68 protein-coding genes and 1 riboswitch (2 of these 69 only partly in view) are annotated in these 57671 nt (G+C 34.5%); of the genes, 18 read left to right on the top strand and 50 right to left on the bottom strand.

Translation table 11 applies throughout. From position 1 onward, the window contains the following. The 20 genes from DT250_RS20195 to DT250_RS20100 form a co-directional block, all read right to left on the bottom strand. Positions 1-365 carry the 5' portion of a LysR family transcriptional regulator gene (locus tag DT250_RS20195; protein ID WP_149213619.1) on the bottom strand. It extends 121 nt beyond the left edge of the window, so only the first 365 of its 486 coding nucleotides appear in the window; its start codon is at positions 363-365; the stop codon falls past the left edge of the window. 224 nt (positions 366-589) lie between these two features. Next, a complete protein-coding gene (locus tag DT250_RS20190) occupies positions 590-925 on the bottom strand; it encodes a DUF3964 family protein (protein ID WP_149213618.1) in 336 nt (111 codons plus the stop codon). 49 nt (positions 926-974) lie between these two features. Beyond that, positions 975-2312 (bottom strand): flagellar hook protein FlgE, encoded by a 1338-nt coding sequence (gene flgE, locus DT250_RS20185; RefSeq protein ID WP_070168637.1) that lies wholly within the window; start codon positions 2310-2312, stop codon positions 975-977. A gap of 16 nt (positions 2313-2328) precedes the next feature. Beyond that, on the bottom strand, positions 2329-2916 hold the full coding sequence (locus DT250_RS20180) for a flagellar hook assembly protein FlgD (RefSeq protein ID WP_001143476.1): 588 nt from the start codon (positions 2914-2916) through the stop codon (positions 2329-2331). Between the two features lie 3 nt (positions 2917-2919). Further along, a complete protein-coding gene (locus tag DT250_RS20175) occupies positions 2920-4110 on the bottom strand; it encodes a flagellar hook-length control protein FliK (protein WP_149213617.1) in 1191 nt (396 codons plus the stop codon). 10 nt (positions 4111-4120) lie between these two features. Continuing rightward, positions 4121-4531, bottom strand: a complete 411-nt coding sequence (locus DT250_RS20170; RefSeq protein ID WP_097860173.1) for a cytoplasmic protein — start codon at positions 4529-4531, stop codon at positions 4121-4123. Positions 4532-4647: 116 nt separating this feature from the next. Continuing rightward, positions 4648-5952: a flagellar protein export ATPase FliI gene (gene fliI, locus DT250_RS20165; RefSeq protein ID WP_098639742.1), complete on the bottom strand. Its 1305-nt coding sequence runs from the start codon at positions 5950-5952 to the stop codon at positions 4648-4650. Next, on the bottom strand, positions 5949-6638 hold the full coding sequence (locus tag DT250_RS20160; RefSeq protein WP_149213616.1) for a FliH/SctL family protein: 690 nt from the start codon (positions 6636-6638) through the stop codon (positions 5949-5951). The genes fliI and DT250_RS20160 overlap by 4 nt, the downstream gene beginning before the upstream one ends. Next, positions 6625-7629, bottom strand: a complete 1005-nt coding sequence (locus tag DT250_RS20155) for a flagellar motor switch protein FliG (RefSeq protein WP_000883361.1) — start codon at positions 7627-7629, stop codon at positions 6625-6627. The genes DT250_RS20160 and DT250_RS20155 overlap by 14 nt, the downstream gene beginning before the upstream one ends. 13 nt (positions 7630-7642) lie before the next feature. Beyond that, entirely contained in the window at positions 7643-9217 is a 1575-nt protein-coding gene (locus DT250_RS20150) for a flagellar M-ring protein FliF C-terminal domain-containing protein (protein WP_149213615.1), read from the bottom strand. 22 nt (positions 9218-9239) lie between these two features. Next, entirely contained in the window at positions 9240-9539 is a 300-nt protein-coding gene (gene fliE / locus DT250_RS20145; RefSeq protein ID WP_000701682.1) for a flagellar hook-basal body complex protein FliE, read from the bottom strand. A gap of 16 nt (positions 9540-9555) precedes the next feature. Then, positions 9556-9969: a flagellar basal body rod protein FlgC gene (flgC, locus tag DT250_RS20140; RefSeq protein WP_000484678.1), complete on the bottom strand. Its 414-nt coding sequence runs from the start codon at positions 9967-9969 to the stop codon at positions 9556-9558. A gap of 20 nt (positions 9970-9989) precedes the next feature. Continuing rightward, the gene (flgB, locus tag DT250_RS20135; RefSeq protein WP_001113102.1) at positions 9990-10397 is read right to left on the bottom strand and encodes a flagellar basal body rod protein FlgB; all 408 of its coding nucleotides are present in this window, start codon (positions 10395-10397) and stop codon (positions 9990-9992) included. Between the two features lie 367 nt (positions 10398-10764). Next, positions 10765-11037 (bottom strand): hypothetical protein, encoded by a 273-nt coding sequence (locus DT250_RS20130; RefSeq protein WP_001058064.1) that lies wholly within the window; start codon positions 11035-11037, stop codon positions 10765-10767. Next, complete coding sequence (locus tag DT250_RS20125) at positions 11027-11395, bottom strand: flagellar export chaperone FliS (RefSeq protein ID WP_149213614.1); 369 nt, start codon at positions 11393-11395, stop codon at positions 11027-11029. The genes DT250_RS20130 and DT250_RS20125 overlap by 11 nt, the downstream gene beginning before the upstream one ends. Positions 11396-11417: 22 nt before the next feature. Continuing rightward, positions 11418-12812, bottom strand: coding sequence for a flagellar hook-associated protein 2 (locus tag DT250_RS20120; RefSeq protein WP_149213613.1), 1395 nt, complete (start codon positions 12810-12812; stop codon positions 11418-11420). 19 nt (positions 12813-12831) lie between these two features. Beyond that, the gene (locus tag DT250_RS20115) at positions 12832-13695 is read right to left on the bottom strand and encodes a flagellar hook-associated protein 3 (RefSeq protein WP_149213612.1); all 864 of its coding nucleotides are present in this window, start codon (positions 13693-13695) and stop codon (positions 12832-12834) included. A gap of 41 nt (positions 13696-13736) precedes the next feature. Beyond that, positions 13737-15035, bottom strand: coding sequence for a flagellar hook-associated protein FlgK (gene flgK / locus DT250_RS20110; protein ID WP_149213611.1), 1299 nt, complete (start codon positions 15033-15035; stop codon positions 13737-13739). Between the two features lie 17 nt (positions 15036-15052). Continuing rightward, positions 15053-15505, bottom strand: coding sequence for a hypothetical protein (locus tag DT250_RS20105; protein WP_048561273.1), 453 nt, complete (start codon positions 15503-15505; stop codon positions 15053-15055). 16 nt (positions 15506-15521) lie between these two features. Continuing rightward, positions 15522-15986, bottom strand: coding sequence for a YaaR family protein (locus DT250_RS20100; RefSeq protein ID WP_000946323.1), 465 nt, complete (start codon positions 15984-15986; stop codon positions 15522-15524). A gap of 143 nt (positions 15987-16129) precedes the next feature. Between DT250_RS20100 and DT250_RS20095 the strand changes: the two genes are divergently transcribed. Then, complete coding sequence (locus DT250_RS20095) at positions 16130-16627, top strand: flagellar motor switch protein FliG (RefSeq protein WP_149213610.1); 498 nt, start codon at positions 16130-16132, stop codon at positions 16625-16627. Positions 16628-16666: 39 nt separating this feature from the next. Next, on the top strand, positions 16667-17449 hold the full coding sequence (gene cheR, locus DT250_RS20090; protein ID WP_149213609.1) for a protein-glutamate O-methyltransferase CheR: 783 nt from the start codon (positions 16667-16669) through the stop codon (positions 17447-17449). Between the two features lie 33 nt (positions 17450-17482). Here cheR and DT250_RS20085 read toward each other — a convergent pair whose 3' ends face one another. The 7 genes from DT250_RS20085 to DT250_RS20055 all read right to left on the bottom strand — a co-directional run bounded on the left by DT250_RS20085 (position 17483) and on the right by DT250_RS20055 (position 25600). Next, positions 17483-18199 carry a hypothetical protein gene (locus tag DT250_RS20085; protein ID WP_149213608.1) on the bottom strand — a complete coding sequence of 239 codons (717 nt, stop codon included), beginning with the start codon at positions 18197-18199 and terminating at the stop codon, positions 17483-17485. Positions 18200-18226: 27 nt separating this feature from the next. Then, entirely contained in the window at positions 18227-19567 is a 1341-nt protein-coding gene (locus tag DT250_RS20080) for a transglycosylase (RefSeq protein ID WP_149213607.1), read from the bottom strand. Positions 19568-19596: 29 nt separating this feature from the next. Next, positions 19597-21240 carry a flagellar motor switch protein gene (locus tag DT250_RS20075; protein ID WP_016088543.1) on the bottom strand — a complete coding sequence of 548 codons (1644 nt, stop codon included), beginning with the start codon at positions 21238-21240 and terminating at the stop codon, positions 19597-19599. A gap of 173 nt (positions 21241-21413) precedes the next feature. Continuing rightward, positions 21414-23417 carry a chemotaxis protein CheA gene (locus DT250_RS20070; RefSeq protein ID WP_098650490.1) on the bottom strand — a complete coding sequence of 668 codons (2004 nt, stop codon included), beginning with the start codon at positions 23415-23417 and terminating at the stop codon, positions 21414-21416. Between the two features lie 130 nt (positions 23418-23547). Next, complete coding sequence (locus DT250_RS20065) at positions 23548-23916, bottom strand: response regulator (RefSeq protein ID WP_000940570.1); 369 nt, start codon at positions 23914-23916, stop codon at positions 23548-23550. Between the two features lie 150 nt (positions 23917-24066). Continuing rightward, entirely contained in the window at positions 24067-24744 is a 678-nt protein-coding gene (locus tag DT250_RS20060; protein ID WP_149213606.1) for an OmpA family protein, read from the bottom strand. Positions 24745-24766: 22 nt separating this feature from the next. After that, entirely contained in the window at positions 24767-25600 is an 834-nt protein-coding gene (locus tag DT250_RS20055; RefSeq protein WP_149213605.1) for a flagellar motor protein MotP, read from the bottom strand. A 172-nt stretch (positions 25601-25772) separates the two neighbouring features. Here DT250_RS20055 and DT250_RS20050 point away from each other — a divergent pair, with 172 nt between their 5' ends. After that, entirely contained in the window at positions 25773-26375 is a 603-nt protein-coding gene (locus tag DT250_RS20050) for an HD domain-containing protein (RefSeq protein WP_064476552.1), read from the top strand. A 25-nt stretch (positions 26376-26400) separates the two neighbouring features. Here the strand turns inward: DT250_RS20050 and hfq are convergent, their stop codons facing one another. Then, the gene (gene hfq, locus DT250_RS20045) at positions 26401-26589 is read right to left on the bottom strand and encodes an RNA chaperone Hfq (RefSeq protein WP_087985600.1); all 189 of its coding nucleotides are present in this window, start codon (positions 26587-26589) and stop codon (positions 26401-26403) included. A 54-nt stretch (positions 26590-26643) separates the two neighbouring features. Further along, positions 26644-26862 (bottom strand): aspartyl-phosphate phosphatase Spo0E family protein, encoded by a 219-nt coding sequence (locus DT250_RS20040; protein WP_002096752.1) that lies wholly within the window; start codon positions 26860-26862, stop codon positions 26644-26646. Positions 26863-27100: 238 nt separating this feature from the next. Between DT250_RS20040 and DT250_RS20035 the strand changes: the two genes are divergently transcribed. From DT250_RS20035 to DT250_RS20010, 6 genes are all read left to right on the top strand, one after another. Then, the gene (locus tag DT250_RS20035) at positions 27101-27220 is read left to right on the top strand and encodes a YjcZ family sporulation protein (protein WP_000120183.1); all 120 of its coding nucleotides are present in this window, start codon (positions 27101-27103) and stop codon (positions 27218-27220) included. A gap of 165 nt (positions 27221-27385) precedes the next feature. Continuing rightward, complete coding sequence (locus DT250_RS20030; RefSeq protein WP_000589719.1) at positions 27386-27853, top strand: VOC family protein; 468 nt, start codon at positions 27386-27388, stop codon at positions 27851-27853. A 5-nt stretch (positions 27854-27858) separates the two neighbouring features. Further along, positions 27859-29073 (top strand): MFS transporter, encoded by a 1215-nt coding sequence (locus DT250_RS20025; protein WP_149213604.1) that lies wholly within the window; start codon positions 27859-27861, stop codon positions 29071-29073. 128 nt (positions 29074-29201) lie between these two features. Then, positions 29202-29651, top strand: coding sequence for an ArsR/SmtB family transcription factor (locus DT250_RS20020; RefSeq protein ID WP_000459087.1), 450 nt, complete (start codon positions 29202-29204; stop codon positions 29649-29651). Between the two features lie 19 nt (positions 29652-29670). Then, a complete protein-coding gene (locus DT250_RS20015) occupies positions 29671-30891 on the top strand; it encodes an MFS transporter (RefSeq protein WP_149213603.1) in 1221 nt (406 codons plus the stop codon). Positions 30892-31015: 124 nt separating this feature from the next. Continuing rightward, positions 31016-31741: a sulfite exporter TauE/SafE family protein gene (locus DT250_RS20010; RefSeq protein WP_149213602.1), complete on the top strand. Its 726-nt coding sequence runs from the start codon at positions 31016-31018 to the stop codon at positions 31739-31741. Between the two features lie 149 nt (positions 31742-31890). Here the strand turns inward: DT250_RS20010 and DT250_RS20005 are convergent, their stop codons facing one another. The 6 genes from DT250_RS20005 to DT250_RS19980 form a co-directional block, all read right to left on the bottom strand. Further along, the gene (locus DT250_RS20005; protein ID WP_149213601.1) at positions 31891-32502 is read right to left on the bottom strand and encodes a flagellar motor switch protein FliG; all 612 of its coding nucleotides are present in this window, start codon (positions 32500-32502) and stop codon (positions 31891-31893) included. A 1-nt stretch (position 32503) separates the two neighbouring features. Beyond that, positions 32504-33049: a sigma-70 family RNA polymerase sigma factor gene (locus DT250_RS20000; RefSeq protein ID WP_149213600.1), complete on the bottom strand. Its 546-nt coding sequence runs from the start codon at positions 33047-33049 to the stop codon at positions 32504-32506. A 186-nt stretch (positions 33050-33235) separates the two neighbouring features. After that, positions 33236-33820 carry a DJ-1/PfpI family protein gene (locus DT250_RS19995; RefSeq protein ID WP_149213599.1) on the bottom strand — a complete coding sequence of 195 codons (585 nt, stop codon included), beginning with the start codon at positions 33818-33820 and terminating at the stop codon, positions 33236-33238. Positions 33821-33907: 87 nt separating this feature from the next. Further along, positions 33908-34642, bottom strand: coding sequence for an oxygen-insensitive NADPH nitroreductase (nfsA, locus tag DT250_RS19990; protein WP_149213598.1), 735 nt, complete (start codon positions 34640-34642; stop codon positions 33908-33910). Positions 34643-34874: 232 nt separating this feature from the next. After that, the gene (locus tag DT250_RS19985) at positions 34875-35192 is read right to left on the bottom strand and encodes a magnetosome magnetite crystal formation protein family (protein ID WP_098149870.1); all 318 of its coding nucleotides are present in this window, start codon (positions 35190-35192) and stop codon (positions 34875-34877) included. 149 nt (positions 35193-35341) lie between these two features. Continuing rightward, positions 35342-35920 (bottom strand): YdcF family protein, encoded by a 579-nt coding sequence (locus DT250_RS19980; protein WP_070168617.1) that lies wholly within the window; start codon positions 35918-35920, stop codon positions 35342-35344. Between the two features lie 160 nt (positions 35921-36080). On the opposite strand from DT250_RS19980, the gene DT250_RS19975 reads away from it, so the two are divergent. Further along, positions 36081-36746, top strand: coding sequence for a DUF421 domain-containing protein (locus DT250_RS19975; RefSeq protein ID WP_000923941.1), 666 nt, complete (start codon positions 36081-36083; stop codon positions 36744-36746). A gap of 36 nt (positions 36747-36782) precedes the next feature. On the opposite strand, the gene DT250_RS19970 is transcribed toward DT250_RS19975, so the two are convergent. Both DT250_RS19970 and DT250_RS19965 read right to left on the bottom strand, forming a co-directional pair. Further along, a complete protein-coding gene (locus tag DT250_RS19970; protein ID WP_149213597.1) occupies positions 36783-38138 on the bottom strand; it encodes an MATE family efflux transporter in 1356 nt (451 codons plus the stop codon). 131 nt (positions 38139-38269) lie between these two features. Then, complete coding sequence (locus tag DT250_RS19965) at positions 38270-39115, bottom strand: MerR family transcriptional regulator (RefSeq protein WP_098857543.1); 846 nt, start codon at positions 39113-39115, stop codon at positions 38270-38272. A 267-nt stretch (positions 39116-39382) separates the two neighbouring features. Here DT250_RS19965 and DT250_RS19960 point away from each other — a divergent pair, with 267 nt between their 5' ends. After that, positions 39383-40546 (top strand): cation:proton antiporter, encoded by a 1164-nt coding sequence (locus DT250_RS19960; protein ID WP_149213596.1) that lies wholly within the window; start codon positions 39383-39385, stop codon positions 40544-40546. A 60-nt stretch (positions 40547-40606) separates the two neighbouring features. Here the strand turns inward: DT250_RS19960 and DT250_RS19955 are convergent, their stop codons facing one another. The 8 genes from DT250_RS19955 to DT250_RS19920 form a co-directional block, all read right to left on the bottom strand. Next, the gene (locus DT250_RS19955) at positions 40607-40885 is read right to left on the bottom strand and encodes a DUF3986 family protein (RefSeq protein WP_149213595.1); all 279 of its coding nucleotides are present in this window, start codon (positions 40883-40885) and stop codon (positions 40607-40609) included. 81 nt (positions 40886-40966) lie between these two features. Next, on the bottom strand, positions 40967-42316 hold the full coding sequence (locus tag DT250_RS19950; protein WP_149213594.1) for an aspartate aminotransferase family protein: 1350 nt from the start codon (positions 42314-42316) through the stop codon (positions 40967-40969). A gap of 180 nt (positions 42317-42496) precedes the next feature. Beyond that, entirely contained in the window at positions 42497-44047 is a 1551-nt protein-coding gene (locus DT250_RS19945; protein ID WP_149213593.1) for a solute symporter family protein, read from the bottom strand. 2 nt (positions 44048-44049) lie between these two features. Beyond that, positions 44050-44391, bottom strand: coding sequence for a DUF485 domain-containing protein (locus DT250_RS19940; protein ID WP_098499156.1), 342 nt, complete (start codon positions 44389-44391; stop codon positions 44050-44052). Positions 44392-44700: 309 nt separating this feature from the next. Then, positions 44701-45330, bottom strand: coding sequence for a sterol desaturase family protein (locus DT250_RS19935; protein ID WP_000832138.1), 630 nt, complete (start codon positions 45328-45330; stop codon positions 44701-44703). Positions 45331-45412: 82 nt separating this feature from the next. Continuing rightward, on the bottom strand, positions 45413-45706 hold the full coding sequence (locus tag DT250_RS19930; protein ID WP_000286360.1) for a hypothetical protein: 294 nt from the start codon (positions 45704-45706) through the stop codon (positions 45413-45415). Positions 45707-45725: 19 nt separating this feature from the next. After that, positions 45726-46358, bottom strand: coding sequence for a LysE family transporter (locus DT250_RS19925; RefSeq protein ID WP_000466560.1), 633 nt, complete (start codon positions 46356-46358; stop codon positions 45726-45728). Between the two features lie 138 nt (positions 46359-46496). Further along, positions 46497-47225, bottom strand: a complete 729-nt coding sequence (locus DT250_RS19920; protein WP_001005942.1) for a YqcI/YcgG family protein — start codon at positions 47223-47225, stop codon at positions 46497-46499. A gap of 265 nt (positions 47226-47490) precedes the next feature. Here DT250_RS19920 and cspB point away from each other — a divergent pair, with 265 nt between their 5' ends. Both cspB and DT250_RS19910 read left to right on the top strand, forming a co-directional pair. After that, complete coding sequence (gene cspB, locus DT250_RS19915) at positions 47491-47688, top strand: cold shock-like protein CspB (RefSeq protein WP_001161731.1); 198 nt, start codon at positions 47491-47493, stop codon at positions 47686-47688. Positions 47689-47807: 119 nt separating this feature from the next. Further along, positions 47808-48056: a DUF2564 family protein gene (locus DT250_RS19910; RefSeq protein WP_000534395.1), complete on the top strand. Its 249-nt coding sequence runs from the start codon at positions 47808-47810 to the stop codon at positions 48054-48056. Positions 48057-48088: 32 nt separating this feature from the next. Here DT250_RS19910 and DT250_RS19905 read toward each other — a convergent pair whose 3' ends face one another. The 3 genes from DT250_RS19905 to DT250_RS19895 form a co-directional block, all read right to left on the bottom strand. After that, positions 48089-48265, bottom strand: a complete 177-nt coding sequence (locus DT250_RS19905) for a zinc-finger domain-containing protein (protein ID WP_000358801.1) — start codon at positions 48263-48265, stop codon at positions 48089-48091. 12 nt (positions 48266-48277) lie between these two features. Next, complete coding sequence (locus DT250_RS19900) at positions 48278-48937, bottom strand: ribonuclease H family protein (protein ID WP_048543444.1); 660 nt, start codon at positions 48935-48937, stop codon at positions 48278-48280. Positions 48938-49085: 148 nt separating this feature from the next. Continuing rightward, a complete protein-coding gene (locus DT250_RS19895; RefSeq protein WP_048543446.1) occupies positions 49086-49574 on the bottom strand; it encodes a QueT transporter family protein in 489 nt (162 codons plus the stop codon). Between the two features lie 6 nt (positions 49575-49580). Next, positions 49581-49625, bottom strand: a riboswitch (PreQ1 riboswitch). Between the two features lie 132 nt (positions 49626-49757). On the opposite strand from DT250_RS19895, the gene DT250_RS19890 reads away from it, so the two are divergent. The 3 genes from DT250_RS19890 (at position 49758) to DT250_RS19880 (ending at position 52006) form a co-directional block, all read left to right on the top strand. Continuing rightward, entirely contained in the window at positions 49758-50630 is an 873-nt protein-coding gene (locus DT250_RS19890; RefSeq protein ID WP_087985585.1) for an aldose 1-epimerase family protein, read from the top strand. Between the two features lie 70 nt (positions 50631-50700). Beyond that, a complete protein-coding gene (locus DT250_RS19885) occupies positions 50701-51087 on the top strand; it encodes a reverse transcriptase-like protein (RefSeq protein ID WP_000573873.1) in 387 nt (128 codons plus the stop codon). Between the two features lie 13 nt (positions 51088-51100). Then, on the top strand, positions 51101-52006 hold the full coding sequence (locus tag DT250_RS19880; protein WP_048543452.1) for a DMT family transporter: 906 nt from the start codon (positions 51101-51103) through the stop codon (positions 52004-52006). 2 nt (positions 52007-52008) lie between these two features. Here the strand turns inward: DT250_RS19880 and DT250_RS19875 are convergent, their stop codons facing one another. Next, positions 52009-52269, bottom strand: coding sequence for a DUF6123 family protein (locus DT250_RS19875; RefSeq protein ID WP_001195212.1), 261 nt, complete (start codon positions 52267-52269; stop codon positions 52009-52011). A gap of 182 nt (positions 52270-52451) precedes the next feature. Between DT250_RS19875 and DT250_RS19870 the strand changes: the two genes are divergently transcribed. Next, positions 52452-53012, top strand: a complete 561-nt coding sequence (locus DT250_RS19870) for a cysteine hydrolase family protein (protein ID WP_149213592.1) — start codon at positions 52452-52454, stop codon at positions 53010-53012. A 34-nt stretch (positions 53013-53046) separates the two neighbouring features. Here DT250_RS19870 and DT250_RS19865 read toward each other — a convergent pair whose 3' ends face one another. Continuing rightward, the gene (locus DT250_RS19865) at positions 53047-53907 is read right to left on the bottom strand and encodes a GNAT family N-acetyltransferase (protein ID WP_149213591.1); all 861 of its coding nucleotides are present in this window, start codon (positions 53905-53907) and stop codon (positions 53047-53049) included. A 122-nt stretch (positions 53908-54029) separates the two neighbouring features. On the opposite strand from DT250_RS19865, the gene DT250_RS19860 reads away from it, so the two are divergent. Then, on the top strand, positions 54030-57671 hold the beginning of the coding sequence (locus DT250_RS19860) for a DUF7507 domain-containing protein (protein ID WP_149213590.1). Its footprint extends 11391 nt past the window's final position; only the first 3642 of its 15033 coding nucleotides appear in the window; it begins with the start codon at positions 54030-54032; the stop codon falls past the right edge of the window.

Here is a 57671-nt window from a genome sequence, read left to right as displayed (position 1 = left end):
TTCATTTCTTCTAGCACATATTCTTTCGTCGCTATATCAACATCCAGAAGCGCGAGTGCATATAATTCTGGATCATTTATTTTTTTAAATAATTGTTTCAATATAGCTGGTGCTATATGTTTCAATTTTTCAATATGAATTTCCTTATCCGAAAATAGTAACTCATATTGAATAAATGTAACATTTTCTTTAATCACTTTAAAGTAGCAATTATTTTTTTTATCATTTACAAAATAACCGTTCGGATCTGCAATAATACTCTCTACTTTACGAATTAAATCCGGCAAACTACTCGCCGCCATTACAGTCCGCTGCTCAACCTCACTCGGCGAAATGAATGTAACGCGATACTTATTCTGCGCCATCCTCCTCACCTCTCCTTTTATAAAAATCTATCGCCACAAATAAATGTATTAATCCCATATAATACTTTAAGACCACAGGTATTATTCATGCTACACTTCGTTTACATCTTCTTAAACTACTCAAGTAACTCTCCATATCTCTGTCCTTACACACTTGCCGAGACTCTATTAGGCACCGCTAACACATACCACCGGGTCCTCTCCCAAATCCTAAAAAAGGGCTTTTAAGAGTTTTTCAACAACTCCATGTTATTGAACCAAAATGCAATCTGCTGATCCGTTATCCCTGATAACGTAATAAAAAACTCACGGCACTTCATCTCGTCCTTAAACAGTTGATACTTCCATTCTCCTTCACTACCAACACTTACGAAATAAAACTCATGAATACGGCCAATGGTTGATTGCTTTTCACCAAATGAATATGGAGGCACTTGCTTAATTTCAAATTGATCCGGTAAATACACATGCTCTTCTCGTTCCATTTTTAACACTTGCTCAGCAAGTTCACGTTTATTTTCGAAAAAAGGCAATTGTAAAATTCGCTCTTGTCTTATCATACGAATAAAAAACCCTTTCTACTGCATTACAATTTTTCTTTATTATATATTATCGAATTAAGTTTACAACTTCATTTAATACTTCATCTGACACCTTAATTACTTTCGCATTTCCTTGGAATCCGCGTTGATAGAGCATTAAGTCAACAAATTCTACAGATAAATCTACGTTTGAACTTTCCTTCGCTCCACCACGTACGTTACCAGCACCATTCTCACCTGCAACTCCAATTGCTGGAATACCTGACGATGGCGTTGCAATGTAATTACCATTTCCTGATTTCATTAAACCACCTGTGTTTGGGAATGTAGCCACTGCTAATTGTCCTACAACTTTCATACTACCATCTGAATACCTCATCATAACGAAACCACCATCAGAAATAGAATAATCATTTGCAATTGCTGCTGGGCGTCCCGCTACATTTGTTGCTGTAAGTGTTTTTCCTGTTGGATAGTTTGTTAAACCACCTAAATTCAACTCTAGGTCTTTATTAGCAAATGGAATCTTTATAGTCCCACCTTGTGTAACCTCTCCTGTTTGTGGATTACGTTGCACATCTTCGTCCAGTTTTTCTAATTTACCAGTTTTATCAAATTTAATATTTTTCGTTAAAGGTGTACCGTCTTCCCCATTAACAGGCTTAAATTCTTTTTCATTTTGAGAATCATTTCTCATAGAGAATGTATATGTATATTCTCCTGGAACAGGTACATCAACTGTCTTTTCACCATCTCCATCTCCAACAGGCTCTTTTCTTGTAACCTGTTTAATATCTAAACGTAATGTGATTGAATTTCCTTCATCATCATAAATTGTAAAATCTGTTGATAGATTTGATTGATTTCTAGATAAATTTCCACCTAGTGTTGCCTTATCAGTTACACTTCCTCCTATGGCCGAACCAACAGGAAGTTTTATCGCACTTGGTTGCGATGAAAAATCTATTTCTTGTGTACCTGGTTTTACACCATACCCTAATACATATTGTCCACCTGTAGCCGTTATAAAATTGTCAGCAGATGCACCGAAAGAACCTTTTCTAGTATACTCAATATTTCCCCCGTTACGGTCCCCAACTATAAATAAACCATTTCCTTCTATTGCTGTTTCCATCTTCTCACCGGTTAAAGTAATAGAACCATCACTAAAATCTGTAGCTGTACCACTAAATTTCAAACCATTACCAATACTCTTTGGATTCGTACCGGCATAAGAGCCATCACCACGTGAACCAACAGTGTTATTATATAGTAAATCATCAAAAATAGCTTTTTGCTTCTTATATCCTGCTGTTTGCGCATTCGCAATATTATTTGAAGTAACACTTAATGCATTTTGTGTTGCACTCATCCCTGTAATACTTGTATATAACGCTTTAATCATAACTTATGTACACTCCTTATTTATTTTCTTTAACTTCCTCAGTTTCTCCAGCCGTTTCTGTATTTTCTTTTTTCTCATCTTCTGGATTTGTTTCTGTTATTGGTTTATCTGAAACTCTTTCTACAAAGCGGGTTGAGACAACTTGGTTACCAACAATAAGTTGGACATCATTATTTTCAGCAAGTCGCACTGTTTCCACTTGACCAAATACTTTTTCTCCCTTATCGTTAACACCTTTAACATACTTTCCTAAAAACTTCATCCCTCCATCAAGAGCTGTCGAATACATCGTTGCTTGAAGCTTATCAACAGCTTTCGTCATATTCTGTACTTGTTCCATAAGGGACAGTTGAGCCGTTTGATTCATCATTTGGTTTGTATCCATCGCATTAAACGGATCCTGCTGTTGAAAACTAGCTAAAAAAAGCTTTAAAAAATCATCTTTATTCATAATACCAGGTGTGTTTTGAGTACCCGTTGATACCCCGTTTGCTTTTTGAACTGGCGATTGTACACCACCGTTAACAGCTGCGTTTTTTGTTTGCGCTCCTGCTTGCAACGGAATATGATTTGTACTCGTTGTATTCAATCCAACTGTTGGCACGCTTTATCCCTCCAATAATCCCGCAAATTCTTTTGCATGTTGTTTCTCATGTTTCATACTTGCTAGTTTTTGTTTTTGCCTTTGCTCTTGTTCTCGCTGTTCTTTACGATTTTCATCTTTATCTGAATAACTAATTTGAATATTGATTTCTTTTTCTTTTAACTTTAGTCTCAATTCATCAAAAATGATTTCAACACGTTTTTTCGCATCGTGCTTTTCCATTTCTACGTGGACATCAATTTGATCTCCATGTTTTTTCATAAACACAGTTAATGTACCAAGTTTTTCTGGATTGAGCTGGAATAAAACACGTTCTTGTTTTACTACAAATTTTTGCAAAGCTTCTACTTGTGCTTCCATTTTCTTCCCTAAGTCAGGTAATGTCACTTTCTCAGTCGTTCCATTTTGTCTTACTATTGGGTCACTGCCCACTGTTTTTTGAAAAAATTCAGCTCCATGCATTTCTGAGTCATTCGCTATAACTGTTTCTTCGTTTTGAACTAATTCTTTTGCTTGAACTTTTTCAGATCCTGTAGCCGAATCCTTTGCTGAATTTTTTTCTAAATCTAGGGCTCTCTTTAATATCTCCTCATTATTTTCCTTTTTTAGAAATTCTGCGTTTTTCGGTTCTTCCTGTTTCTTTGCGATATTACAAATTTCTGTTTCTACAACTTTCAATACTTGCATCGTTTGCTCTGGCATCGTCACTTTATCTAATACCATTTGCATTGTATCTTCTAAACATATAGCATTTTTAATATTCATATTTGAAAGGAGCTCTTGTAACTGCTGTAATTCTGCTGCGGGTAATTCGTTAAGTTTTATATTTCCATATTCTTTATACAGCTCTTGTATTTTTTGTATGTATTGATATAACAATTCTGGCTGCACACGTAATTGCTCAATTGCAACCATTTGCTCAGATACAGCTAATAACAACTGTTCTGTCTCTTTTTTTTCTTCTTTCTTTACAATTGGCTCTTCTTTCGTTACTGATTGTTTAGAAAGAATATATTCTTTTTTTTCTTCTTTTGGTGCTTCTTCTCGTTTCATTTTCTCCGTTTTCGGCTGCTTTTTATTTTCCATTCTCATCGTACGATCGAATGAAGAATCTTCACTTTTTGATTGTACTTCTAGCCCTTTTTCTTTTTGCGGAGGTAAACTTTGTTGCACCGGTAATACAGACTGTATCACTATATTCACCTCATCCATTCATACACATTTTCAAATCAAGAAGCATTTTTTCTTCCTGCTTTTCTCGTACTTTAGCAAGCTTTCTACAACCTTCTTGATACATCTCATCAATGACACGTTCTTTTTCTTTTACCTGTTCTAAAAGGCTTTCATTTTTTTGAATAAATTCTTCCGTTTTTTTAATTTTCCGATTCCATTCTTCAATTCTTTCAGGTGAAAACGTATGTGACGAAAGCATGCCAGCCATTATACGCTGCCCAGTTTGTACGACTTTACTACGCGATTTCACAACATATAAATCATATTCTTTTTTTTGTTCTATTTTTCTTTTTTCAGCTGTTAATTCATACACTTCTTTCAAAATCTGTTCTTTTTCTTGATTTATTTGCAATTTTATCGTGTCGTACTGCTGCTTATCCACCTGTTTTCATAGCCCCTTCCTATTATAACGTTCTCTTTTTCTATTATATAGTTTTTTTCCAAAAAAATCTGTGAAATATTAAAAAACAAAAAAATAAGACCTCTTTGGCAGAGGTCTTATACTGTATGGTGCATCGCTTCAACAATATCATCAAATTGGAAACTATCAGATCGACCTTGTTTTAAAAACGTATTTATACCTTCTACTTTGTTTTTACATTCAAAAATATAAGCATTTTCTGCATTTTCTTGAATCGTCCCTAATTTAAAATACAATTCATTTTCTTTATAAACAGATAAGATTTTTCTCATTTCATTTGCAAGTTGCCAATGAGTTGGCGAAACGATTTCTTCCATAATCCTACTCACTGAGTCTAGCACTGAAATAGCAGGGTAATGACTAAGTGTTGCAAGCTCACGTTTTAATACAATATGTCCATCTAAAATACCACGCGCTAAATCTGGTACAGGGCCGTTTAAATCGTCTCCATCAACGAGTACGGTATAAATACCTGTTATGGATCCCTTTTGTGTTTTCCCAGAGCGCTCTAACAGCTTCTTCATATAACTTTCCATTAAGAGTGTTTTACCACCGATCGGCAACTCTTTAACGGCAATATCAACACTTCTACGCGCATCAGCAAAACGAGTAACAGAGTCCATCATAAGTAGTACGTTATTACCTTGATCACGGAAATATTCAGCAATAGACGTTGCAAGTTTCGCTGCACGAAGTTGCATTAGGTGACTTTCATCTGACGTCGCTACAACAACGACGCTTTTTCGCATTCCTTCTTCACCTAGTTCTTTTCGAATAAAGTCTTTTACTTCCCGGCCACGTTCTCCTACTAAGCTAATAACATTAATGTCAGCTTTTGCATTTTTTGCAATCATTCCGAGTAAAGTAGATTTACCAACACCAGAACCTGCAAAAATACCAATCTTTTGACCGATGCCAATTGTTAGCATAGAATCAATCGATTTGATTCCAGTTTCAAATACATCGGTAATTTCTTCACGTTCAAATGCATGAATAGGCGGGGCATCTAGTTTTATTTTTTGTAATGGAATATTCTCTGCATCCTCATTTAGTACTTCGCCATTTGCGCTTAACACTTTTCCGAGTAAATGATTCCCACGAGGTATGACAACATCCTCTGCAACTAATGTAACTGAATCTCCATAACATACTTTTTCTGTTTGCTCAAATGGAAGTAGCATATTGTTTTCTTTTTCAATCGCAATCACTTCACATAAAACATTATGTTCCCCAACGAAACAAACATCTCCAATTTTCGCCTTTGGCCCTTTCGCTACGAAAAACTGTTCTTGTACACTATGAACTTTACCGACTTTCGTATAAAACGGGGTTTCAATAAACGTATTCCATTTACTATGTTCGTTCATGAGCTTGTTATTCATACATTTTGCTCCTCAAATAACTTCCCCTCTTCCCATTTCTGGCGAAGTTTCGCAAATATAGGTGCAAATTTAAATTCAAAGAACTCTTTCTCTTCTTCCAGAACAAATTCACCGAACTGCAAGGAGAAATCGTATTTCCATTCTACTAATTGTAGTAACCAATACTCTTTCGTATTTTCCTTCTCTTCTTGAATACGTTCAAATGTTTCTGGATGTACTGTAATGACTAATTTTTCAAAAGAAGTAGGCAACGTTTGAACGATGCCAGTTAAAACGGGTAACACATCAAGCAATCGTGAATCTACTGCTTGATTCACGATTTTTTCTGCTAGATGAAAAGATTGATTCCATAATAACTCTGTCCATTCATATGCTGTTTCTTGTTGTTCTTGTTGAAACTGCATACGTGCTACTTCCATCTGTTCCATTTGTTCATGAATATACATTTGAAATTGTTCTTTATCTTGCAATAGTTGTTGACGCTCTCGTTCTAGCGTTTGCTGTTCTTGCCTTAATTGATTCATTTCCATATGTAACGATTCTTGCTGCACGCGAAGTTCTGCATGATCAACTTGTGATTCTTCCTCTTCTATATGAACTGAGGCTGGCTTTGGGTATTGTAATTCATACGTTTCTTCAGAAAAAGAAACAGAATTCTTCGGAATTCTGTTTTTAAATAAGGACATCATCTTCACCTCTTTGAACGATAATTCTTCCTTCCTTCTCTAGCTTTTTCACTGTGCCTGTAATCGTTTGCTGTGCCTTTTCAGCATCCGTCATCTTAAGCGGTCCTAAGCCATCTAATTCTTCTAGAATCATCTCTTTACGGTTTGAAGACATACATGTAAATAATTTCTCTTTAATTTCTTCTTTTGCTATTTTAAGTGCTTTCGCAATAACACCATTATCTGTAATTTCTTCTAATACACGACGAAGTGCAAGATCTTCAAGTCCGAGTAAGTCTTCAAATACAAACATGTTTTCTTTAATTTTCTCAGATAACTCATAATCCATTTCATCCAGCTTTTGAAAGACTGTTTTTTCAACACCTCGTGAAACGTTATTTAAAATGTTTACTATTGTTTTCAAGCCATCCGTTTTATTAATTGCATTAAATGCCATATTATTTAATTTTGATTTTAATAAATCACCAATTTGATTTATTAATTCACCATCAACTTGCTCTAGCTTCGCAATCCCCATTACCGTTTCTACTCGCTTATGATCTGGTAATCTCTCAATTAATTGAGAAGCAAGCTGCGGTTTAATATAAGAAGCGATAATTGCAATTGTTTGTGGTGACTCATCATTAAGTACAGTAAGAAGTGGTTCTAAATCTGTAAGTGAATTTAAGAATTCAAACGGATTATCTTTGTTATACCAAAGATCTTCCAATAATTTTTCTAGTTCGTCTTCTGGCATATTTTTAAATATGCGACGAATATATTCTTTATCCGGAGTCACTAGGTTTAATTCTTTTACATTTAATTCATATAAGAACTCCCCTAGTACATTTTCTAACGTTTCCGGTTTATATACACGAAACTTCGCGATTTCACGAAGTAATACTTCTTTTTCCTCAGCCGTCATATATTCAATGACTTTTGCTGCCACCCCTTCTTCTAATGTACGAATAAGGATGGCAGCTTTTTCTTTGGAGGAGATTTCATCTAACATCGTTGTTCCTCCCTTACTGTCCATTTAACCATTTTTTAATTACTTTTGCAGTTCCTTCTACATGCTCTTTCGTAGCATCATGCACTTGTTCATCTAACGTTGGTTCTTTCGGTTCTTCTGGTTCTGGTTTTGATTCCGGTACTATTTTTTCTTCAGGAATTTCCATAATACTTTCACTACTTGCAGCAATTTCCTCTTCTGCTAAGTATTCTTCATATTCCTCTTCTTCTTTCTTTCTCTTACGTCTTGCTAATAAGAACCATACTAGACCACCAATCGCTAATAAACCAGCTGGAATTCCACCGAATAACCACCAGTTTATACCGCTTTCTTCTGGTTCTTTCTTCTTCTCTTCTTTCGGCTGATCAAACTGAACAGTTACAACGTTAACTTGACCGTTTGTAAAGTTTCCATTCGGATCAGCTTGAAGCCCAGCAGCTGTGCCGATTGCTTCTTTGAAAGTAGTCATATCTATTTTTCGTTTTACTAACGTATCGTTGTCTACCCATACTACAACATTTGTTTTCGTTAATTCTGGGTGTTTCTTAATTGTTTCAACTGTTTTATCTATTTCATAGTTTTCAATTTTGTTACCATTTTTATTATCATAGACGATTTTACCATTTTGATTATTGTTCGTACCGTAATTTGGTACTTCACCGTTCGCTGTAATACCAGCGCCTTGTTTCGTCTCTGCTCCTTCTTGTGCAGTAGAGCTTTCTTCTTGCTCTTGTTTACTACGAAGTACACCTTTATCACCATATTTTTCTGACTGGCGTGTAACTTCATCATAGTTTACAGACACTTTCGTATTCACTTTATATTCATTCGGTTTAAACATCGTCATTAATGTTGCATCAATATCTTGCTTTAATTTACCTTCAATTTGTTGCTGCATCTCTACTTCTTTTTCATAAGAAGAGGAACTAGTGGAATGTGCTTCATCTGCTCCTTTTGAGATAATACCTTTTTTGCTATCAATCACACTTACTTCTTCTGCTTTTACACCTGGAACTGCTGCACTAATCATTTGCTGTATACCTGCAACCTGATCTGCCGTTAATAATTGGCCACGTTTCACTCCAACCGTAATCGCAGCTGTTCCTTTTGCTTTTTCTTCATCAAAAATTGTCTCTTTTTCAGGTAATGTAATTTGAACATTCGCCGTTTCAACTGTCGCAAAGTTTCTTACGATATCTTGCTCCAATTGCTTTTTCGTACCGACAATTTGCTTCATTTTTTTATCTTGCTCACTTGATCCGAGCGAGCTTTCTAATAAAATTTCCTCACCGCTTTTAGAATTAAACGGTAAGCCCATTCCATTCATTTCTTTTCGAACCCATGGAGCATCATTCTTTTGCACACGAATCGAACCATCGGCCGCTAATTGATAATCGACACCTAACTTCGATAATTCTGCTGTAATCTCTTGCTTATCTGCATCATTTAAATTTTGATATACAACAACATATTTATCTGGCAAGGTGAAGTATAAAAGTGCTCCTGTTACAATCGCTAAAAGCGCAGCACCGATTACTAACTTATGCCACGTTTTTAACGATTGGATAACATTTTTTATCTTTTCCATTTAAACACACCCGTCCACTTTCCTAAATTTGCATATTAATTAGTGACTTATAATTTTCAATAAGATTATCACGTACGAGAGCAGCCGTTTTCATTTGAGACTCAGCCTTCTTCTGCTGAATTAAAACGTCATGCGTTTCCCCTACCCCTTTAGTTAGTAAATCGTATACTGCTGTTTGCGCATTGTTTTGCGTTTGATTCATATCTTCCAATAAATCAATAAACTTTTTCCCCTCAACTACAGATGTTTGAGACGTTTTCGGTGCACCAATTGACTGAATTGCTCCAAATGGTTGCGTATTTAACATTGGTTGGATTTTCATATTACTATATTCCCCCTTATCCTCGGCCAATTTCTAAATCTTTATCAAGCATTTTCTTATTCGCATTTAATACACTTGTATTTGCTTCGTACATTTTTTGGGCAACCATTACATTCGTCATTTCAGCAGTCACATCAATATTTGGATAACGTACATATCCTTCTTCATTTGCATGCGGATGTGTTGGATCATACACTAAGTTTTCCGTTTTGTCTGCCTCAATACTTTTTATTTTTACTCCATTTGTAGGAGACCCCTCTAACATATTTGCAAAACTATTGTTTGATTCTAGCACTACACTACGACGCTCATATAAATCTGCCCCCGGAGCAGCCGTTGTATTTGCATTTACAATATTGTTAGAAGTAACTTCCATCCACTTTCTCGCTGTCGTTAGCCCTGAGCCACTTGCATTAATTGCCTGAAACATTGTTGTCTCTCCTTCTACTTTTAACGTCCGCGTGCCGCTTGGTTAATTGCATATTGTGTATTAATCGCGTTAATTGAAATACCGTATAACTGATTTGCTTTCATTAGATCTAGCATTTCTGTCGTTACATCCACACTATTTCCATCTTTATTCGTTTGCATTGATTTTGTTTGCATCTTTGCATATGTATTTTTCGTATTCACTGTCGGCAAGTGCATTTCATTCGTTTGATATAAATTTGGATTGCTCTTTAAGTCTGCAGCATTGTTCTTATATAATGCACTACTTTTATTCATTTGCTCAGCAAATGTTACATCTTGCGCTTTATAGCCGGGTGTATTTGCATTTGCAATATTACTAGAAACAGTATTTCGTTTCGTCACTAAATAATTCATATAATGCCCTACATCACTCACTAAATCTGGCATATTCCACACCCTTTCTTTTTTAACTTAATAATCCACTGATGGAAGTTTCACTTCATTATTTATTTTCTTATATGTGTTTATTAAAATATTAACAATCATGTACCCTTACATATTTTATTCCATTTTTCCATTGTTGTCTTTAGGAAAATACAAAAATATAAAAAAGAATACAAAAAACTGTATACACGCAATAATCTACGGAACATTTCAATATATGATCTACAAACTAAAGTTCATTTTTACATTATTTAGATTACTACTATTTTTCATTACAGTCATAAAATGAAACCTCAATCAGCGGAAGTCTTTATTTAAACAAAGGAATGGATCCCCTCTTAAAAGGGGAATCCGTTTCTAAACTCTATCACTAAAATTTACCGTAGAATGAATTAGCTTTCATGCGCCCATCATTTGTCATAATCATTTCTTCCAAAATCTTTTGCTTATCTCGAATATGCTGTGCCGCCTTAATAATGAATGGGCTTACTTCTGCTGCAACTTGCGCACGTGTTTCCTCATCCAATGTCATCATCCAGCGATTTAACATCTCACTCTTCTCAGCAAACTCTCCATCTGATACTAGCAATTCACCGATTTCATTAAAACAGCCGACAAACGCCCGATAAATATCATTGTTCATTTTCAAGTGCTCCGCGGTAACCGTCTATTAAATCTTGTAACACTTTCACAATCGCATCCATGTCTTTTGCTTCACGCGTTACTTTCATCGCTTGAATTTGTATGCTAATCCAATCATATAAACCAAATAAACTATCATATAAATCTTTCGTAATTTCAGGATTCAATTGAAGCTTTAATTCTTCAAAAATGCGTTCTAACTTTTCGAGAAGTGCATCTCCTTCTTGTAGTTTAAAAGTATGTAAAAGTTCTTCTAAATTACGAAACTCTACAATACATCTTTCATAAATAAAAATTGTATTTTTAATCGGATTACTCGTCATAATATCATTTTGCATATAACGTTGCCATGCTTGCATACGATCACTTCCTCAACTTTCATTAATCATCACTTTTTTGTTTTGTCATTGCTTTAATTGTTTTTAGTTGGCTATCCAGCGCCGCTAACGTACTTTCTAACTTTTGATACTTTTTCACAATTTCATCTTGTTTTTGCAAGTTTTGCGTTTCAATATCTTTAATCTTTTTATCTAAATCACTTACACGTGAATCAATGTTTTTTACACGTTCTCCAACTACACCTTTATCACCAAATAATTTATCAAGTGGCTCTTCCATCATTTTCCCTAAACCGTTAGAGCTGAAGAAAAATTGCTTCGCTGCATCTGGTTTTTCTTTTAACGCTTTCGTTAATGCTTCGTCATTAACTTCCATCGTGCCATCTTGCTTTAATTGAATACCAAATGTGAATAAATAATTGCCATCTTGTGAAAATGTTACAACATTGTTCATCGCTTGACGTACACTTTGCATAATGGCTTGACCTTGGAAAGCTCCACCTTTACCAGCAAAGATATCCACTGTAGAAACAGCTTTATTATAATCCGCAACCATCTTTTTAATAACATTTGATGCGTCTGTTACGTTTGAGTCATTTACTGTGAATTTTAGATCTATGCCTTTTGCTTTTGGTTCTGTTGTTGTTGTACCTGCATCTGGTGTTCCTTCTACTTTCGGTTCAGTTACTTTCAATAATTCAATTTTCACACCTGGAAGTGTTTCAATTGTATTGCTCGGACTTGTACCATCAATACCATTAATAGTATATTTTGCATCCAACGCTTCATTAATAGTATTTAATTTCATTTCCGTTGTAGATTCCACTTTCGAATAAAATAATTCTGTAAGTACATTAGGCGGTGTCTTTTCTAATTTAATTTCATTCGTTGCCCCTTCATTTTTCGAGGTCATGAAAATTTTATTTCCAAGTGTATAAGCTGATACACCATAATCTCCATCATTAATTTTGTTAATTAAATCTTTATATGTCATATCAGTTGTTACTTTTAGTTCTTTATCACCTAGTTTTAATGTTTCATCTTTAGGAAGCTTTGCATTTATATCTTTAATTTCATTTGAAGCTATTTGATGACGCTGTGCAAGCTGTGTAATCGTCATATTAAAAGTACCCGCAATCGCACCACCATCAGCTTTTACATCTATATAGCCTTCTTGCGTTGTCGTTACTTTTTTTTCATTACCTTTAAAAGCTGCTAAGTTTTTAAAAGTTTGTGTGAAAGAGCTAAATTCCGATTTCAAACTTGTATATAGTAGTTTATCATTTGTAAGGTCGTTCTTTTCTTTCGTATACGGTGTTTTCCTCATATCTAACGCTTGCAGCTCTAATTCTACTAAGTTAGAAGTATCAATTATATTATTTCCAAGGTTCCAAATCTGTTGTCTACCACCAATACCTGTCATCGTTGTTCCTGCCATTTTTCTCACTCCTTGTAGATTACATGTAGTCTAAAATACTCGTTTTACTCATCGTACTAACTGCTTTAAGCGTCGCTTCATACGTCGCATTAATATATGCTAAGTCAGAAATTGCTACCGCTAAATCGACATCTTCAATGTCTTTACGGTTCTCTTGAAGCGCTAAATTTTGCTCACTTAAAATTGTTTTAAACGTCTCCATTGTGTTCATTGTTGAACCGACTTCAGTTGTACGATTAATGATGCCATCTAAATTTTTCTTATTTTCTCCTAATAAAGGCTGTAATGCTTTTTGGTCACCTTTTTGCATCGCTTCACTCATCTGTTTTAACGTTTTTATAACAGGGGATAATAGCGCATCTCCGTTACGAAATGCTTTTAATTCATAACCGTCATTTAGTTGCCAGTTCACATCATTTTGTCCACCTTGATACGTACCATTTTCTGTAAATGGCGGCTTTTCTGCACTATCACCACCGAAAATATAACGACCTTGCTCTTTCGTATTCGCTAAATATACAACTTGTTTTAAAATTTGATCAATCTCTGCACCGATGGCTTTCAATTCTTTTTCACCATTTTGCTCACTTAATGCCTGCACCGTTAATTGATCTGCTCTCGTTAAAGATTTAAAAATACCTTGTAAAGTATTTTCAGTTTGTGTTAACACATTTTTCGAATCCGCTATATCTTTTTGCATTTGTTCAATATTCGCCAAAGAATGTTGAATCGCAAATGATTTACTTGCCGCAAGTGGATCTTCACTCATAAGAAGGTTTTTCTTCCCTGAAGTTACTTGATTTCGGTGGTATTGCTGTTGCACATTTAAATCCATTAACTGATTCTTTGCCCAACTTGCATTTTGAAATGTAGATACTCTCATTTCTATCTCCTCCTTTTATATTTCCAGTCAATTACTATCACCTATCGAATAATTGAAAACAGGCTATCAAACACTTCATTCATCGTCGTCATAGCTTTAGAGTTTGCGACGAAGTATTTTTGGAAAGCCATTAAATTAACCATTTCCTCTTCCATATTCACACCTTCGATGCCCATCTTTTCTTGCTGAATTCCCTCTAATAAATCCCCATGAATTTTTTGATAAGCATTTACTGCACTTTTATCAGATGCAAGACCAACTACGAATTGGTCTAATGCTTGTTTATATGAAAGACCTACTTTATAATCTCCGTCTGTAATTGCTGCTAGTTTATTTGCTGTTTCAGCTGATATTTTCATTTTCGAAATATCTTTTGCAAATTCAGGGTTTAATTTCATATCTTTCGCTTGATCACCAACGAAGAACTCTTTCCCCATTACTGTGTTCACTTCATTCTTTACAGAACTCATTAATTCTTCAAGGTTTTTCTTATAACTAGCAATCTTTGCTTTCGTATCGATTGCTGATTGGATTGCTCCACTAGCTAAGGGAATTTCCAAACCATAAATCTCAACTGACATTGGTTCTTTTTCTTTATTTAATTGAAGTGGGTATGCATCTTGCCCATTTACCGTTAAAGCACCATTCATTCTAACACTCGCCATATTAGGATTCATAGATTCATAAGATACTTCTATATTTGCATACTTAGACATCTCTGTAATGATACGATCACGTTCATCTAAAAGTTGATTCGGTACTTGTGTACCTGCTTCTCCAATTTTTTTATTCGCCTCCGCTAAATTAGCAGCAAGACGATTAAATTCATTAACATGTGCTTCAATATCTTCTGTCGTCTGCAATTCCACTGAATCTAAATTTTTCGCAAGACGATTTACTTGACTTGTAAATTTTCCAGTTTCAGAAATTAATGTATCATAGTAGTTTGGTTGTTCTGGATTTTTTGCCACTTCACGAAAAGCATTAAAGAAGCCATCCATTAAACTAGATAATGAATTCTTTCCTGTCGTTCCAGCCATAGACTCTACACGTGATAAAGTCGAATTCATGTAGTTATAGTACGAGAGTTGAGATAATTGATCGTTAAACTGTTTCGTCTTCACTTCATCAGTAATACGGTCAACGCCTAACGTTTGTACACCGTAACCTATTTTTTGTTCCGGTGAATAGCCTTGACTTGCTCCAGCCGATCCGTAATTCGCCATTTGACGCACATAACCAGGCGTATGAATGTTAGATAAATTTTGTTTCGTCGTTTGTAATCCCATTTGTGCCGCTAACAAACCCGATAACGGCGTATTATAATCAGATAGTCTCATAATGCTTCACTTCCCCTTTACAATAGTTCGTTCATAAAGATTTGTGAATTATTGTTTCGCTCTAAATTATATTCAGAAACGGAATCCACAATACTTTCTGTAGTTTTTAATAGTACGTTTAAGTAATATTGATTTTTCAAAAGAATCATTTTTACATTCTCTTCTAATTCAGCTACATTTTTTTGTAATTCTTCCATTTTTTCAATTTCTTCATGAGAAAAATACGAAAATAACGCACTTACGCGAAATGATTCCACGCCTTGTTCTTTACAAAACTGAACAACCATTTCTTCAAATGAACTTGATAACTTTTTTAAACCATCAATGTACTGCAATTGCTCTACTTGTAACTTTTGAACTGCATTTACATTTTTATGTTTTAAATTCTCATATATTTGTTCTCCAAGCGCTTGAATGTTTTCATATGCTTTTTGAATAATAACGAGCTTTTCATATAATTGTATGTACATATAGCTTCCTTCCCTTTTACAAGACTAAATTTACAATTAAACCGTGGATTTCTCCAATCTGATTTAACATTTCTAAATGTCCCGTTTTCGTATTAATTAAATTCATAACATCTTCTAGCTCATTTAATCCCATTTCCGCCTGTTTTACAATCGTCATTTTCTGTGAATATCCGTAACGCGGATGACGAGACATGACATCTTTATATTGCAATACATTGTCTACGTAAAAATTCAAAAATGATTTTACTGTATTTTTGTATTCCATTACATTATCAAGCGTTAATTCCATTTCAATTTTCTCTTTAATTTCTCCAATGTTATCGACAAATGCTTCCATTTGTTCTAACAATTTATCTTTTTTCGGATCTGCATGCAAATTATCCGAAAATGCAAGTCCTGTCCTGACATTTGCTTCTTTCGGCATTTGAGTAGCAGGGGGTATATGCGATAAAATTGGATTATGCGAGATCGAACGCAGCATATATATCACCTATTTATTTTTTTATTTCTTCCTAAACTTAATCGTAAAATCCAGTTATTTATAATTATACTCTGAACACTAATATTTTGCAGTTATTTTTTATAAAAGATATGTTACAATTTAGCATGAGGTGGCACAAATCTATGAATATTTTTCTTTGTGGTTCAAATCAATTAACAGCATTAGATCAAGAAGAAATAAAAAAATTTTTAACTGACTATGCTCACAAACATAAAATTTACATATTATGTTATAAATCTATCGAAAATGAGATTCTTCGTTTTTTCATCGAAAACGAAAGACTCGCTCAAAATTTATGCCTTTACACGCTACAGCCGTTACCAGCATTAACAGATGAATTTCAAGAGGTCGTTGATTACTTAAAAAAACACGGAGCCGAGTATGTCGCTTTTGATCATCCTTCCGACTCTATTTACCGATCAGATTATATGTTTTTTGTAAAACAAATAATCGAAGATACCGATTTAGTGCTCTGTTTTTATAATGGGGACAAGCATACTTCTGTCATTCCCGTTGACGTTGCAAAAGAAGCAGGAATTGATGCTGTTATTTATGATTTACCAGGTTTACATGAAAAACAGATGAAAAAAAACTTTGAACAAAAAATCCGTATGATGTAAAGGGGGAGGCACAATATCGTTATTGTGCCTATTATAAATATGATAATTGAACAAGATTATGATCATTTTATCGCGAGTTTTAAACAACAATTCAATATGGATATCACTTCATATAAACAAGATAGAATGCGTCGTAGAATCGATGCTTTTATTTCGAGAAAGGGCTTTGAGAACTACACTAGTTTTCTAAGCAATTTACGTACCAATCAAAATTTATTTTTAAGTTTTATTGATTATATTACAATTAACGTTTCAGAATTTTTTAGAAATAAAGAACGTTGGCAAACGTTAGAGACGAAAGCACTACCAAAATTACTTGAACAAAATAACGGAAAATTAAAAGTATGGAGTGCCGCTTGCGCTGCCGGTGAAGAACCATATACACTCTCTTTAATTTTATCGAAGCATCTAGCTCCATTTCGTTTTGAAATACAAGCAACAGATCTTGATTTTCACATTTTAGAAACTGCAAAACGCGGTCAATATACAGAACGTTCTTTAAAAGAATTACCTATCGATTTGAAAGAGCGTCATTTCACAAAAGAGAATGATATATATTCATTACATCAAAATATTAAGCAAAACGTCACGTTCAAACAACACGACCTTTTAATGCAGTCGTTCGATACAAATTACGATTTAATCATTTGTCGCAACGTAATGATATACTTTACTGAAGAAGCAAGGGTAAAACTTTATGAAAAGTTTAGTCGTTCTTTACGAAAAGGCGGCGTACTATTTGTTGGTAGTACCGAACAAATTTTAACACCTGAACGTTATAATCTTCAGAGATTTGATACATTCTTCTACGAAAAAATATAAAAGAGGTCGTCACAATGTAAAGTGACGACCTTTTTATATAACTCGAATTAAAATAATAGCAACAATCCATACAAAGAGAAAAAGAAATGTCATAGACCATTTATGTTCTTGCATCGTTTGTTTCAGGGCCTGTGATAATTGTGTCATATTCATTTCTGCGAGCGCTCTCCATACACTTACATCCCGCTCTTTAGCAGTGCGATCTGTAACGCTAATTAAAATAGTTTCGTTAGACAATTTCGTTATGTAAGCAGTAATAACCGTTACCATTAAATTTATATTTCCTTCTGAAGAATCACTTTCCACTCTAGAAATGAGTGCACTTACATCTAATAACGGAATATGTACCTTTCTACCAAATGATAGTTGTACTTCTGCGAAATCATACGTTCCATCTAACAAAGGAAGTTCTTTTATATGCGCCTGCTTAACAAGCCCTTGTAAACTTCTCATTACTTGTTCAAATACTTTTTCTGTTTGCTTCCCTTCTCCAGATAACGTATGCAACTTTTTAAAGAGTTGTAACACTGTATCCATCTCTTTAGAAAGCATTTCCTTCATAACCTTTCCATCACCTAAACTTGCAAGCAAAATGCCTATTTCATTATTTTTCGTAATAATTTTAGAATGTCCAGTAAACACTAAATTACTACGCTTTCGTTCTTTCTGAATTTCATGTTCCGAAATAGCTGCAGGCTGTTTTAATGGTTGTAGCGTCTTATCTTCAATTGTCGTACGTTTAATTTCCATTTAAGCGCCTCCACTACTATGAAATACTTAGCCCCATTCTTTATTACTCTTTAAAACTAAAAACAATACGAATAAACCTGACATGATAGCAAATACATTAGAAGCTTGTATTCCCTGTTCACTTTTAGCTTCTTTCTTATCTTCTGGTTCTTCCTGTTTCTCTTTCTTTTTCGAAATGACTTGATTGTTATTCTCTTTATCTTTTTGGGCCTTCGCTTTATTTACTTCCTTGTTGTCTGTGAGAGGCTCGTTTATAACATAAGTAATTTTTTCTTTCTCTATCAATGGTTCTTTTATAAGATTGTTTACTTTCTCTTCTTTTTTCGGAATTTGAACAACTGGCGGTTTTTCTTCTGGAAGCAGGATTTCTACTTTCGAGTCTTCCTGCTTCTCAGGTTCTTTCTTATCTTCTAATTTATCTTCATTCTCTCGTTCTTCTCTCTTTTTATCATCTTCTGGTTTTTGCTCCAAAATAGAAACGATATACTCACTTTCCTCAACCAGTTTATTGCCGGCCGCATCCACTATCTCTACAAGTATTTCGTACGTCCCGATTGGCAACGCATCCGTTATTTCAAATATTTTTTGCCAATCCATGTCGCGCTTATTGTAATCTAAAAAAAAGGTAATCTCTTTATTTTCTTTCCCTTTTAATGTAACACGAACCTCTTTCACAACTGATTCTACGTCTGTCGCCTTCACTCGCACACGTATAGAATCGCCTTGTTTCCGTTCAATTAGCTTCTCTTTCGCCTCGTCAACAGTAACTTTATGCAACTTCGGCAGTTCTTTATCTATTATTGGCGCGTCATTATTTATACGAATAAATGGGACTTTCACTTCATTTTCTATAAGCTCTTCTTTCTCAGTTTCTTTAGAACTTTGAATGAGCTGAAGATTCCAATCACCTTGCAAATCAAAAGTTTCGACCTTGTAGTTAGCAATCCATCGCTTTGTTTCCTCTTCATACTTAAACGATAGCATTCTTTCTTGTTCATACTGATCGCCGTTTTTTGGCAAGCGCAAAATACCTTTTATACTTTGAACATTTTGCTCTTTCGGCTCTACAATAACCCGCACTTCTTCGCCAACTTTTAATTCCGACTTATTTACTGTAATAACCCCTTGATCCGTCTCTATCTTTTTTTCGACCTCTTGTTCATTTGCTACTTCTTGTTGTTCCTCTTTACCTTGATTCACTTCCACTTGCTCTGGCTGCTCTTGAACTTCTTTGTTTTCTTCTTGTACATTCATTTCATTTAGTTTTTGATCTGGCTCAATTTGTTCTTCCGCCTGACTTTGCAGAGGGAAGAACAGACACACATTTATGAATAACCAGCTCATTAGAAAAAACTTTACGTTTTTCATCTACTAGCTCAAACTCCTATTTCAACGACTTATAGCGATTTCGTCACTTTTACTCCGAAAAATCCATCTACATTTACAAGTTCACCATACGCCACCAATACATCATTTACATAAATACGAATTGGCTCGTCAATATCCTCATCTAGTACAACCGCTTCATTCTCTTGTAAACTTAAAATATCTTGAATTGTTTTCACTGTGCTTCCAAATACAAATTTCACATTCATTTCTACATTTTGTAAGATAGATGTGTCCATGTATACTGGTTCCATTTGTTTTACTTCTTTAAATTCAATAGGTTGCACAACAGGTTCTACAATTTTTTCTTCTTCAATTTCTTCCGTAACAATCTCTTCTTCCTCTTCCACCATTGGATATAGAAGTCTTCTTACCATTTCTTTCGCTTCTGAAATCGGTAAAATTTGATACATTTTCGATTGAAGCAGGTCGCCAATTTCAAGATTGAACGTAATTTGGACGAGTTCGTCCACTTTCATTGACTCTCCCAAATATTCCATTTCTTCTTTTAACGTTACGAATTTAACATTTGGTGGTGTCATGTCCATTTTTTCTTGAAACATTTCTGACATCGCCGTCGCAGCATGCCCCATCATTTGGTTCATGATTTCTTTAATACCGCTCAGTTCTAATTCACTAAGCTCCTTCTCTGGATCAACTTCCCCTGTTCCCATCATCATTAAATCTACCATTGTTAAAGCGACATCTTTCGTAAATACGAATACATTCTCATTCTTTAGCCCTTCAACAAAATCAACATTTAAAATAACAAACGGGACTGGTACTCCGTCATAATGACGAACATTGATTGATTCTACATTGGGCGTACTAATTGTAACTGGCTGATTTAAAAGTGTTGACAATACTGTTGAAGCGGAACCAATTGAAATATTTGCAATTTCACCAAGTACATCTTTCTCTTCCTGTGTTAAATGCTCTTTTTCAACTTGTTCTTCTACAATCTCAGTTTCCACTACTTCTGCTGGCTCATCTTTTTCTTCTACTCCACCAGATAATTGCATTAATTTATTTACCATTCGTTTCGCATGTTCAACTGAAACAATTTGCACAAGTTTAGAGTTTACAAGATTATCTATCTTTAAATCAAACGATACTTTAACAATCGTTTGATTCCCATCAATCTCAGAAATTTTCTCCATTTCTTCTGATAACTTTACAACTTTAATTGTCGGCGGAGACATATCTACTGTATCTTGAAAGAATTCTGACATAGATGTAGCTGCGAACCCCATCATTTGATTCATCGCTTCTTGTACAGCACTTAGCTCTAATTCACCAAGTTCTTTTCCATCTTCCACTTCACCTGTTCCCATCATCATTAAATCAGCAATGGATAATGCAACATCTTGCTTAAGGACAAGAAGGTTTTCCATATCTAATCCTTTTGTAAAATGAATGTTTAATACAACGTGTGGAACTTCGACGTCGCTTGAATCATATAAATCTACCAATTCTATGCGAGGAGCAGTAATACTTACTTGCCTATTTAAGATTGTTGATAATACAGTCGAAGCTGAACCAAATGATATATTTGCAATTTCGCCAAGAATATCGCATTCTTGAGGCGTTAAATGCTCATTTTCTTTTTCTAGCACAATTGTGCTCGTATCCCCTTTTGTGTGTTGCTCAGGCATTTTCTCTGCCTCCTCATTTCTGTTTTTCTATCAAATGATATAAACTCTCATTTTATTTTAACAAACTTATTATATAAAACGTTAATATGTATTTATTCCCATTTTCAGATTAGTAACGATTAACCAAAAAGCTCCCCAATTGTATACAAGTGGGGAGCTTTCCTTCATTCCTATTATAAACCTTCTGGGTTTAAAATGAGGACCACTCGTCCATCACCGAGAATTGTCGCACCAGAGAAATAATTAGAACTCTCTGCAAAGAAGTCACCTAATGACTTTAAGACGATTTCTCTTTGACCGATAATTGTGTTTACAATAAGTCCATAGCTGCGATGTGTATTACGAACAATTAACACAGGAACCATTTGACCATCATATGACGCAAACGCCTCATCTACTGTTTTTTCACCAAATACAGTACTTAAATGCTTCACTTCAATAATTTGATTACGGTAATTTAACACATCTTTTCCTTGTAAGGATTGGATGTCTTCTCTCTTAATCCGAATTGCTTCAACAATATTACCAAGAGGGAAAGCATAACGTTTATCATTCGTTTGAACAAGCATTGATTGAATAATGGACAACGTTAATGGCAGTTCAATTCTAAATGTACTACCTTTTCCTTCTTCAGAATCAATAATTAAATGTCCACCTAAACTATGGATCGTATGTTTCACTACATCTAATCCAACGCCACGCCCAGAAAGGTCGGATACAACTTCAGCTGTACTAAATCCTGGTTGGAAGATCAAATCAAATACTTCACGATCCGTTAATTTATTTGCCTCAGATTCTGTTACAACACCATTTTTAATCGCTTTTTCTAATACTTTCCCTTTATGAATTCCATTTCCATCATCCGTAATTTGAATAACGACATGATTTCCACTATGAAACGCTTCTAATTTAATCGTACCTGTCTCATTTTTCCCTGCATCACGACGTTGTTCAACAGTTTCAACACCGTGATCAATTGCATTACGAATTAAATGGACGAGTGGATCACCGATTTCATCAATAACAATTTTATCAACTTCGGTGTCTTCACCTGTAATTTGTAAATCGATTTTCTTCCCTAAATCTTTCGCTAACATACGTACCATACGCGGGAAACGATTGAATACCGTTTCAATTGGTACCATACGCATGTTTAGTAGTACATTTTGAATATCTTTTGAAATATCGCCTAATCGATTTAAATGCTCAATTAATTCCTTGTTTTGAATTGCTTGTGCCAATTCATCTATACGACCACGCTCAATTACACTTTCTTCAAACATGTTCATTAATCTTTCAATTTTTTCTAATTGAACACGTATGGAACGATTTTCCACTTTACCATTTTTCGTTTTTGCAGCGCTTTTAGCAGGTGTAGCATTAGCAGATTGCTTCGATACTTCTTTAGTTGATTCCACATGAGTAGCCGCTTGTAAATCTTCCTGCATAGCTTCTTGTGTGCCCAATTCTTTCGAGACTACTTCTTTTAATGTATGTCCTTGCTTCACTTCTACTTTCTCAATTTCAGAAACATGAAGCACTACTTGTTTTAATTCTTCTTCACTTTGATCAGTATCCATAAATACTGTGAACTCAAAACCGAAAGCATCTGCTTCAATTTCTTCAATACTTGGAACTGTTTTTTGTACATTACCTACATTTTGCAGTGCTTCAATACACATAATTGCACGTACTGCTTTTAAAATAGCATGTTGCTCAACAGTTATATGCACTTCATGCGAAACTGCATCATCATTATTTATAAGTTCTTGCTCAATATATTCCGCAGGAGTTTCTACATTGCCATTCAATAATGCTTCTAATTTCTGCTTAGTTGTAATTACATCAATATTGCCCATTCCGCCTTGTTGCACATCTGCAACCATCTTCTCTAAATTATCAATGCACTCAAAAATCACATCAATAATCTCTGCATTTACAACTATATTCCCATGACGAATTTCATCTAAAACGTTTTCCATTTTATGCGTTAAATCCGCCATTTCCGTAAATTCCATACTCGCTGACATACCTTTAAATGTATGGGCTGAGCGGAATATTTCTCCCACAACATCCATATCAGTGGGATTTTGTTCTAAAGTTAGCACATTTTCATTTAGCGATTGTAAATGTTCTTCTGATTCCTCAAAAAATATATTTAATAGATCTGTTTGCATTTTCATCCCCTACCTGTCTAACAAACATTTCATTTATGTATAACAATTTAGTGTTTTAAAGCAAGAAAAAAGGGGGCCACACGCATATCCGCTATCAATGTTTAGATTCCTTGTGGCACCCCCTTCTATATTAGCTGTTTGCTACTTTTGTTAAAGCTTCAATTACTCGATCCGCTTGGAACGGCTTTACAATAAAGTCTTTTGCTCCACCCTTAATTGCATCTAATACCATACCTTGTTGTCCCATTGCAGAACAAATAACAACTTTTGCACTTGAATCAATTTTAATAATTTCTTTTAACGCTTCAAGTCCGTCCATTTCTGGCATAGTAATATCTAATGTTACAATATCCGGTTGAAGTTCTTTAAACTTCTGAATTGCTTCTACTCCATTCTCTGCTTCACCAATAATTTCAAATTCAGAATTACTTTTTAATAAGTTTTTAATCATCGTTCGCATGAACATCGCATCGTCTACAACTAAAATTTTATGTGCCATTCTTTTTAATTCTCTCCTTCTATGTATAAATATATCTTAATATTTCACCTTATCATTCTCACTCATTATACAAAATAAAATGATAAAATTTAATATTTTTTTAAAAGAATTTTCGTATTTTCATTATTTTATTATTAAAATGATAATATACTATTCTTTTATGTAAATGACAACGCGACGGTTTTTCTCCCAATTTTGCGGTGAATCATTTGGTACAACTGGCTTTGTGTCTGCATATCCTACCGCAGCTAGCCTTTTATCATCCACATTATACACTTCGATTAAGTGGTGAATCATATTTGCTGCTCTTGCTGAAGACAGCTCCCAGTTAGAAGGGAATTTGTCGTTATGAATCGGTCTACTATCTGTATGCCCTTCAACAACAATCGGATTTGGTACTGATTGGAAAAATCCAACTAATTGACTTATTATCTCTTTCGCTTCCGATTTAACGTTCGCGTCACCCGTATCAAATATTAAATTGTCTACTATAACGACGCTTACTCCCGTATCCTCTCGATATACATTCACTTGACTAATACCGTTATTATCTACATATGCTTTTAACTTTTTATATAATTCGTCCATTCTCTTTTTAGAGACCATTTTTTCATCATTTTTTTCATGTGAAATATCTGGTATTGTATTTCCCATTACTTTTGCATCTACTTGCTCCACGTCACTAAACTTTTCAAGCATCTTTGTCAATTTTACTGCATCCTGCTTTGATGTAGCAACTAGTAATACAAAAAAAGTTAATAATAACATCGTTAAATCTGTAAAAGTCGTCATCCAACGAGGCGATCCCTTTTGCGGTCGTTGCATCATAACCATACCACTCCTTGAAATATTAGGCTGCTCGTTTTACTTTTTTTATCTTTGTTTCGTATACATATGTATCGAGTTTCAACTTTAATTTAGAAGGAATTTGACCGCGATATAATTCTGAAATCGCTTCAATAACAAACTTCTTCTCTGTATATAAATCTTCAATACCACGATACACTTTTTCAGCAAGAGGGATTGCAATCATATTTGCAAGTACTGACCCATACAATGTCGTTAACATCGCGACTGCCATCCCTGTACCAATTTGCGATGTGTCTTGCAAGTTTTGAAGCATAATGATAAGACCGATTAAAGTCCCTATCATGCCCCAAGCTGGAGCGAAATCGCCAATTTTATCTAATAATGCTGCCCCTTTTCTTAACTCATACACTTCCGTTTCAACATCTTTCATTAACACTTCTTTTAATTCATCTTCATCGTAACCACTTAACATTAATCGAATTCCTTTTTGAATAAAAGGATTGTCTACTTGCTCTCCATCAACTTCTAAAGAAAGTAGGCCATGTTTTTTAGACTTTTTAGAAAAATCAACAAATAAATCCGTTAACTGTTCTAAATTTTCTTCTTTTCTATGTAAAACAGTAAAGATGCTTTTCGTATATTTTTTTATTTCTCCAAATCGATATGCCACAACAATTGTCGCTGTAGTTCCCCCTATGACAATTAAAATAGATGAAATATCTAAAAAGTTTTTAAAAGCTTTTATTCCGCCGCCGCCAATCATAATTGCCGCTATCACTATAGCAAAACCTACTATAATGCCGACTGGGCTAGAAATGTCAAACTTCCTTTTTCTTCTTTGTGGTCTAGCAAATCCTTGATTTTCGTCTCCCATATTCCTGCCCTTTCCTTTTCATTTTTATAAAACATTTTTTTATTTTAATAATGCGTTTTCACATATAATAAGTATTATACGCTTATCATCTGTTTATCGCAATATACTCATAAAATTGACACATTTCATTTCCATATTAGAATTATAGTATGGAAATATGAGGAGGACCACGATGGAACATAACATTTTACAAGTCATTGCACTAGCAGAAAAATTAAAATATGAAATGCGACATAGCTGGCTTTCTAACGGACGTCAAGAAAGTGTTGCTGAACATACGTGGCGCATGTCTCTAATGGCCATTTTAGTTGAGCCTTATTTAGATCAAAAAGTAAATATTGAAAAATTACTTAAAATGGTTATTATTCACGACCTAGTCGAAGCTGAAGCTGGTGATATTCCTGCTTTTGATACAATGAATAGTCATGAATTACAATTACAAAAACAAATAAATGAGCAAGAAGCCATTTTAAATATTAAACGAACATTAAAAGGTTCTCTCGGTGAGGAATTATATGATTTATGGATGGAGTTTGAAGCGAAAGAAACGTACGAAGCAAAAGTAGCTAACGCACTTGATAAGCTTGAGGTGAAAATTCAGCATAACGAAGCTGATATTGATACGTGGCTACCAATTGAGCATAAAATGACATTCCAAGTAGCAAAGCATACAAACTTTGATTCTTTCCTATCTAAATTACAAAAAATGATTGAACAGGATGGAGAAAAGAAATTACTGGCTGCCGGCATTGACGTGGAAGCTTGCAAACGATAATGAAAAGACACTCAATATGAGTGTCTTATTTTATTATCGTTGATATAGCCTGCTTGTATATAAGCTGTTGTTTTCCATCAACTAACATTAAAACGGTAAATTTGTCTATCGCAACAACTTCTCCTACTATTCTAACGCCACTCTTTAAAAAAATTGTAACAATACCTTTTTCTTCTTTTATTTGTTTATATAACTCTTCTTGTAAATGTTCCAAATACTTTTCTCTCCTTTTTTACAAAATATCTTAATATAAAAAACTACAAATTATTTATTTGTGTACTTTATCTTTTACATTCATAAACTTATTAATAAGTATATCTAAATCTCGGCTAAATAACAAAACTTTATCATGATCCAATCCATGTCTAGCAACAAGTTGAATTAGCTCTTTCTTTTTGTTTTCTATTTTATTGTGTAATTTTCCCATCTCCATCTCTTTACTAAAACTCCCTTTTCCCATAATATTACTTGTAAAATTATAGTACAAATCCTCTCATAAAAAAATATAAAAATGGTTTTTTTTACAATTTTTATATTTTTTATGAACAAATTGCAAAATATATAATGTTTTCTTCACATACCCCTAGCACAATATACAATCAAAATAACCATACAGGCGTTTGTCTAATTACAAAAGAGACTGGCTCCTTTTCCATACAAAAAACATACTGTATATAGTAGTCCATGAATTATATAGATTAACTTACTCAAAAGGAGGAAAACATATGAGCTATGGTGGAAGTTGCTCTGGTTTCGGCGGTGGATTTGCTTTGCTTATCGTTCTATTCATCCTTCTAATCATCATCGGATGTAGCTGCTGGGGTGGCGGCGGATACGGATACTAATATATCCTATCCTTAACAAATGAACGAAAAACTATACGAAAACAGCTCATATTTGAGCTGTTTTTTCATACTTTCGTATGAAGTGATATCCCTCTTTTTTGTGATTTCAACTAATATAAAAACGTTTACTATGAAATAAGAAATGTTTTACTAAGGAGGATTACAATGATTAAAGGTCTTTACGAAGCACACTTACCTGTCAGTAACTTAGAGATATCAATATCTTTTTATGAATCACTTGGACTGAAATTATATAAAAGAGGAGATGATATTGCTTTCTTTTGGATTAAAGAAAACGAAAGTTGGCTCGGTCTTTGGGAAGGCACAGAATACAAAGTTAATTATCATCCCTCTTTACGGCACATCGCCTTTCAAGTAAGCTTACATGATTTAGAAAATGCGATTCATTGGCTAAATCAAAAAGGAATTTCAGCAAGAAAAGATTTTGGAATGGAACCAATTGAGCCGATTGTTTTTCCAGAATTAGCACATGCCGCCGTATACTTTAATGATCCTGATGGAAATAGTTTAGAATTGATCGCACAATTACCTGTTGGACTTCCTACAGCGGAGAAAGTGTATTTAAGCGAGTGGAAAAAACAAGTTCAAGCATCATCATTACATAAAGATTAAATTTTATGTCAGTTTCTTATTCCACACTTCTAAAAACAAATAAAAACTTCAAAAAACTATTTTACGGTCAAACATTAAGTGTACTTGGAGATTGGTTTCATACTGTAGCTTTAGTAACATTCGTCTATAGCATAACGGAATCTTCGTTTATGATTGCACTCACTTTTATAAGTAAAGGTTTACCACAGCTACTTCTTAGCCCCTTTATAGGCGGAGTTGTAGATCGTTTTTCTAAAAAGAAGATTCTGATTTTTACCGATTTTTTACGAGGCATGATCGTCCTCACTTACTTATTTGCATTATATAAAATTGAGATTATTTTCATTTCTAACATATGTTTATCCGTACTTTCTTGTTTATTTGAACCAGCTAAACAAGCAACCTTAAAAAATATCGTACACCAAAATCATTTCGTAACTGCTAACTCTCTTTCTAGTACAATTAATGGTTTTATGTCTATTATGGGGGCTTCTCTAGGCGGGATAATTGCAAAATCTTTACATATTGAGTTCGCTTTTTTAGTAAATAGCCTGTCATACTTTATTTCAGCCTATTTTATTTATAATATGAATGTCCCTTCTCATGATACTTGTAGCAAGAAAAAAGCATTTTTTACTGATATAAAAGATGGTTATACATACATATTACAAACAAAAATAATTTTAACATTAATTCTTGTCGGCATTTCATGGGGTATTATTGGAGGCGCTTATCAGCTACTTCTAACGATTTATGCCGAAAAGATTTTCCACACCAACATTGGAATTTTATATACGATTCAAGGGGCTGGGCTTATGATTGCAAGCCTCCTCGTTAATCTTTATATGTCTCATAATAAAGAAAAAATGAAAAAAGCATTCGGTTGGGCCTATTTCCTACAAGGAATTTTCTTTCTCGGATTCATTTTGTCCAATCAACTTATTATCGGTATCATTACATTGCTCTGTATGCGCATAGCAGGAGGAATCATCGTTCCACTTGATACGACATTACTTCAAACTTACACGAATGAAAATATGATGGGTAAAGTTTTTTCATTCCATTATTCCATTTACGGATCTCTTATTCAGTTATCCATGTTTTTGACAGGAGCGCTTTTAGAAGTCCTTTCTCCGCAAATTATTGGTAGCCTATTAGCTATATGCTGTATTTTTGTTAGTTTTATATGGCTTTACCTGTTTTATCGCGGGAAACTGAGTGAAGAATCTACTATCACTTAATAGCATGTTTATATACATGCTATTTTTCTTTATGTCGAAATATAAAGGAAAAAGGCGATTCATTTTCCTTACGTTCTATTTTTTTAGAATGTACAATAAATTTAGATTATAAGAAAGGAGATATCATAATGTTTGACGATAGACTTACTATTTCAGCTGAGCAGCAGAAGCTCATTTCTAATGCAACTCGCATTCAAATTCTTCACCTTTTAAAAGACGAGGCACTCACTGCAAAACAAGTAGCTACTAAACTAAATAAATCTGCTGGTAGCGTACATTATCACGTTCAAATTTTATATGATGGAGGGTTACTTGAATTAGTAGACACGAAAGAAAAACGAGGAATTATTGAAAAATATTACAAGGCAAAATCTGCTCATTTCTATATTGAAGAAAGCGGCACAGAAGGAACGAATACAGGCAGTCATATTGTATCTCATTTATTTTTAACTCCAGAGGAATTACAACAGCTTACTTGGGAAGTTACACAAGTTTTATTACGCTGGGAAAACAAAACCGCTCGTCAATCAAACTCCGAAGAGGAATACGCTATTTCCTGCAGGATTAAAAAACAATGAAAGAAAGGTCCAACTGCTCATGAAAAATAAATTATTATTATTGTCGGGAACAGGAATTTCTCGTTTAGGTGATTTTATGTATCTCATCGCCCTAAACTTAATGGTGTTGAATAGCACAAACTCCCCTGCTGCTGTAGCAGGATTATGGATTGTAGGCCCAATTGCCACCGTATTTACGAAAATATGGTCTGGTAGCATAGTAGATCGATTAAACAAACGGTCCATTATGCTTATCACAGATATCATTCGGGCAGCTCTCATTGGCTGTATACCACTATTTGATTCTATTTGGGCCATTTACATTTTTATCTTTTTGACTCGCATTGCTACATCATTTTTCGATCCAGCTTCATTTTCTTATAAAACAATGCTCATACGTGCTGAAGAACGCGCGCAATTCAACGCTTGGAATAGCTTTTGTACAAGCGGAGCTTTTATTATCGGTCCAGCTCTTGCTGGAATACTTCTCACCACGTACTCAGCAGCCTTTGTTATTTACTGCAACTCACTTTCCTTTCTACTTTCTACCATTCTCATTTACTTCTTGCCAAACATTACATTACAAACAAAGCAAAACGAAGAAGTTGCAAATACTTTCGTACAAACATTACGAAATGACTGGAAACAAGTTTTTTCATTTGCTCGAACAGAAACTTACATTATTCTCATATTCGTTTTATTTCAAGCGACTATGCTTGTCGCTATGGCACTCGATTCACAAGAAGTTGTTTTCACAAATCAAGTACTGTTTTTATCCGATATAGAATACAGTATGCTTGTTAGTATAACTGGAGCTGCTTATGTTTCCGGTTCATTTCTTGTCTCTCTCTTTGCCAAACGATTACCAATTCAATATGGTATCGGATTAGGGACAATTTTCACAGCAATAGGCTATGTAATTTTCGCCTTTTCAAATTCATTTATAGTCGCAGCGAGCGGTTTCATTTTACTTGGCATTTCTTCATCATTTGCTGGTACTGGCTTTATAACATTTTATCAAAATAACATCCCTGTACATATGATAGGACGTATTGATAGCGTGTTTGATTCCATAAAAAGTTTTATCCAAGTCTTTTTCATTTTAGCAATTGGGGCATCCGCACAATTTCTTTCCGTTCAAATCACTGTAATCAGTAGCTCATTACTCATTCTTTTCCTTTCTTGTTTATTAGCAATCCGGGTAATGGCGCCTTCACGAGAAAAATATTTTAAAACGACAGAATCATCATTGGAATATTAACTTCAACATAAAAAGCGGCTATTTTGCCGCTTTTTTCCCGTATTAAAGAGCAGTAAGCCCCACTGATTAAAGTATCACTTTATGTTAAAATATGTATTGGATCTGATTATATAGGAGGGCTATTTTGGAGATTATATTCACTTTCATATGTATTATATTAGTAGCTTCTATTTTACAAACAAGTACAGGTTTTGGCTTTTCTATGATGGCAACACCTTTCTTACTCATGTTATTTCTACCACAAGAAGCTATACAAATAAATATCATTTTATCATTAATTATTTCCATATCACTTATCTGGAAAATAAGAATGGACATTGATTTTATTCTACTGAAAAGATTAATTTTCGGAAGTATAGTTGGTGTTCCTTTTGGTATTTTAATTTTCACTTCCATTAACATCAACACATTTAAATTAGCAATTAGCATCCTGCTCTTACTATTAACGTTGATGCTAATATGCAACTTTAAAATTAAATCAACAAAATCTCGAGATTTCTTAGTGGGTGGATTATCCGGTCTTTTAACGACAAGTATCGGTATGCCCGGACCTCCCCTGTTACTGTACTTTACAGGAACTGATACGAAAAAAGAAAAGTTGAGAGCAACTACTTTAGCTTTTTATCTATTTATATATTTCATTAGTCTACTAACTCAAATACTCTTTACTGGCACAAACAAAACAATTTGGGAATCAAGTTTGTATGCTATTCCTATCGTATTTTTAGGTTTGTTTATAGGTCAAATTATTTTTAAATGGCTCAATCAACGGATTTTCAAAATATTTACGTACATCCTTTTGAGTTGCACGGGTATGTATCTTCTTATTGAAAGTTTGCATTTGTTATAAGTAAGTTTTTCAAAATAAAAGATACTTTATATTATTACGTGCGGTGGAGTACTTTACATCATAACTAAAAAACATATTTTAGAGATACAAAATCATAAATAAAATAATAACTAAACGATAAAAAGCGGCTATTATGCCACTTTTTATTTTCATATTAAATATTTTAAAACTAGAAGCCCACCTATTGCTATTACAAAGACATTGAAAAAAATCATCCACCGTTTTTCAAATTCTTTATATCTCTCTTCTTTCACTCCACATTGTTTTAGCTTTTCAATTAAAATTGTTAATTCTTGATTATACTCTTCACTTCCTAATTGTATATAATTGTTATTTATTTTAATTCCATATACATTTTTCATTTTTTTATGTTGCGAAACTGCTTGAATTGAGTTTATTCGTACATTGTATTCATTCAACTTTTTAAAATAACAATCTAACGCTATAATTTGTAACCTTGTATTACTTAAAACAATGTAATAATAAAAAGTAGCACCTGCCGTGAATATGTTCGGTATAACTTTAGAATTAACAAAGCCTCCTTCTTCCACTAATATTTCACACTCAATTTCTTCTCCTTCTTGCAACTCTCTCCGAACTGATTCTTCCAACATTTGCATCGTTAATTTCTTTAATAATTCCCCGTTTTTTACATAATACTTATCTATATTTATAGACTCATTCGCTTCTTTCTCTAAACGTGCAATTTCTTCCTCTGAATATTGGAGTTCATTTAACATAGATAATAATCTTTTATCCATATTACACACTCCCTTTCCACAGTTTTTGAATTTTTTTCTTCCCACGAGAAATTCGATTGTATATATAATCCACCGTTACTTTTAATTCTTTCGCAATATCGTCAATAGAATATCCATCAATATACCTCTTTAAAAAGATATATCGATCTTTCTTATTTAAATCTTGAACTATTTCCATAATCTCTTCTTCTTGTTCTATTTCATACCTATCATGGACACTTGTATCTATTTCGACGTCTTTATCGATTTTATTCTCTTTATATACTTTCTTTTTATATTCCAATGCCTTTAATTTAGTAATACCAATCATCCAAGATTTTAAGTTTCCCTTTTCTGTATCAAATTGGTCGATATGAAACCAAATGACAGTAAATACATCGTTATAACAATCATCCACATATTGTTTTTCAATAGGGGTACTTAATGATTTATGAATAATGTACAAAATTAATTTTCCATATTGATCAATCACTTCTTTCAAAGCATCTTGATCATGTTTTTTCATAGCTATAATTAAATCCTCTTCAGAATTGAAAATCATAAGCATCTTCCTTCCTCAGTTCCCCTTTAGCAGCTGCTTTTACTTACTATTGGCAGTTCATTCTCATTTTCTATCACTTTTGTAAAAAATTCTTAATTTTTATTTCTATTTATATAATAACAAATAAAATACCTAAGTTCAGAAAGTGGAATCTACATTCTGAACTTAGGTATTAACAATCAAACTATTCACTTATACTAACGTTTCATCACAAAGCTCTGTTACATTTTTAAAGTATTGCAAGTTCTCCTTCACTTCAGATTCGTTAAATAAATTGAGCTGCTTCATTATTTCAGCAGCAAATTCCACGTACGCAGATCCTACTGCGGTTATGATTTTCCCATCAACGGTTACATCTTTATTTTGTTTATATTCCCATTCATGTAAATGCGCTAATTGTTTTTCATCTGGTGTTAATGATGTTGAGAATTTCTTCTTATTAAGCACACCTGCTGCATGTAGTAAAGCTGTTCCTGCACAAATACCCGCTATCCATTTATTCTGCTTATGTAATTCATTCACGATCGATAACAATTGTTCATTTTCTAAATGATCAAAAATATGTCCTCCTGGTACAATAAACACTTCATAATCTGCTACTTCAACATACTTGATAGAGACATGTGGTTGACATAAAAAACCACCTTCTCCTGTAACTGTTTTTCCGTCTACCGATGCTGTTATTATTTCGAATTCCTTACTTATTAAAAATAAACTCGCTATATTCACTTCAAATTCTGCAAATCCATCGAATAAAAATATTAAAGCTTTTTTCATATTATCTCCTCCCCCCTATACTTATTCGGAGACAATCATATTTCTCCTCCAAAAAAGGCAGACCTGCGTGCAGGTCTGCCTTTTTACTCATTTCTTATTAAATCCTTTTTCACTTAAAAACTCTTTCATATGCATTCTTTTTTCTTTAGCCATAAACGAACTCATTGATTCCGTCCATGTTACGTTTTTCTTATTTGATGATCTTTCTTTGTAATACGAGCTCATCGTTTCATCATATTCGTTTAATAATTCATCATATTTCTTTTCATCATACCCATTTTCATGAAGGATTGCTGCTACTGGTAAACGCGGTTTCACTCCATGATTTTCATCTGGTACACCAACTGTCATTCCGAATATAGGATATACTTTATCTGGTAAATGAAGCAATTCACTTACTTCTCTCGGGTTATTACGAATACCACCAATATAACAAATACCGTATCCTAACGATTCTGCTGCTAACGCTAAGTTTTGCGCGAACAGTGAAGCATCTACCGTCGCAACGATAAAGTCTTCTACTCCTTCATGCTTAATCTCTGTACCATGCTGTTCACACGCCATTTCAAGTCGTTTTAAATCTGCACAACAAACAAAGAATGCTGCGCAGTCTTTCACGTGACGATTTCCGGATAGCTCTGCTAGTTTAACCTTTAGGTCTTGATCTGTTACATATATAACAGAATACGCTTGTACAAAATGCGAGGAAGCAGCATGCTGCGCAGCTTGCACCATTCTTTCTACTACATCTTTCGGAATTGATTCTTCTTTATATTTACGAACTGAAACGTGTTGCTCCATTTTATGTATGATCTCATTCATGAAAAACACTCCTTTTTTCTCTTCATAATGAAAAATTAACATACCTTTTTCAATATTCACAACTTATAAGCACAAAAAGAGCAATTCTTTTTGAATTGCTCTTTTTAAAACTTCTATTAGTACGGTAAATGAAATTATATCGACGATTCCTTGCATTATATCAACGATTTTTCGAATATATCGACTTACCAACAAATACCTACAGGTTTACATCAAATTATTTCTTGTCTTATTACGCTGTTTTCAAAACTTTAACACCTTTTACGATATTCCAAATGAAGTAATAAATCCCTACTAGAATGAACACCGCATATGTGATCATCATTCCAATTCCAGCACCATCGGATTGATTGAAGCTTAAACCATATATGCCGGATACTGCTAATCCACCAAATAAAACCGCATACGGGAAAATATGTGACCAAAATGCTTTTTTCGCGTGGTATTTCACTTCATCCTCCGCAACGAAGTAGACGATAATTGGCAGTAAAAATGGTGCAAAAAAGATACTAAAGTAACATAGTGAAGATAATATATTATTTCCTTTCATCCGATTCACCTCTAAATAGTTTTTGTTATCTTCATTATGTCAGGAATCGATTCTAGAAACTATCGCTTTACCTTTCATGAACATGACATATTTGTAAGATTTTCATCAAAAATAACCCCGACTGGACTTCCAGACGGGATTACTTTTCTCTATATTCGATTCATAAACCAATATTGCGTAATGGCTAAATACTCTCGTATATTCGATGGAATGACAATTCGCTTCGGTGTTTCAGCCGGAAGACCTTCTAATTGTAAACCTTGCTTGGCTGCTATTTTTTTCGCTCTAAACATATGGAAGTCGTTTGTTACGATCATTCCTTTTTTCATATTGTCCGGAATTAACGGTTTTGAGAATTTAATATTCTCATCTGTACTCGTTGACTTATCTTCCATTATAATGCGGTCTTCTGCAATTTTTAGTTTCATTAATCCATTTTTCATTGCTAATGCTTCTGAAATATCTTCTCCTTTTCCTTTCCCTCCAGATACTATAGCAATTGTTTTCTCATGTGATTGTAAATACTCAGCTGCTTTATCAATACGATATTGCAATGAGTACGACGGTTTCGTTCCATTTACTTTCGAGCCTAATACAATTATATAATCCGCATCGTATGTTGCATTCATCTGTCCATGCTTATAAATGTTATATTGTAAAAATCCCACATAAACGGCGCAAACCATTATAATGCCTATCATATACTTAATTATTTTCTTCTTTTTCATATCCATATACTCCTATGTTCTTTGCTTCTTTCATGATAATATCCATTTATTTGTTTGTATACAGACAAATTCCAATTCAGCCTAATTTATCCTCTGGAAAGTAATATTTATATTTCTTTCGGGAACAGTAAGTACAACTTTGCACGAAGGAGTGTCTCTATTGCTTCTCTTTTTATGTAACGTATCGTTCTTTTTCATCTTATTTTTACTATCACTTAAAATGCTCGGTAAATCAGCTTTAGCACAACTAACTCCTCATGATTTTGGTGCTATTATCTTTTTATCTTATTTAGCTTTTCAGGCCATACCTGTCTCTGGTGCTTTGCAAGCTTTTCTCGGTATGGTCGTTATTACATGTTTGCATTTGCTTCTTACAAAATTAAGCTTACTAAACAAACTAAATCGTTTTATTCTCGGGCACCCTATCATTTTAATTAAACATGGTGATATTATTTTTGAAAACTTACAAAAGAGTAGATATCCAATCGCTGAACTACTGTCTAACCTTCGCGTCGCAGGATATCCAAGTGTTCACGAAATTGAATATGCTATTTTAGAAGCGAACGGAGCCATTAGCATTTTACCAAAGCGTGAACTTGTACCATTAACTCCAAAAGATTTGAACATAGATGTTACGTATGCTGGATTACCAATTGCCCTTATCGTTGATTCGCAAATTCAATACGATAACTTAAAGTTAATTCATAAGGACGAAAAGTGGTTATATAAAGAATTAAAAGAAAAGGGCATCACTAATATTAAAAGCGTTGCTTTCGCGTCTGTTCAAGAAACAGATGGATCCTTTGCGATTAGTTTAAAAGAGTAAAAAAATCCCCTTACTTGCTCAAGGGGATTTTCTTCATTATATCGCTTCTTTCTTTCCTGTCATATTTAACGGAACAGGATGTTTCATACGATTCATCGTAAATACGATAATCGCTGTCAATACTTCAGCTACTGGCATAACGAGCCAAATTCCGTTTATCCCAAATAATTTTGGCATAATCCATAATAATGGAATAATAAATAGTAACCCTCGACTCATTATAATCAGCACTGATTTTGTCGTTTGTCGCACGGATTGGAAGTACTCTCCATACACAATGTTATAGCCTAAAAATACATATTGGATAAAGAACAAGCTAATACCCGTTAATGTTAACTCCAGTAGCTCTGGAGATTGGACATCAAATAGACCAATAATATATTTCCCGAAGAATAATCCGACAATTATTGCAATACCACCGAGCACTACCGCAATTTTAACAGCGAACTTTAATCCTTCACGCAATCTCTCTAATAAATTTGCGCCGTAATGGAAACTAGCAATTGGTTGTAATGCTGCTCCAACACCGAAGAATAGTAGTAATGTCATCGCATGAATACTATTCACCATCGCATAGGAAGCGACTCCAACTTCTCCTGCATATTGAACGAATGCGATATTAAAACCAATCGTTACAATGGCTACGGTACTTTCTGCTGTAAAGCTCGGGAAACCGATTATCATAATTTGTTTAACTGTATCCCATTCAAAGTGAAATTTCGTCCACTTTAAAATACTACTTTTTCTAAAGAAGTGCGTTAATAATACAAGGAAACCAATCGCTGCCGAAAGAATAGTCGCTGAAGCAGCACCTGTTACGCCCCATCCAAAGATGAAAATAAAGATATAGTCAAACACTATATTTAATACAGCCGTTACAACTAGACCTGCCATTGCTAAATTAGGATTTCCATCATTTCGTATAAATGTACTTAAAATATTTTCTAACACGTATATCATTCCAAATGTTAATAACACGTGTAAATAGTCTAACGCATACGGTAAAATCACTTCATTTGCACCGAATAAGTATGCTAAATCTTCTATTCTCCATAAGCAGATCGCTGCTAACACACCTACGATCATTACTGCTACCGTCATGGATTGCGTAAAAATAGACCTTGCTCTTTCTATTTTATTTTCACCTAATGCAATGGAATATAACGTTGCCCCGCCCATTCCAATCCATAATGAAATCGAGAAGAAAATTGAAAAGGCTGGAATAGCCACGTTTACTCCTGCTAATCCGTTTGCTCCAACTCCCCGACTAATCATTACCGCATCAATTACAATATTAACTGACATTAATACCATTCCAAGAACGGCTGGTATTAAATAAGATATAAATAAACTTTTTATCGGTTTTTCTCTTAACTTTTCTGTTGTTTCCATCATATAAATGCTCCTTTTTTCAATGCTCTGTTCACAGTTTAAACCTTAAAGTAACTTGAAGGTCAATAGAGAATTTGAAAAATAGGTTACTTAATTATCATGTTTCATGTCAATTTGTAATGGTGCAAGCCCTACAGCTTTTTGCTTTGTTTTTTCATTATAGGAATTTGAATTTCTGTTACTTGTTCCTCTGGATTGTCTGTTACAGACCAATCAATTAATGCAATCTCAATCGCATCTCCACTTACTTCGTATCCTTCTTGATCAATATATTTCATTACCTTCTTATATGTTTCATCCGTTTCTTCATATGGTCCATGATGGTATACACAGGCAAACATGCCTTCTTTAATTTCCTCTGAACTATGTATTTGAAAAGGCATGTAATCCAACAAAATAAAAACACTGCTATACGCTTGAAACTCATTTTGCATTAATCCTTTTTTTGCCACCGTTACACCGATATCTCCAGAAAATAAGCTATCATCCATTTGCTTCATATTTTTTTGCAACGAATGAATATAGTACTCAAACATATCATCCGTCGTATTCGGGGCAACCGCAATGGCTGTAATTTTCCTCTGCGGAATCTCTTTAATTACCATTTGTTCAGCTTTTGCTTTTGTCGCTTCCTTAATTAAATGAATTCTATGTTCCATTTTCGCCAAAGCATACTCAATTTCTCTTTGTTTTTTCAACATCATTTCTTGTTGTTTTTCCAGTAAATTGAGTGCATATACTGGATTTCTTTCATCAATATATTTCTTAATTTCCTTTAATGGAATATTTAATTGGCGTAAAAACTTAATCGTATCTAATAGTGAAAATTGATCGATTGTGTAATAGCGATAATTTGTTTGTGGGTCCACAATGGACGGATGAAAAATTCCCTTCTCATCATAATAGCGTAAAGTTGATTCCGCTATATTATGCATTTTTGCCATTTCTCCAATTGTAAAGCGTTTATTTAATAACATATACCTTTCTCCAATTCTAAAAGATGTAACCTTATTTCTTCTTATTATATAGTGATTCCCTCCATACCTAAATCGAATCCTATCATGAAAATCTGCTATTTTTTCATTGATTTTTCATACATTTTATTATATATTAATTACAGGTTCAAATTACGAGTTCAAAAGAACTTGTAATCAGACCCTTTGTTTAATGGGTTTTACATATTTTCATTAGGCAAATTCCGAGAAATCGTATGATAAAAATAAAAATGATGAGGAGAGGATCCGATGGATTTCGAATTTTTCTTTCAAATTGCACTTATTTTATTAAGTACAAAGCTTGCTGGTGACCTTAGTGTTAGACTAGGTCAACCTTCTGTACTCGGTAAATTAATTGTCGGTATCGTTATCGGTCCAGCTATATTAGGTTGGATTGAAAATTCAGAGCTTCTAACACAATTAAGTAATGTCGGTGTTATTCTTTTAATGTTTATGGCAGGACTTGAAACAGACTTAGAGGAATTAAATGCAAATCGTAATTCTTCTTTAGCTGTTGCACTTGGAGGTATCATTCTACCATTCGTAGGTGGTTACGTTGCAGGGCTTGTTATCGGAATGGAACAAGGAAATGCTGTATTTTTAGGATTACTTCTATGTGCGACAAGTGTTAGTATTTCCGTACAAACACTTCGTGATTTAGGAAAGATGAAAACACGTGAAAGTACAACTATGCTTGGCGCGGCTGTATTTGATGACATTCTTGTTGTTATTTTATTAGCATTTGCAATGAGCTTCTTAGGTACAGACGATGTTAACTTAACAATGGTTATCTTGAAGAAAGTTGTATTCTTCGCTTCTATTATTTTAATCGGATGGAAAGGTGTTCCTGCGATTATGCGCTGGTTATCACCACTACGCGTATCTGAGTCTATCGTGAGCGCGGCTCTTATCATCTGTTTCTCATTCGCATATTTCGGCGAACTATTAGGAATTGCTGGTATTATCGGTGCTTTCGCCGCTGGTATCGCTATTTCTCAAACGAACTACAAACATGAAGTAGAAAAGAAAGTAGAACCAATCGCTTACGCTATGTTCGTTCCAGTATTCTTCGTTAGTATCGGTATGAATATTACATTTGACGGTATTGGCAATCAAATTTGGTTCATCCTAGCATTAACAGTAATCGCTGTATTAACGAAACTAATTGGTTGTGGATTTGGTGCACGAATGACTGGATTTGACGCTAAGTCTTCTGCAATTATCGGTGCTGGAATGGTTTCTCGTGGTGAAGTTGCACTTATCATCGCAGGAACAGGACTTTCTTCAGGTCTACTAGCACAAGATTACTTTACAGCTATCGTTATTGTCGTTATTTTAACTACAATGATTACACCACCAATGTTAAAATACACTTTTGGTGCAAAAGATAAAGCAATGAAAGCAAGTAAATAAGTTTAATAAAAAAGGAGATTGCTATCTTATAAGATAGCAATCTCCTTTTTCGTTTTATCTTTAAACAATTTTATTCGTTTTTAACCATTTTTCAAAAATAATTCGTGCTTCTTCATCATCAATATCATTACTAAATGAATACACCATAATGCCGTAATCATCTATATATTCACCTAGCTTCATTTTCTCCACTTTCTTATAAAAATTGTCTACCTCATAGTGCGGAATATAAGCGTCCCAAACTGGTTCATTTATTCTTTTGTACGCCTTCACTTCTAAATCGTATCCATCTTCATAATACCCGATGTGATAATGTTGACTAGGGTCATATTTCTTCATAAAAGTTCCCTCCCTTTGAAAATTTATCATATTTCACATAATAAACAAAAGCGAGCTGTATATTACAGCTCGCTCGATTCATTAAATACGTTCCATCGCCGTCTTCAACGTTCCAACAATAAAGGCAATTTCTTCACTTGAAATAACAAGTGGTGGTGCTAATGTTAAGACGTTATTATATCCTGCTGTTGTCATGCCGTTTCGTCCAATAATTAAACCTTTTTCTTTACAAGCATTTACAACACTTGCAATTTTGTCGTTATCAATTGGTTCTTTCGTCTCTTTATCATTTACTAGTTCGATTCCAACTAGTAAACCTTTCCCTCTAATATTCCCAACAAGTGGATGCTCTCCAATTTCTTCTTTTAATTGCTCTAATAAAAGCGAGCCCATTTGTGCAGATCGCTCAATTAAATTTTCATTTTCCATAATCTCTAAGTTTTTAAGCGCTAATGCACAAGCTGCAGGATTTCCACCAAATGTATTAATATGACGGAAGAATTCATATTCTCCCTTCCCTTTAAATGCTTCATATATTTCTTTTTTCACAGCTGTCGCTGATAACGGTAAATATGCGCTCGTAATCCCTTTTGCCATCGTAATAATATCTGGCTGAACGTCATAATTCATAAATCCAAATGCTTTTCCTGTACGTCCGAAACCGCAAATCACTTCATCACTAATGAGCAAGGCACCGTGTTTTTGACACGTTTCATGAACAGCTTTCATATAGTCTTGTGGCGGCATTAAAATGCCTCCGCCCGTAATAATTGGTTCCATAATAAAAGCTGCAATCGTTTCACTTAATTCCCATGTGATAACGCGATCTACTTCTTTTACACATTCTACATCATAAATGTTCTCTCTTTCTATTCCAGGCATACGATAACAATCTGGCGGCGTTACATGTAAAAAGCCTGAAGCAAATGGCTCATATTGATATCTACGCTGTGCTTGTCCCGTCGCTGCCATCGTTGCCATTGTATTCCCATGATACCCGCGGTAACGTGACATAAATTTATAACGATGTGGTTCACCTTTTTGAGCATAGTATTGTCTTGCTATTTTAAAAGCTGTTTCGTTCGCTTCCGAGCCACTATTAGAGAAGAAAATAACATACTCCCCTCCAAGCCACTCATTTAATTTTTCTGCAAGCTTTATAGCCGATTCATGCGATTGTGACATTGGAAAGTATGATAATGTTTGTAATTGCTTATAAGCTGCCTCTGCGAGCTCTTTTCTGCCATATCCACTATTCACACACCAAAGACCACTCATACCATCTAAATATCGTTTTCCTTGTATATCTTCAACCCAGCACCCTTCTGCTTTTGCCCCTACCATTGTACTATTTGGACTAAAGGGACGCATTCCGTGCCAAACATATTGCTCATCTTTTGCTAATAATTCATCAGTCTGTTTCGTTTTCATCATTTCTTCCACCTTCCATAACAACTTATTTTTCACAAAAGCTGCGCTGGTGCCATGATGATTTAATTTTCTCCCTGCTTATTTTCATTCCACAAAATTAAGACAAAATCCTACTTACAATACAGTAATATTTACAAGAAAAAAAGAGCTTTTCTTATATATCGAAAAGCCCTTCTCTTTTTAATGTGACGATGCATCACTAACACCATGACCTGTATTAGATTTCACAAGAATCTCATCAAATTTCGCAGCATCTTCTTTCTTACTAGATAACACGGTTCCTAAATATGCTGCAAGGAATCCAAGCGGAATTGAAATAATTCCAGGTGTCGTATATGGGAAAATCGCTTCCCCAACAAATATAGCTTTTCCAGCTACAGGGTTCCAAACATTTGGACTTAGTGCTACGAGAACAATTGCTGATACAAGACCAACGACCATACCCGAAATAGCACCCGTTGTATTGAAGCGCTTCCAATATATTGTGAATAATATAACTGGTAGATTTGCACTCGCTGCAACTGCAAATGCTAATGAAACTAAAAATGCTACGTTCAATGTTTGAGCAAATAACGCTAGTATAATGGATAATACCGCTACCCCAATAGACGCATAGCGAGCCATTGACACTTGCTCTTTTTCCGTTGATTTCCCCTTGCGAATAATTTCATTATAAAAATCATGTGCAAATGCTGCTGCTGCTGTTAATACAAGTCCTGCCACTACAGCTAAAATAGTTGCAAAGGCAATTGCTGATACGAAAGCAAATAAGAAATCTCCACCTAACGCTTTAGCTAATAAAGGTGCTGCCATATTACCAGCAGGGTTTGCTTTCATAATTGCCTCATTTCCTACAAATGCTGCTGCCCCAAATCCTAAGAAGATTGTCATAATATAAAATGCGCCAATTAACCACGTAGCGTATACAACAGATTGCCGTGCCGTTTTTGCATCACGTACTGTAAAAAAGCGAACAAGAATATGTGGTAATCCGGCAGTACCAAGAACTAGTCCTAAATTTAAAGACAGTGTATCAAGACCATCCTTATACTTTACTCCTGGATTTAAAAATGAATCTTTTAATGGCGTAGCTGTTTTCATTTGAGCGAACATTTCAGTCACACTAAAATTAAATTTTGAGAAAACGATAACAGAAATAATAAATGTACCAGCCATAAGTAATACAGCCTTAACAATTTGTACCCAGCTCGTCGCAGTCATTCCGCCAAAAATAACGTACACTGTCATTAATGTACCAACGATTAAAACGGATGTCGTATATTCGATCCCTAATAATAATTTAATAAGTGCACCAGCCCCAACTAATTGTGCAATCATATAAAAAATCGAAATCGTCATCGTATTAAGCGCTGCAACGCCGCGAACTTTTTTCGCATCAAAACGCGCCGCAATCATATCTGCTAACGTGTACTTCCCTAAATTTCGAAGTGGCTCTGCAACTAAGTATAATACAACTAAGTAAGCAACTAAGAAACCGATACTATAAAAGAACCCATCAAAACCAGTCAATGCGATCGCTCCGGCTATACCAAGAAAAGACGCAGCAGACATATAATCTCCCGCAATGGCCAGACCATTTTGCCAACCAGTTAATCCCCCTCCAGCTGTATAAAACTCACTCGCATTTTTCGTTTTCTTCGATGCAAAATAAGTTATGACGAGTGTACCAAGAACGATGATTAAAAATAATGCAAAAGCGGTTACATTCAAAGTTAGCCCCTCCCTTTTTGCATATCTTGTAGAATTTTTCGCGAGATTTTATCAAAGGATTCTGCTTTTTTGCTATAAATCATACATAATGACCACGTCATGATAAATTGCGCAAATGCAAACACCCATGCCCACGTAACATCCCCAAATGCTGGTGTATTGAGCACCTTTGAATACGATGTTAAAATAGGTAATGCAATAAAAAAGCTTAAAAAGAAAATACTCATCGGAACGATAAACTTCTTTTTCGTATTTAATAGCAATTGAAATTCTTCTGACTGAACAACCTCTGTATAATTCACTTCATTTTGTAACTTACGTGCTGACGTATCATCTCTTTTCATTCCCATTCCCCTCTCTTACTGAAAATACAATTCCCCCTTGTATACCTAAAGACTAAATTTTATAAATATTCAGAAACTTATTTCTATTTTAGACAATCCATACATTCCTGCAAAGATTTTTCGATAGACATTTTTCGCCAATTTCTCCTAAGTTTTTAATATACTTTTTCAACATAAAAATTACGCACTTCAATTCCTTACCAGTCAAGCTTTACAGGAAGTTATCTTCCATCTAACTTCCTCATATTTGCCGGATTGTGAGGCGGGAGTTTTACCACCCGGCAAATTTCCAAATAAAAAAAGTAGTGCTTATCGCACTACTTCTGTCTTTTTCTCTTTTTCTAAATTACGAGCTGTTTCGCTTAATTCAACGTCTTTCCCATCTTTAAGCGTTCCAAATATGAAATCGAATACTGGATTTGAAACACCAAACCAAAACTTTTCATTTTTATAATGGTGTAATATGTGCTGTTTTTTTAGCCATCTTCCAAACTTAGTGAACGGACGAATCGGCTTATGTGCAATATAATGTTTCCATTCATAAACGAGAAGCATGATAATCATTCCAATTCCGAATGAAAGTGTAATAGTAGCACTTTTTGTTATACCATATGCTATAAGTAAATATATAGTAAAGCTAGGTATACTAAACCATACAGGCAAAAACAATAGTTTTAAATCATCTGGATATACATGATGATCATAATGTAATCTTCTTAACATTTTTAATAAAAATACGTTTTTAGGTGGCTTTAAATGGAATAAAAACCGATGTGTCATATATTCGTTAAGCGTATAAAAAACAATCCCAAACAAACACGCGAACATACCGATCCATGTGAAAAATTGCATTTTTAAAATAATGATGAAAATAAATAAAATACTATACATAATAACGATATCATGTTGTAAAAAGAACTCTTTCCCCACTCTCTTCATCTTCCTTCCCCCTTTTCCAAAAAAACAGCCGCAACATATCGTTACGACTATTTCTTCTATTTTTTATTTTATTCTATTCACTTTACAAATTTGCCTGCTGCTCTATTGTCGAGAAAAAATTGTTCGATCCAAATATATTTTGCTTTGGAATAATATGTTCCACCGCAAACACTGTTACTTCTCCTCTTTGTACCTCTCCAATAATGAGCCCAAATATTTCATGATTTAGCGCAAACGTTGGTTGCTTTGTTTGCAGTAATCTTGCTGCATTATGAAATACCGCTTCATATAGTGGATTCCTATCAGTAATTTCTTTTCGGATTTTGGGTGCTAACGTAATAATAATTTCTTTTCCGTCAATAGTGGTTCGATACATAAAAATCTCCCCTTCAATCTTATGTGAACAACTGTAAAGCTTTGTATGCAAAATGGATAGAATATCCTACTAAAATAATACCGGCTCCGGCTGTTATATAGCCAAGTGCTTTTTGCTTTAATAAAGTTCTGCCAAAATGGACAGAAAAAGCAATATTTAAATTCCATAAAATAATGCCAACGATAATACAAAGACTGTATAAAAAGGCTTCTTGTTTCGTTACCTTCGTAAGCAATGAGCTAAGTGTACTTCCGTATATACCAAACCAAAAAACAAGATTTAATGGATTGGATATCGCAATTAAAAAACCTGCCATAAACGATTGTTTAAGGCCACCTACCTCTTCCTTTTTATATTCCATATTCGAGTGGGAAATTCCTTGTTTTACACTTTGAAATCCTAAATAAAATAATAAGAAAAACCCTGTGCAATACATAAAAGCTTGTACATATGTATACATAAACACAGAAGATAAACCGAAATAAATGAGAAGCATAAACAAAATATCTGCAGTCATTCCACCAATTCCAACAACCCATGCATGCCAAAAACCTCGTTCAATTCCTCGTTTTAACATTTCAATATTAATCGGACCTACTGGCGCAGCTAATGAAATACCTAATACAATTTGTTGTATAATCGCTCCAAACATCGCTCTATCCTTTCTACTTCCTTTACTATTAAGTAATGATGTAATGATTAAAAATAGACTAGCTTTCATCAAAATATTTACTACTAAAATACCCTTTTTTATCCAAAATATGCAAAAGAACCATCTGGATGATGGCTCTTACTTTTCTAACTTATGAAGAAAAGGACATTTTCCTTTTATCGGCTCTACATCGTCTCCTATGAAGTATTGTTTCCATTCGCGATGATCTGGATCACCATAATGACTAATGTTAGGGTGTTTCGGCAGCTGATCCCACTTTTCAACTCGATCTCGGACCGTTTGTCTTGAATATGCTCCTTTAGGGCGATCCCCTTCTAATCCATCAAAGATGGTACGCGGTTGAAATCCAATAACGAGAGAATTTCCTAAATGCCTAGTTTTTCGTTGTTTATAAGCTGGCGCATTTCCAAATGCGAATATCGGTTCACCACCAAATGAAAATTCCCATAAGTAATGGTCTGGGTCTTCAGGAATTTGCTTCGGCCATGTTTGGTCATCGTTTTCATGTAAATATTGTAGTACTTTCCAAAAGTAATCACGATAATATTCCAGTGATTGTTCCTCACATTCCGGTTCCACAAAAAGAAAGAATCCTCTTCTTACAATTGGGCGCTCTTTCATTAACTCTAAAAAAGATAACATTGTATGTGGCAAATGACTCCAATCATTATGAGAGAGAAATGAATAACGAAGTTCATTCTTTTTCAAAGCTGTTAAGCCGAAATAACATGGGAAAGTTGGTTCTAGCACGACACTCGAAAAATTTTGAAATTCTTTTGCAACCCAATTTGGTATGTCAGTTCTCGTTCTCATTCCTTCATTATCTAATAAATAAGACTCGTTCATTCTTTCTTTCACCTCATTATGTATAGCATTCAATTAAGAATATTACATACTCGGCCTGTCCTATACCTATTTAAAAATTCGGCTGAAAAATTATTTAAAAATACAAAAAATAAAATCGCTTACTTGACTAATTTCTACCAATTCGTGTATATTTAAATTAATCATTTAGCAGAATATTCAAGATTATAGCATTTTTAGTTTATATTATCTTTCAAATGAATTTCACTAAATGAAAAAAGCAAATGTTTTTAGGAGGAATTGTAACATGCAAGGAAAAGTAAAATGGTTTAACAACGAAAAAGGTTTTGGATTTATCGAAATGGAAGGCGCTGACGATGTATTCGTACATTTCTCTGCTATTCAAGGTGACGGCTACAAAGCTTTAGAAGAAGGTCAAGAAGTATCTTTCGATATCACTGAAGGAAACCGCGGACCTCAAGCTGCTAACGTAGTAAAACTTTAATCCAACATATAACAGGAGGTTACCTTACTTGGTAACCTCCTTTGTTATTCCTTTGTATATTTCCGTTTTACAGAGCAAAAACTATGTGAAATGCGCAATATACAAAGGAGGAAGTAATAATGGGATCAGAAGTAAATGATTTTGAAGAAGTGAAATTCCGTGTAGAAACAGCACAAAAAATGGTAGGGTCAGCGACAATTTCAATGGATCCAGATACATTAGAGCATGCGACTACTGCTGTAGAAGCCGCTCGCTCTCAGCTTGAAATTATGAAATCTGTTGCGACAGATTTAGATGAGCCATTTTTAATGAATGAGGAAAAGAAATTAAGTAAATGCGAGCATCAATTAAATGAAGCAAGACACTAAAAAACATCCAGAGAATTTTCTCTGGATGTTTTTCATGATAACTGTTCCCCATACTTTTTCAATGTTTCTCCAACTGTACATTGTCGTATACAAAATGAATGAGCGTAATACTTACTATTTGTCTTTCGATTATGTTCTCGCAAGAAACATCCTTCACAATACGTTTCTAATAAGTCATTTACCTCTGTAATGAGTTGCTTTTTATCCACCTTTGCACCTCTCTATTCGGTTATTTCTTTATGACTATCAATGACTGTTCCTTCTAATGCTTGCGTAGCTAATTGATGCGCTTCTTTATTTTGTTTTCTAGATATCGGCTCACATACAAGTTTTAATTTCATTTGCTTCGCTTTTTGTTCAATTTGATCTAAGTAATGATTTAAATGCTCATCATAACAAGGCCATTCTCCAGCCAATTGCTGCAGTACAACTTGAGAATCGCCGCGAAGTGTAACTGCTTCATACTTAATTCCGAATTCCTCGAGTATATTCATGCCATATAGTAATGATGCATATTCCGCTTCATTATTATCATATATACCTTCTATATATGCATTACGGCGAATTCGGTATTTTGTATTTCCTTTTTTATAGTATACACATATACCTACTCCAGCTTCTTTCGTCTGTACATCATAACCGCCATCAAAATAAACGAGGATTTCTTGGGGCTCTTCCTCCACTTGTTTACTCAGCTTTTTCATTTCCTTTAATGACCATTCTGCATCCATTTCATCATAAAATGATAGTTCTTTCACTCTTCCTGTTTTCTCGAAATCCTCTGCAAATTGCAATACATCTTCTATGTTCATATAATCTGTCGTTAATTCCGTCTGCAATCCGCTCTTTGTTTTATACAACCAATGAATTTTATATTTCATACTAGATTCCCCTTATATAAGACTTCTTATATGTAGTCAGCTAATGAAAGCCTCACTTTATTTTATTATATTGTATCAAGAGTCACAGCATTATATTCAATATGATTACATACAAAAAGAGCTACCCCTATAGGAATAGCTCTTTCATCTATTGCATAAATCTTTCAAATTGTACTCGTTTATTAATCCAGTACATTACAGGCATACCAATTGCCATGACAACAAATTCACCGACGGCACATGTTAACCAAGTCAACATAAATGGTAAATCAAATGCAAGATGAAGCTCAATTGCAATCATAAACATTGTAATTGTAAAAATAACTGTATTAAAAATCATACGAGCCCAAACACCTTTAATAAATCGCATAGAAATAATCGTTGCAACTAATGCAAGAATAGATTGCCCTACTCCAAATACTAAATCGTAAGCGATCATAGGTGAGAAAAAGAGATTTGTTAAAAATACACCTAATACAATTCCGTAAATTGCTTTCTTATTAAATACAACAAGATGATTAAACATCTCTGAAATACGAAACTGTACACTCGTAAAGCCAAATGGCTGAATAAGCATAGAAACAGCAATATATAATGCCGCTAAAATACCATTACCGACTAATGTTCTTATATTCATGACAAAATCTCCTTAGTTTTTTTACGTGGGATGGTTTCGAACCACGTTATTCGTTTTTTAAGCAACAAGAATATATTCTACGCAATACACACTCTCTCGTCAATAGATTCCTATCATTAACTACCTTTTTTCTTTTAGACAACGTATAATAAAACATATGAAAGTTTTAGGAGGTTTCACTTCATGACAGCAACAATTCAAAATGAAAAAGTGGTCGTTTCCATTTCTGACAAAGGTGCAGAATTACAAAGCGTTCGCTTAAAAGAAGATAACACTGAATACTTATGGCAAGGCGATTCTTCTTATTGGGGGCGCCGCGCACCAATTTTATTCCCAATTGTCGGCCGATTAGTAGATAATACATACTACGTAGATGGTAAACCATATTCTTTAACACAACACGGCTTTGCTCGTGATCTTACATTCTCTGTACAAGAACAAAGTGAAACGAAAATCGCTTATATTGTAACTAGTAATGAAGAAACATTAAAAAAATACCCATACGAATTCGAATTACTCGTTTCTTATGAGCTAGACGGACAAATCGTTCATGTAACATATGAAGTAAATAACCCTACTTCAAAAGAGATGTTCTTCTCAATCGGAGCACATCCTGGTTTCAACTTCCCCTTATTAGAGGGCGAATCATTTACAGATTATCATTTATCATTTAATGGTTCTGAACGCTTAGAAACAAGCGTATTAGAAGGACCTTACCTTTCAAGTAAAAAACAATTAATCGCTGAAAATACGAATGAATTACCACTTACATACGATTTATTCAAAAATGATGCGCTTATTTTTGAAAATATGAATACGGATGAAATCTCTATTCGTTCTCATAAACATAATAAATTTGTAAAAGTAGAATTTGATGGCTTCCCATTTGTTGGCGTATGGACACCAGGTGAGAACGCACCTTTCTTATGTATTGAACCTTGGTACGGTATTGCTGATGAAGTAAATCCAGCAAAAGATTTCAAGGAAAAAAAAGGAATTCAATCTTTACAAGCGAATGAAACATTTACATGTCGTTATAGTATTACAATCGGCTAAGTTACTCTATCCCCTACTTCAAAGAAACATATAAGTAGGGGATCATCTTATAATTTGGAGGTTTCTCATTTTGATTGAAGTATATATTGATGGTGCATCAAAAGGAAATCCTGGTCCTTCTGGTGCTGGAGTGTTTATTAAAGGGGTGCAACCAGCTGTACAATTATCATTGCCCCTTGGGACAATGTCCAATCATGAAGCAGAATACCACGCTTTACTTGCGGCATTAAAATATTGCACGGAGCATAATTATAACATTGTCTCTTTTCGTACAGATTCGCAACTTGTCGAGCGAGCTGTCGAAAAAGAATACGCAAAAAATAAAATGTTTGCACCACTATTAGAAGAAGCATTACAGTACATAAAAAGTTTCGATCTCTTTTTTATTAAGTGGATTCCAAGTAGTCAAAATAAAGTTGCTGATGAGTTAGCTAGAAAAGCTATCTTACAAAATTAACGGGGGTATGAGTGTGAAAAAAGATTGGGTTGCTCCTCTTGCTTTATTATTTGTCTCTTTTATTTGGGGAGCTACATTTGTTGTCGTTCAAAATGCTATGTCTTTCGTTGGTCCATTTACTTTTAATGGTATTCGCTTTTTATTCGCTGGAATTATTTTATTATTCGTTCAAATGATTTTCTCAAAAAAATCTTCAAAACAAGATATAAAACAGAGTAGTCTCGCTGGATTAATCGTTGGATTTTTTTTATGCGTTGGCTATGTATTACAAACATTCGGCTTACTTTATACAACTTCTTCAAAAGCTGGTTTCTTAACAGGTCTTAGTATCGTTATGGTACCAATTTTGTCTTTTATCTTTTTAAAACAAAAAGCTACCATTTTTATCGTAATGGGCATTGCTGTAGCAACAGCAGGTTTATACTTATTAACTGCTGGTGATTCTTTTCAATTAAACATTGGAGATATACTCGTTCTCGGTTGTGCAGTTGCTTTCGCTGCCCATATTCTTGTTAACGGCTTCTTCTCTAAGAAAATATCACCTTTATTATTAAGCACGTCGCAAGTATTAGCTGTCGGTATGTTTTCTTCTATTTGCGCCTTTTTGTTTGAAGATTGGGAAAAATTATTTTCAGTAGCACTATGGACGAATTCTTCCTTTTTATTCGCTCTATTTCTAACTTCCCTATTTGCGACATCCATTGCTTTTTTTATTCAAACATCAGCACAAAAACATACGTCTCCAACGAGAGTAGCAATTATTTTCGCAATGGAGCCTGTTTTTGCTGCATTAACAGGCGTTCTCGTTGCAAACGAACAACTTTCTATTTCTGCTATTATCGGATGCCTATGTATTTTCCTAGGCATGGTTTTTGTTGAATTACCTTCCAAAACAAAAAAAGAAGCGCAGGCTGCGTGAAGTTATGCTTGTAACTTCCGCATAAAAGCCTTAGCGCTTTTTTTATCTGTAATTTCTTCTTCTTTCAAACGTTCTAATAACGCAACAAAATAACTCCCATCAAACTGTAATTGATGTTTAATTGTCGCTTCTATTGCTGCGTTCACAATTCCATCAGATGCACCAGTATATCCTTGTCCGAACATAATAAACCCTTGTGCTTCCTCTGATAGTTTAAATCCTTTCGTATGTAAGAATGAAAGATAATCTTCTACTGTTTGCATGATATTCCCACCTACTCAAAAATTCTCCATCTCCTATCATACATGTTTTTACACGCTATGAGAATGAAATTTCTTTGACAACTTTGTAAATCTATCGTCTACTGCATAGACAATAAAGGATTTCCTTGCAATATGAATGAATATGTATAGTGGAACTTATTTCATATTAAAGGGGAGACACGATGAAACAAGCACTATTAATTATCGATGCGCAGCAAGAATTAATGGATGGGAATGAACAAGAAAAAGAAGTTTTTCGTAAAAAAGAGTTATTATCTACACTAAATACAGCCGTACAGAAAGCGATAGATGCAAATGCCCTTATTGTTTTCGTAAGAGATATCGATGTTGCTTCTGGTAGCGGAGAAGGATTTGAAGTACATAATGAAATTAAAGTACCTCAGTCTGCAATCCTTATTAATAAAGCAGCAACAAACGCATTCTATGGCACTTCTCTACTTGAACTTTTAAAAGAAGAAAAAATTAATCATATCGTTATCGGTGGATGTAAAACAGAACATTGCATCGACACCGCAGTTAGAACAGCTACTGTACAAGGATTTGATGTTACATTAATTAAAAACGGTCATTCCACAACTGATTCTAACGTGTTATCTGCAGAACAAATTATCGAGCACCATAATAAAGTTCTACACGGTCATTATAATGTGGATCATTTTTCTATGGTGAGAGATATCGAGGAAGACCTCTTCCAACCAACTCACGACCAATATCGTGATTAATAAAAAAGAATCCTTCATTTAGAAGGATTCTTTTTTATCCAAAAATTTGCGCTGCAATACTGTATAGTTCCCCATTTCTTTTCAAAAATTGATCACTATTTCTCATCATAATTGGCGGTGTATTAACCTTTTGAAAACCAGTAATCTCTAATTCTTTCATGAAACCTTTCTTTCCTTCTGGTACATCAATTCTTAATTTACCATGATGCTCTCTTGCTAAATGATGCACAATTCGCATTGCCATTTCATCATTTTTAGCAACGACTGGACCTATTATTTTATTTTCTGGTGTTTGTACACTCAAACCGTAACCTAATACATTTTGTTTATTGTCCTTTACTACGATGCACTGTTCACTTTGCATCATTCTTTTCGTTAAAAACTCTTCTCTATTTGTTCCAAACGCATTTTCATCTAATTTTATTATTTCTTCTAAATCACACTCTTCATAATTCATCATATAATCTTCATTTCCTACACAATAATCATTCACATTGTACGAGTTACATATGTATCTAGAAACATAGCTTACTGCCCTAAATCCTAGTTTTTCATATAACGGCTTTCCTTCATCCGTAGCAATAAGCATAATTGGGGTTTGAGCCGATACGCTCTTAATGCATGAATTCGTTATCGCCTTTCCAATCCCTCTCCCCTTATAATCTGGATGTACAATGACCATTCCGATAGACGCTAATTTCTCCCCATATAATATAATTGCTGCGCTAGCAATAAGTTCCTTTCTCTTATTCCACACACCGTATATAATACCTGAATCAAAAATAGTCTCAATTTCTTCTTTGTTATAATCCCACCCAATATAAGAAGATAATGCTACAATATCGCCTATTTGTTCGTCCCTAAGACGCTCCACCTTAATTTCCAATTCAAGCATACTTCATCCCCTTCTCTAGACATTTAAATCATTATTATTAAATCAACTTGTACATGTTTCCCTTTATTTGTCACACACATATCCTATTTTGACCAAGACTATATTATAAATGAGGTGACAACATGCCCATTACGAATCGATTTTCTACCACCACTAACGGCGCACTCGCGATTACAGGTAATACTTTAGGCTTAAGTAAAATTAGTAATCAAAACCGGGCTGGTACAATCGGGGCAATTGGTGCATTTATAACTACAAATACCGCTTTACAAGTACCGAGTTTTCCTGCTGGTACAACATTAAGCTATACACAAAATAGTTCTACCGCTATTTTAAATATCCCTGCTGGTAGTACTATTCTTTACGCAGAACTCGTTTGGGGTGGAAACTACTTATCTCGTGATCAAAACATTACGAGTGTATTAGGAAACCCGGTTTCTTTTACAACACCTGTTTCAACATACTCGATTACCCCTTCAGCTGTTACAGCTTCAAATCAAACATTCGTTTCTGGATCTGTCACATTTGGATTTTATACACGTTCCGCAGATGTAACATCCCTCGTCCAAGCTGGAGGATCTGGCTCTTATACAACCGGTTCTGTCCCTGGACTTGTTGATCCTTTAGATGCTTCTAACGGAGCTATCAATTCTTCTGGATGGACGCTCATTGTCGCTTATCAAAACGGTTCCTTACCCGCAAGAAATTTAACAATTTACGTAGCTGGTAACCGTGTTTCTGTAGAAACTGGTAGTGCAGATGTATCTGTCTCAGGGTTTTTAACACCTGCCGGAGGACCTGTAAGCGGGAGATTATTTATAAGTTCTACTGAAGGGGATGCTGATTTAACTGGGGATCAAGCATTATTTGGACCAAATTTCAGTTCATTAAATGCATTATCCGGGCCAAATAATGCTGTAAATAATTTCTTCGGTTCTCAAGTGAATAATGCTGTGGGAAATTTAGATACAACCGGGACATTTGGAACACGAAATCAAAGTGCTTCTACAAGCACAAACATCTCTGCTGGGAGACAAGGCTGGGACATTACTTCTATTGATATTTCTCCTTATTTAACAAATTCCCAAGTATCCGCCGCAATCCGTTTAACAACTAACGGAGATGCATATATGTTAAATACAGTCGGATTACAAATTAATATAAACTCGCCTAACATACAAGCAACGAAAAGCGTGAATAAAAGCGTCGCAGCAATTGGAGATGTTCTCACTTATACCGTTACTATCCCTAATACCGGGCTTCTTCCTGCCAATAACGTTATTTTTATAGACAGTCTTCCTAACGGCACTTCCTTTATACCTGGCACTGTAACGGTAGATAGCATACCACAAACAAATGCAAACCCGGCTGCTGGTATATCTCTTGGAACCATTAATAATAACGCTTCTCGTACAGTAACTTTCCAAGCAACTGTCGTTTCCCTTCCAAATCCGAATCCAATTTCTAACACTGCGAATATTACATTTCAATATACACCAATTGCCGGAGGAACAACTTTTAACGGTCTTGCAACAAGCAACTCTGCAGGAACACAAATTAATCTTGCAGATATTAATGGTACAAAATCAGTTAACAAACTTTTTACTGATATTGGAGAAACGTTAACATACAGTATTGCCTTAGCTAATATAGGAAATATCGCGGCAACGAACGTTATATATACGGATCCGATTCCTAGCGGGACAACTTTCATTCCAGGGAGTGTAACTGTTAACGGCGTTACTCAAGCTGGAGCGAATCCCGCTAATGGTATATCCATTGGAACCATTGCTGCTAATTCTACGACTACTGTTTCATTTCAAGTATTCGTTCCTTCTATCCCGCAAACAAATCCAATATTAAATAGTGGCACAACAACTTATCAATACATTCCTGTGCCAAATCAACCAGCAGTAAGTGGGAGTGATACGACCAATATCGTATCTACTCAAGTGAATAACGCTACTGTCACAATGACGAAAGCGGTAGATAAAAATTTTGCAGATATTGGTGATACACTAACGTACACTGTTTCCTTTACAGGTACAGGTAATACGAATGCGAATAACGTTATTTTTAAAGATATCATTCCTACTGGAACAACTTTTGTTCTCAACAGTTTAACAATAGATGGAACGACACAAGTTGGAGCAAATCCTGCTAACGGTGTAAATGTAGGATCCATCCCAACTGGCACAACAAAAAATGTTTCGTTTCAAGTAGTAGTAAACACAATACCCGCGTCAAATGTCGTTTCTAATGGATCAAGCGCTTCTTATCAATATACCGTCAATCCTAGCCAATCACCCGTTACAAAAAATATCTCTTCTAATCTTGTTTCCACTCAAATTAACAACGCGAATTTAACATTAACAAAATCAACAAACAAACAATTTGCTACAATTGGCGAAACGATAAGTTATACAATCCTCATTACAAACAGTGGAAATACAGCCGCAACTAACGTGCAACTAACAGATCCACTTCCAAATGGAACGATATTGACTCCTGGTACTGTAACACTAAATGGAGTTTTGCAAAATGTAAATTCTCTCGTCGCTTTACCTATCGGAACAATTCCTGGCGGAGCTACTTTTACTCTTTCTTTCCAAGTAACAGTCATTAATATTACCGCCCAAAATCCTATCATTAATAATGCTTTCGCTTTTTATCTATATACTGTTAATCCAAGTCTGCCACCAACTTCAAAAACAGCAAATTCTAATTCTGTTACATCAACAATTAGACTAGCAAACCTTCAAGCTACGAAGTCTGTAGATAAAACATTTGCGGAAGTTGGAGATGTATTAACTTATACCTTTGCTCTTACAAACGATGGAAATGTTGCGGCGAACAATGTAGTACTATCCGATTCAATTGCGAATGGTACTGCCTTTGTACCAAACAGTGTTACAATTAACAATGTTGCTCAGCCAGGTGTTACACCAGCTAGCATCAATATTGGTAGCATCAATGCAAATACTACAATTACAGCTTCATTCCAAGTATTAATAACTAGCATCCCAAATCCAAATCCTATTTCAAATAGCGCTTCTATTTCCTATAACTTTATCGTGGATCCAAACGCTTCACCTGTAAGTAAGAACACTACTTCAACCACTACATTTACTCAAGTAAACGATGCAAATGTCATTTCAGCAAAAACAGTGGATCGGGCGTTTGCTACTGTTGGGGATGTATTAACTTATACTATTCTTTTAACGAATGCAGGAAGTGTTACTGCTGATAGCCCTACTTTCGTTGATACGAATCCAGACGGTACTACCTTTATTCCAAACACTTTCCTTATTAATAGTGTACTCCAAAATAACGCTGATCCAAACGCCGGTGTTCCGTTACCTTCCATTCCTGCTAACGGTGAAATTACTGTTTCTTATCAAGTAACCGTCACTGCTTTACCTACACAAAATCCAACAACAAATTCATCTAGTACACAGTATAGCTTTATTCTAAATCCAGGCGATCCACCAACTATAGAAACCTCTTTAAGTAACACTGTAAGCACACAAATTAATTTAGCAAATGTAGTTATTGTCAAACAGGTAGATTTAACTATTGCTGATGTTGGGCAACCAATCACATATACAATTGCCTTAGCGAACCTTGGGAATACTCCAGCGAATAATGTAGTTGTTACCGACATACTCCCTCCTGGTACGACTCTTGTACCAAATAGTATTTTTATAGGCGGCGCTTTACAGCTAGGTGCTGATCCAAGTGTTGGTCTTCAAGTTGGAACAATT

It is taken from the genome of Bacillus sp. AR2-1, assembly GCF_008368755.1.
Classification (GTDB): domain Bacteria; phylum Bacillota; class Bacilli; order Bacillales; family Bacillaceae_G; genus Bacillus_A; species Bacillus_A wiedmannii.
The sequence above is the reverse complement of the archived record's forward strand: the minus strand, read 5'-3'. Positions and strand labels throughout refer to the sequence as shown.

What these genes read in the sequence shown, in the direction of transcription:
- DT250_RS19950 (WP_149213594.1), bottom strand. Translation starts at nt 42,316, where the DNA reads ATGAAAACGAAACAGACTGATGAATTATTAGCAAAAGATGAGCAATAT.
- fliE (WP_000701682.1), bottom strand. Translation starts at nt 9,539, where the DNA reads ATGAAAATCCAACCAATGTTAAATACGCAACCATTTGGAGCAATTCAG.
- DT250_RS19910 (WP_000534395.1), top strand. Translation starts at nt 47,808, where the DNA reads ATGGGATCAGAAGTAAATGATTTTGAAGAAGTGAAATTCCGTGTAGAA.
- DT250_RS19870 (WP_149213592.1), top strand. Translation starts at nt 52,452, where the DNA reads ATGAAACAAGCACTATTAATTATCGATGCGCAGCAAGAATTAATGGAT.
- DT250_RS19955 (WP_149213595.1), bottom strand. Translation starts at nt 40,885, where the DNA reads ATGAAGAAATATGACCCTAGTCAACATTATCACATCGGGTATTATGAA.
- DT250_RS19970 (WP_149213597.1), bottom strand. Translation starts at nt 38,138, where the DNA reads ATGGAAACAACAGAAAAGTTAAGAGAAAAACCGATAAAAAGTTTATTT.
- flgB (WP_001113102.1), bottom strand. Translation starts at nt 10,397, where the DNA reads ATGCCAGATTTAGTGAGTGATGTAGGGCATTATATGAATTATTTAGTG.
- DT250_RS20100 (WP_000946323.1), bottom strand. Translation starts at nt 15,986, where the DNA reads ATGCTGCGTTCGATCTCGCATAATCCAATTTTATCGCATATACCCCCT.
- DT250_RS20015 (WP_149213603.1), top strand. Translation starts at nt 29,671, where the DNA reads ATGAAAAATAAATTATTATTATTGTCGGGAACAGGAATTTCTCGTTTA.
- DT250_RS20120 (WP_149213613.1), bottom strand. Translation starts at nt 12,812, where the DNA reads ATGGCAGGAACAACGATGACAGGTATTGGTGGTAGACAACAGATTTGG.
- DT250_RS19940 (WP_098499156.1), bottom strand. Translation starts at nt 44,391, where the DNA reads ATGAAAAGAGATGATACGTCAGCACGTAAGTTACAAAATGAAGTGAAT.
- DT250_RS19965 (WP_098857543.1), bottom strand. Translation starts at nt 39,115, where the DNA reads ATGTTATTAAATAAACGCTTTACAATTGGAGAAATGGCAAAAATGCAT.
- DT250_RS20115 (WP_149213612.1), bottom strand. Translation starts at nt 13,695, where the DNA reads ATGAGAGTATCTACATTTCAAAATGCAAGTTGGGCAAAGAATCAGTTA.
- DT250_RS20030 (WP_000589719.1), top strand. Translation starts at nt 27,386, where the DNA reads ATGATTAAAGGTCTTTACGAAGCACACTTACCTGTCAGTAACTTAGAG.
- DT250_RS20050 (WP_064476552.1), top strand. Translation starts at nt 25,773, where the DNA reads ATGGAACATAACATTTTACAAGTCATTGCACTAGCAGAAAAATTAAAA.
- DT250_RS19995 (WP_149213599.1), bottom strand. Translation starts at nt 33,820, where the DNA reads ATGAAAAAAGCTTTAATATTTTTATTCGATGGATTTGCAGAATTTGAA.
- nfsA (WP_149213598.1), bottom strand. Translation starts at nt 34,642, where the DNA reads ATGAATGAGATCATACATAAAATGGAGCAACACGTTTCAGTTCGTAAA.
- fliI (WP_098639742.1), bottom strand. Translation starts at nt 5,952, where the DNA reads ATGAATAACAAGCTCATGAACGAACATAGTAAATGGAATACGTTTATT.
- DT250_RS20000 (WP_149213600.1), bottom strand. Translation starts at nt 33,049, where the DNA reads ATGCTTATGATTTTCAATTCTGAAGAGGATTTAATTATAGCTATGAAA.
- flgK (WP_149213611.1), bottom strand. Translation starts at nt 15,035, where the DNA reads ATGAGACTATCTGATTATAATACGCCGTTATCGGGTTTGTTAGCGGCA.
- DT250_RS19895 (WP_048543446.1), bottom strand. Translation starts at nt 49,574, where the DNA reads ATGAATATAAGAACATTAGTCGGTAATGGTATTTTAGCGGCATTATAT.
- DT250_RS20125 (WP_149213614.1), bottom strand. Translation starts at nt 11,395, where the DNA reads ATGCAAGCATGGCAACGTTATATGCAAAATGATATTATGACGAGTAAT.
- DT250_RS19925 (WP_000466560.1), bottom strand. Translation starts at nt 46,358, where the DNA reads ATGTTTGGAGCGATTATACAACAAATTGTATTAGGTATTTCATTAGCT.
- DT250_RS20080 (WP_149213607.1), bottom strand. Translation starts at nt 19,567, where the DNA reads ATGAAAAACGTAAAGTTTTTTCTAATGAGCTGGTTATTCATAAATGTG.
- DT250_RS20065 (WP_000940570.1), bottom strand. Translation starts at nt 23,916, where the DNA reads ATGGCACATAAAATTTTAGTTGTAGACGATGCGATGTTCATGCGAACG.
- DT250_RS19980 (WP_070168617.1), bottom strand. Translation starts at nt 35,920, where the DNA reads ATGAAAAAGAAGAAAATAATTAAGTATATGATAGGCATTATAATGGTT.
- flgC (WP_000484678.1), bottom strand. Translation starts at nt 9,969, where the DNA reads ATGTTTCAGGCAATTAATGCAAGTGGCTCAGGGCTAACGACAGCGAGA.
- DT250_RS20055 (WP_149213605.1), bottom strand. Translation starts at nt 25,600, where the DNA reads ATGGGAGACGAAAATCAAGGATTTGCTAGACCACAAAGAAGAAAAAGG.
- DT250_RS20155 (WP_000883361.1), bottom strand. Translation starts at nt 7,629, where the DNA reads ATGTTAGATGAAATCTCCTCCAAAGAAAAAGCTGCCATCCTTATTCGT.
- DT250_RS19900 (WP_048543444.1), bottom strand. Translation starts at nt 48,937, where the DNA reads ATGAAATATAAAATTCATTGGTTGTATAAAACAAAGAGCGGATTGCAG.
- DT250_RS19930 (WP_000286360.1), bottom strand. Translation starts at nt 45,706, where the DNA reads ATGTATCGAACCACTATTGACGGAAAAGAAATTATTATTACGTTAGCA.
- DT250_RS19890 (WP_087985585.1), top strand. Translation starts at nt 49,758, where the DNA reads ATGACAGCAACAATTCAAAATGAAAAAGTGGTCGTTTCCATTTCTGAC.
- DT250_RS19985 (WP_098149870.1), bottom strand. Translation starts at nt 35,192, where the DNA reads ATGAAAGGAAATAATATATTATCTTCACTATGTTACTTTAGTATCTTT.
- DT250_RS20060 (WP_149213606.1), bottom strand. Translation starts at nt 24,744, where the DNA reads ATGATGCAACGACCGCAAAAGGGATCGCCTCGTTGGATGACGACTTTT.
- DT250_RS20130 (WP_001058064.1), bottom strand. Translation starts at nt 11,037, where the DNA reads ATGAACAATGATATTTATCGGGCGTTTGTCGGCTGTTTTAATGAAATC.
- flgE (WP_070168637.1), bottom strand. Translation starts at nt 2,312, where the DNA reads ATGATTAAAGCGTTATATACAAGTATTACAGGGATGAGTGCAACACAA.
- DT250_RS20105 (WP_048561273.1), bottom strand. Translation starts at nt 15,505, where the DNA reads ATGTACATACAATTATATGAAAAGCTCGTTATTATTCAAAAAGCATAT.
- DT250_RS19920 (WP_001005942.1), bottom strand. Translation starts at nt 47,225, where the DNA reads ATGAACGAGTCTTATTTATTAGATAATGAAGGAATGAGAACGAGAACT.
- DT250_RS20085 (WP_149213608.1), bottom strand. Translation starts at nt 18,199, where the DNA reads ATGGAAATTAAACGTACGACAATTGAAGATAAGACGCTACAACCATTA.
- DT250_RS20025 (WP_149213604.1), top strand. Translation starts at nt 27,859, where the DNA reads ATGTCAGTTTCTTATTCCACACTTCTAAAAACAAATAAAAACTTCAAA.
- DT250_RS20160 (WP_149213616.1), bottom strand. Translation starts at nt 6,638, where the DNA reads ATGTCCTTATTTAAAAACAGAATTCCGAAGAATTCTGTTTCTTTTTCT.
- DT250_RS20190 (WP_149213618.1), bottom strand. Translation starts at nt 925, where the DNA reads ATGATAAGACAAGAGCGAATTTTACAATTGCCTTTTTTCGAAAATAAA.
- DT250_RS20095 (WP_149213610.1), top strand. Translation starts at nt 16,130, where the DNA reads ATGAATATTTTTCTTTGTGGTTCAAATCAATTAACAGCATTAGATCAA.
- cheR (WP_149213609.1), top strand. Translation starts at nt 16,667, where the DNA reads ATGATAATTGAACAAGATTATGATCATTTTATCGCGAGTTTTAAACAA.
- DT250_RS19935 (WP_000832138.1), bottom strand. Translation starts at nt 45,330, where the DNA reads ATGAAGAGAGTGGGGAAAGAGTTCTTTTTACAACATGATATCGTTATT.
- DT250_RS19960 (WP_149213596.1), top strand. Translation starts at nt 39,383, where the DNA reads ATGGATTTCGAATTTTTCTTTCAAATTGCACTTATTTTATTAAGTACA.
- DT250_RS19865 (WP_149213591.1), bottom strand. Translation starts at nt 53,907, where the DNA reads ATGCTTGAATTGGAAATTAAGGTGGAGCGTCTTAGGGACGAACAAATA.
- DT250_RS19875 (WP_001195212.1), bottom strand. Translation starts at nt 52,269, where the DNA reads ATGCAAACAGTAGAAGATTATCTTTCATTCTTACATACGAAAGGATTT.
- DT250_RS20070 (WP_098650490.1), bottom strand. Translation starts at nt 23,417, where the DNA reads ATGCAAACAGATCTATTAAATATATTTTTTGAGGAATCAGAAGAACAT.
- DT250_RS20005 (WP_149213601.1), bottom strand. Translation starts at nt 32,502, where the DNA reads ATGGATAAAAGATTATTATCTATGTTAAATGAACTCCAATATTCAGAG.
- DT250_RS20020 (WP_000459087.1), top strand. Translation starts at nt 29,202, where the DNA reads ATGTTTGACGATAGACTTACTATTTCAGCTGAGCAGCAGAAGCTCATT.
- DT250_RS20035 (WP_000120183.1), top strand. Translation starts at nt 27,101, where the DNA reads ATGAGCTATGGTGGAAGTTGCTCTGGTTTCGGCGGTGGATTTGCTTTG.
- DT250_RS20150 (WP_149213615.1), bottom strand. Translation starts at nt 9,217, where the DNA reads ATGGAAAAGATAAAAAATGTTATCCAATCGTTAAAAACGTGGCATAAG.
- cspB (WP_001161731.1), top strand. Translation starts at nt 47,491, where the DNA reads ATGCAAGGAAAAGTAAAATGGTTTAACAACGAAAAAGGTTTTGGATTT.
- DT250_RS20075 (WP_016088543.1), bottom strand. Translation starts at nt 21,240, where the DNA reads ATGCCTGAGCAACACACAAAAGGGGATACGAGCACAATTGTGCTAGAA.